Genomic DNA, 57,671 nt, shown 5'->3' on the forward strand with positions numbered 1-57,671 from the left:
CACTATCTTTGCTCGTGTAGAGTTTTCTACAACACATTGTTTTTACATTCATGAATTTAGTGTACTCGTAAATCCTGCTCCAATAGCAAATCAACCTGCAGATTTAACAAGCTGTGATGATGACTATGATGGCTTTTATGAGTTTGACTTAAGTCAGCAAAATGCTGCGGTATTGGGAGGACAAAATTCTATGGATTTCACAGTGAGTTATTATGATGACATGATTCTTGCTGAAGAAGCAGAAAGTGCTTTACCTCTACTCTATGATGCAATTGACGGACAAACAATTTATGTTCGTATTGAAGATAACAACACTGGGTGTTATTCATTAACGCAATTTTCTACCATAGTAAATCCAAAACCTATAGTTGATATTGAAGATCAAGTGATTTGTCTAAATAATTTACCTTTACTTGTTAGTGCTAACACTAATCAAACAGGAGATGTCTATCTTTGGTCTACAAGTGAAACTACTCCAGAAATTGAAATTACTGAAATTGGTACCTACTCTGTAACCGTAACGTCACCTTATGGCTGTCAAACGACCAGTATTTTTAATGTTTCTGAATCTGAAACCGCAACAATCGAAATCACTGAAACTGTAGATTTTTCAGATCCAAATAACATTACGGTAACTGTTAGTGGTATTGGTAATTACTCTTATCAGTTAGATGATGATGAACCTCAGCTTTCAAGTGTTTTCCAAAATGTTAGTATTGGCTACCATACCTTAACAATTATAGATTTAAATGGTTGTGCTGAAGTTACAAAAGAGATTGTAGTTATCGATGCTCCTAAATTTATGACACCAAATAGCGATGGTTATTTTGATACCTGGCATATCACAGGTGTTGAAACCTTACCTGGAACAATCATTTACATTTATGATCGTTATGGTAAACTTTTAACACAACTAACCTCATCATCAGATGGTTGGGATGGCAGATATAATGGAAATTTAATGCCTGCTAACGACTATTGGTTTTTAGCTAAAGTAAGAAAAGGCTCGATTGCTTTTGATGTTAAAGGCCATTTTGCATTGAGATACTAAAAAAACACGTGTTTGAGAAATTGCATTTTAACTGATAAAAGTTCCGTTAAACACTATAAATTCTTAATAAACATTATTTTTTTTACATTCACAAGTTCTAGATTAAACGGCCCATGAAATCTACAAATTTAACTTTATCTATTTATTATAACTATAGGTTATAAATGAAGATATTAAAGTGCTTGTGTGTTGGACTCTTTATATGTTCAATTAATACATTATCAGCACAACAAATTTCAACGGATAGCTCTTCAACCCTAGAGGCTTTAATACAGGCTAACTTAGGGCAAGGCTGCGTGGATATATCTAACGTTTCTTCTTATGTAAATGGTCAATCTGATGGTATTGCCAGTTATGGCTCGTTTGACAAAGCAAATTCAAATTTTCCTTTTCAAAACGGAATAATTTTATCTACTGGAAATATTGATTCTGCTGGTAATAATCCAGACTCAAACACATTGAATGAAGGTTCTAGTAATTGGACTTCAGATCCAAACTTAGAAGATGTTTTAGGGATTTCTGGCACTCTGAATGCCACATCAATCGAGTTTGATTTTTTATCTACAACCAGCCAAATATCTTTCAATTATATTTTGGCATCAGAAGAATACAATACAAACTTTCCGTGTCAGTATTCCGATGGTTTTGCTTTTCTAATTAAACGCGCAGGAACTTCAGATCCTTTTGTTAATATTGCTTTAATTCCTGGAACCTCTATACCAGTAAACACCAACACCATTCATGATGAAATTGTTGGTTTTTGTCCTGCAGAAAACGAAACGTATTTTGAAGGTTATAATGTAGGAGATACTAATTATAATGGAAGAACCACTGTTTTAAACGCTACTGTAGACATTCAACCAAATGTATTACATCGCATAAAACTTATTATTGCTGATCAAACTGATCAAAATTACGATTCTGCAGTTTTTATTCAAAGTACCAGTACGCTTTCATCTGTAGACTTAGGACCAGATACAAATACCTGTGCACAAACTCTAGTTCTCAATGGCGATGTTAATAACGACCTTGCCATTTATAAATGGTATAAAGACGGACAAATTATTCCTGGTGTTACAACACCTACATATCAAATCTCAGAATCTGGAACCTATCGTGTGGAAGTTGACCTTCAAATAAATAATAGCTCATGTGTTATTGAAGATGAAATTGTAGTTAACCTAGGTTCGGAACAGGATATTAACGTGCTTCCAAATTATATCCTCTGTGATGATGCTTCTAATGATGGTAAAGCCGTTTTTGATTTAACAACAAAAAATAATGAAGTTTTAGCATTGGTACCTCCTGGAAATTATGATATCAGTTACCATTTAAGTGATTCAGGAGCTATGACTGAAACTGGAACGATTACAACACCTTGGGAAAACACGACTAATCCACAAACCATATACGTTAGGGTTGAAGAAATAAATACGGGTTGTTTAGGATTTACAAGTTTTGATTTAATTGTTAATGAATCTCCTATATATAATCTGCCTTCAGACTTAAATATTTGTGATGACAATGTTCCTGATGGTATTACACTTATTGATCTTGATGATACTGCTTCTGAAATTTTGTCTGGAAATCCTGACCTTGTGGTCTCTTATTTCACTTCTCAGACAGAAGCTGAAATAGGCTTAAATCCTGTTGGAATTCCATATGTTAACACAAATCCAACTGAAACTTTATTCATAAGAGTACAAAATAATGTTACTGGCTGTTTTGATGTAACTTCAATCAATATTTCTGTTTTAGAAAAACCCGTAATTAATCCGGAAATTCAATGGATTACTGCTTGCGAAACTGATAATGACGGATTTGAAATCTTTGATATCACTTCAGTTGTAGATGAAATCCTTCAAGGCATAACCGGAGTTTCAGTAAGTTTTTATGAAACAACAAGCGATGCCCAAGATGACACCAATCCTATTCCAGATCCTACAGCTTTTCAAAATACAACACCTGACTTTCAAATCGTTTATATAAAAGTTACAAATAACACTACAGGTTGCTCTTCAATTATGCCTATTGAACTTCATACCAACATTGTAGAATCTGGTTTTGATACAAGTGATTTTGGCGTTTGTGATGATGCTTCCAATGATGGTATTGCTAATTTCAATCTGAACCAAGTAGAAACAACCTTATTAAACTCCTATGAAGGTTTCGACATTTCTTTCTATGAAACAGAAAACGATCAACTCAACAATACTAATGCGTTAAACAAAACGGTTCCTTATACAGCTACTTCTATTATTACTACAATTTATATTGCTGCCACACTTGATTCATGTGTTCAATTTAATGCTTTAGAACTTGTTATTCATCCTGCAATTGAAATTCAAAATTTAAACAGTGTTGAATATTGTGATAATGACTTTGATGGTTCAACAGCAATCTTCCTGTCAACTTTTGATGAGTATGTAAGTACTGGAATTGACTTTCCTAATGCTAAATATTATCTCACTGAACAAGACGCTTTAGACAATGAAAACCCTTTACCACAAAACTATACCAATACAGTAAACCCAATAACAATTTATACAAGAGTTACAAATACTCAAACAACTTGTTATGATATTTCGCCTTTAGAAATCTTAGTTATCGATCCTCCTGTTGTCATGCAACCGACTGATATGATTATTTGTGATGATGACCAAGATGGCTTTTCTGTTGTAAATTTAGAAAGTCGAATTCCTGAAATTGTATCAGACATTACAGACTTATCATTTACATTTCATTTAAACTATTCTGATGCAGATAGCGGAACAAATAGCATTCCAACACCAAATAGCTTTAACAGTGAAACGCAAACCATTTATGTAAGAGTAGAAAGTTTAATCACGACCTGTCATAACATTGTTGAATTTGATGTTATCGTAAACACGTTACCTGTATTTACTCCTATATCTACATTTATTACTTGCGAAAGTGATGGAGATGGAATTAATGATTTTTACTTTAATTTAAAAGATGAGGAAATTTTAAATGGGCAAACAGGAAAAGATGTTCTCTATTTTGAAACAGAGCAAGATGCCATCAACAGAGTTAACAGTATCGATAAAAACCTTCCATATCAAAACGTATCTAACCCACAAACCATCTATGTAAGAGTCGAAAACATTACAGATATCAATTGCTTCGGAACGTCTTCTTTAGTTATTGAAGTGGTTCAGTTTGTAACTTTTAACCAACCAACAGATATTGTCATTTGTGATGATAGCTCTAACGACGGATTCGAAACTTTAGATTTAACTCAAAAAACTCAGGAAATCAGCAATAGCATAAATTTAAATCTGGACATTTCTTTTCATTTGAGTTTTGAGGATGCTGATTCTGGTATAAATGAACTCCCTCTTAACTACACTAATGAAATCAACCCTCAGCTACTTTACGCCAGAATTGAGAATGACATTCTCTGTCCTGTTGTTGCTGATTTTATAGTAAATATTGTTCAGGTTCCTGAAATAAATCCTACTCCAGATTTAATTGGTTGTGATGATGATTATGATGGTGTGATTGCATTTGATTTAACACAAGTAGAAACAGAAGTTTTGGATGTTAGAATTGACGACATTAGCATTACTTACCATGACACTTTAGATGATATTGAAAATAACGCAGGATGGATTCAAACTCCAGAGAACTATACAAACACTACCAATCCGCAAACGGTTTATATTAAAGTGACTAACACGCTCTCAAACTGCTATAGTCTTGAAACGATAAATTTATCGGTTAATTTACCGCCTCCAATTAATGAGTTTGAAAACTACAATACATGTATCAATTCCTCAAACAGTTTTGATTTGAATGAAATTAACGCTGTAATTGTCGACGATAATACTGATGTGATTTTGAGCTATTACGAATCACTCACTGATGCTCAAAACAATTCTAATACTTTGAATACAAACTACACCTACTCCAGTCTTAATGATAACCTCTATGCACGTATAGAGTCTGCAACAACTGGTTGTTTTTATGTTTATCCTTTTCAACTTGTTGTTAATCCGTTGCCAATTGCTAATCAGCCTCCAGATTTACAGGCCTGTGATGACAATTCAAACGATGGTATTGGAATTTTTAATCTATTTACTGTAAATAGCGCTGTGCTTGGCACTCAGGATGCTAATGAATTTACTGTAACTTATTTTAACTCTGAAGCTGAAGCCGACTTAGGAATCAATCCTGTAACTTATAACTATCTGGGACAAAATGATGAAACCATTTTTGCACGTATTGAAAATAACATAACTGGATGTTATAGTTTGACTCAGTTTCATTTAATACTCAATGTTCATCCTAATGAACCTTCTGCAATTACCAATTGCGATACAGATTATGATGGCATCACTAATTTTGATTTAACACAAGCTGAAACAGAGCTTTTTGACACTATAAATCCTGATCATGTTATTTCCTATTTTGAATCTGTAGAAGATCTTCAATATGGTGTCAACGAAATTACAAATCCTTCAAACTATACTAATCTGTTCAATTACCAAACAGTATATATTAAAGTTTTTAATGCAATTGCTAACTGTTATACATTTGTTCCTTTAGAATTAGAGGTCAACTTACCTCCTGCCATTAATGCTCAAAATACATTTGAATTATGTGATAATGATAATGGAACAGTTATACTATCAGACATTAATTCGTTCTTATTAGAACAAACAATAAATGTCAGTGTTCAATATTATACTACTGAAACAGATGCTTTCAACCAAACCAATCCATTAAACGACGAGTACGAATACCAATCGACCAGTGATACTCTTTTTGCTCGTGTAGAATTTTCAACAACGCATTGCTATCATATTCATGCATTCAATCTAATTGTCAATCCGCTACCAATGGCGTTCACGCCAGATGACCTTACAATCTGTGATGATAATAATGATGGTTTTTATGAATTTGATTTATCATTGCAGAATTCTATGGTACTAAACGAACAAAATCCTAGTGATTTTACTATTTCCTACTACAATAGTTTAACAGATGCTGAAGATAAAACTAATGCCTTAAATACTATTTATCAGGCCAGCAACGGAGAAACCATCTATGTTCGGCTTGAAAACAATCTGACCAGTTGTTTTGACATCACGTCTTTTGAAATTGTAATACATCCTAAACCTATTGTTGATATTGGCTCTCAGGTGATTTGTTTAGAAAACCTGCCTCTAATTGTAAATGCCAATACCAATCAAGCTGGCGATTCCTATGTATGGTCTACAAATCAAACAACTCCTCAAATTGAAATCACAGATATTGGTACGTATTCGGTTACTGTAACCTCTCCTTTGGGTTGTGAAACTATTGAAGTATTTACGGTTACCGAATCGGAAGCCGCAACCATAACCACAACAGAAAGTATTAATTTTTCAGATCCTAATAATGTGATAGTCACTATTAATGGCATTGGCAATTATCTTTATCAATTAGATGATGATCCTGCTCAGGAATCAAACGTATTTGAAAATGTAAGCTTAGGAAACCATACCATTACGATTATCGATTTGAATGGTTGTGATTCCATTACTAAAGATATTGTAGTAATTGATGCTCCTAAATTTATGACGCCAAATGATGACGGTCGTTTTGATACCTGGCACATCACTGGTGTCGAAGCCCTACCTGGCACCATCATTTATATTTTTGATCGCTATGGAAAACTTCTTAAAACGCTAACGTCTAATTCTTCAGGATGGAATGGCTATTATAACGGAAACTTAATGCCTGTGTCTGACTACTGGTACTTAGCTAAAGTAAAAGATGGTCATAATACTTTTGAAGTAAAAGGCCATTTTGCATTACGTTATTAATTTAGTCATATTAACACTTTTTTGGTAATTTAAATTTGTGCTATGCGTATCTTTGCAATCGAAAAATTGCAAATGAAACGAATACTCTTTCTTACTTGTTTTTTAATGAGTTTGACTGCTCTTGGACAAAATATTCAGGTAGATAGTCAGAGCTTTACAGCACAACAACTTATTGAAGACATTCTTATTGATAGCGATTGTATTGAAGATGTTGTGGTTACAAACGTTGTTGGAGGCAATTTTAATAATTCTGATCAAAGCTATGGTTATTTTGATGCTTCAGGAACCACATTTCCGTTTCAAAGTGGAATAGTATTAAGTACAGGTCGTTTATCTAATGTTCCAGGACCAAACAATTCTTTAAGTGATGATAATGCTGATGGATGGACAGGTGATTCTGATTTAGAAAATGCTTTAAATGAAAATAATACCATAAACGCTACAATACTCGAGTTTGATTTTACATCAATTGCATCACAAGTAAGTTTTAACTATTTGTTTGCTTCTGAAGAATATCAGGAAGGCAACTCAAACACCTGTCTGTACTCAGACTTATTCGGATTTTTAATCCGACCAATTAATGCGCAGCAATACACCAATATTGCGCTAGTTCCTAATACACAAACACCTGTTAAAGTAACGACTGTACATCCTGAAATTCCTGGTGGCTGCGAGGCTGAAAACGAATTTTACTTTGAAAGCTGGAATGGCAATAATACACCTATAAATTTCAACGGACAAACAAAAGTACTTACTGCTACAGCTGATGTCATCCCAAATCAAACATACCATGTGAAACTCGTTATTGCAGATGAACAAAATTACAGATACGATTCGGCAGTGTTTTTAGAAGCTGGAAGTTTTCAGCTCTCTACAGATTTAGGTCCTAACCGACTGTTATCAACGCAAAACGGACTTTGTGAAAACGAGACCTTAGTTCTCGATGCATCTCAAACAAACAGTGATAGCTTTAAATGGTTTAAAGATGATGTAGAACTCACTACCGAAACGAATGCAACCTATACTGTTACTGAAGGAGGCACTTACAATGTTGAAGTCACACTCAACAATAATTGTATATCTTATGGAGAAGTTATAATCGAATATTCTGATAATCCCGTAGTTTTTGATACCGTTTTGATTGAATGTGATCAAAATCAGGACGGTTTAACACAATACAACCTTTTTGATACTGAAGAAACAGTTACAAATAGCGATAATTCAATTTTTATTGAAGACTTTTTCTTAACTGAAACCGAGGCACTTCAAAATGTAAATGCTATTCTTAATGCTGATAGTTTTGAAAACACAACTCCTTTTCAAATTGTTTATGCTCGTGTTGAAAATCAGGAAAGATGTTTTGATATTGCTGAAATAGAACTTCAGATTTCTAATAACATCATAAATATCCCAACCCTTGAGGCTTGTGACAATGATATGATTGATGGTTTTACAACTTTTGATTTAACTGAAATATCAAATTCCATTCAAAATCAAATTCCTGCTGGAGCCAATGTATCTTTCTACGAAACTGAAAGTGATGCTTTTCAGGAAACCAATACTTTGAGTACTAATTATGAAAATATTATTCCATATAATCAAACCATTTTTGTAAAAGTAGAAGCTAATAATCAGTGTTTTTCTATTGCTTCTGCAAATCTGGAGGTATTGTACACTCCTGAACTTATTGATGATGAACAGTTAATTTATTGTTTAAATTCATTTCCTGATACCATCACGCTTTTTGGAGGTGTACTTAACGATTCACCAAGTAATTATTACTATGAATGGCTATTAAATGGTGTAACAACCTCTGTTGATACTTCATTTAACGACATTAACGAACCAGGAGTTTATACAGTTATAGTCACAGATCCAAACGGTTGTTCTTCCAGCCGAACCATAACGGTTAATCCTTCTAACCTTGCAACTATTGAAGACATTTATATTCAAGAAGGCATGAGCCACAACACCATTACTATTGATGTTTCTGGTGAAGGTGTTTATGAATTTGCTTTAGACGTTTTTGGAGTCATCTTTCAGGAAAGTAATGTATTTACTAATGTTCCTCCAGGATTTCATACTGTTTTTGTGAGAGATCTTAATGAGTGTGGATACATTAAACAAGACATTTCAGTTCTGGGATTCCCAAAATTCTTTACGCCTAATGGAGATGATTTTAATGAGCGATGGCATGTGTATGGCGTTAATGCTAATACGAATCAAGGTATTGATGTTAAAATTTTTAATCGCTACGGCAAATTGATAACACAACTTGACCACCTGAGTCCTGGTTGGGATGGTACATTAAACGGGCAACCATTACCTTCATCTGACTATTGGTTTATTGCAACTCTTATTGACGGACGAACCTTTACTGGTCATTTCACTTTAAAACGTTAATTTTCTCAAAAGCTAAGGCTACAAATCCCTTATCATTTTCTATATTTGAGCATTAATATAATGCACAAAAAAATCATAATTTAGGAATGCAGTTTAAACATCCAGAAATTCTCTACGCTTTACTCCTGCTTATCATTCCTATAATTATTCACTTATTCCAGCTAAGGAAGTTTAAAAAGGTCCCATTTACAAATGTTCAGTTTTTAAAAGAACTGACCATTCAGACACGAAAAAGTTCGCAACTAAAAAAATGGCTCACCTTACTCACCAGAATGCTTTTGCTCGCTTGCATCATCATCGCTTTTGCTCAGCCTTATTTTTCAAATTCTGAAAGTTTCAACACAAAAAGTGAAACCGTTATTTATCTTGATAACTCCTTCAGCATGCAAGCACAAGGTAATAATGGCACGCTTCTTAATAGAGCTGTTCAAGATATTATTGAAACCATTGATGAAAATGAACCTATTTCTTTGTTTACCAATGATGCAAACTTTTACAATACAAGCGTAAAAGCTATTAAAAATGATTTGATTCAATTGAAACACTCTCCAAATCAATTGGATTATGATGCAGCTGTATTAAAAGGGAAAAATGTATTTTCTGATGATAATAGCTCGATAAAAAATTTAGTATTGATTTCAGATTTCCAACAAAAGGAAGATCTGCTTACTGTGGTTAAGGATAGTACAACGGTTAAGGATAGTACAACAAATATAAAACTGGTTCAATTAAAACCAGCAAGCACAGCTAATATTGCTATTGATAGTTTATTTATTTCAAAATCTACTGTAGAAAATTTAGAATTAACGGTAAGACTCAAAAATCAAGGAGAAGCTATTGAAACCTTACCAGTATCATTGTTTAATGATGATAAACTTATTGCTAAAAGTGCTGTTGATATTGAAACTGAGGCAAGTACTGTTTTTACAATTCCGGCAAATACAGTTTTTAATGGAAAAATAACTATTGAAGACACCAACCTTCAATATGATAACGAATTGTATTTTAACATTGACCAGCGTGAACCAATTAAAGTTTTATCTATCAACGAAGTTGATGATACTTTCCTTAAAAAAATCTATACCAGTGACGAGTTTGATTATACTTCAACACCATTTAATGTGCTCAACTATAACCTAATTGAGGATCAGAATTTAATTGTTTTAAACGAATTGAAAGAGATTCCTACTTCATTAATTACTGCTTTGAAAGCATTTACAAACAATGGCGGAGTTGCATTAATTATTCCTTCAAATGATATATTATTAAAATCTTATAATCAATTATTTAACAATTACAATGTATCAGAATTAGACTCCTTAAACCTACAAGAAAAAAAAGTTACAACGATACATTTTTCTCATCCATTACTTACCAATGTTTTTAACAAACAAATTAAAAATTTTCAGTATCCCAAAGTAAATTCATTTTACAATACGAGATCAAATTCAGGAGCTGCTGTTTTGAGTTTTGAAGATGGCTCTCCTTTTTTATCTCAATCTGAAAACATTTATCATTTTACAGCAGCATTACGTACAGATAATTCTAATTTTAAAAACTCACCTCTCATCGTTCCTGTACTGTACAACATTGGTAAACAAAGTTTGAAAGTGCCTAAACTTTATTATACCTTAGGTAAAGAAAACAACATCGACATTCCAACTAAACTTCAGCAGGATGATATTTTAACGTTGGTCAATGGCGAGAATTCAGTGATTCCACTCCAACAAACATATACCAATAAAGTCGCCTTAAAAACCAATGATTATCCTAATTCATCTGGCATTATTGCAGTTCAAAACAAAGATACTTTCTTAAAAAACTTGAGCTTTAATTTTAATCGGAATGAAAGCAATCTCGCCTATTATGATTTAGCTAACATAGAAAATGCTACAGTAAACGAATCGATTTCAACCACCATAAATGATATAAAAAGTGCTACAAATGTTAATGAGCTATGGAAATGGTTTGTTATTTTTGCATTAGCTTTTTTAATTATTGAAATGCTCATCTTAAAATTCCTGAAATGAATGCACTTGTAAAATCTGCCACAATAGTTGACCCTAAAAGCGATTTTCACAATAAAACGGTCGACATCTTAATTGAAAAAGGTGTCATTTCTAATATATCAAAACGCATTTCAAATCCTAAAAACTACAAAGAAATCAAACTCGATGACCTTCATGTTTCGCAAGGTTGGTTTGATAGCAGTGTGAGTTTTGGTGAACCAGGTTACGAAGAGCGTGAGACCATTGAAAACGGACTTAAAACTGCAGCATGTTCTGGATTTACTTCAGTTGCTGTAAATGCAAATACAAACCCAGTTATAGACTCTAATGCTGATATTTCTTTTTTAAAATCGAAAGCAGAAAAACGCGCTACCAACCTCTATCCTATTGGAGCACTAACTCGAAATAGCGAAGGAAAAGATCTCGCAGAACTATTTGACATGAAAAACGCTGGAGCTGTCGCCTTTTATGACTACCAACATCCTATAAATAATCCAAATATGATGAAACTAGCCTTGCAATATGCTAGTAATTTTGACGGACTTGTGTGCTCTTTTCCACAAGAATCCAAAATTAGTGGATTAGGTGTCATGAATGAGAATGTCACAAGCACATCTATTGGGTTAAAAGGAAATCCTGCCTTGGCAGAAGAACTACAGGTCGCCAGAGATTTATTTATTTTAGAGTATACAGAAGGTAAACTTCATATTCCAACGATATCTACTGCAAAATCCGTTGAACTAATCAGAGCAGCAAAACAAAAGAAATTAGATGTAACCTGCAGTGTAGCTATACATAATTTAATTTTTACCGACGAGCAACTCACAACCTTCAATACGAATTTTAAAGTATTACCACCTTTAAGAACGCAAAACGATATTGATGCATTAATTAACGGTCTAAAAGATGGCACCATTGATATGGTAACAAGCGACCATAATCCAATTGATATTGAAAATAAAAAAATCGAGTTTGATTTTGCAAAATATGGAACTATCGGACTAGAAAGTGCATTTAGAGCATTGAACTCTGTTTTTACTTTAAAGAAAACTATAGATTTACTAACTAAAGGCAAACAACGTTTTGGGATAGAATCACATACTATCACTGTTGGAAATAAAGCCGATTTATCATTATTTAACCCAAATGGCAGTTCTGTTTTTACAAAAAATCAGATGCTTTCAAGGTCAAAGAATTCGATTTTTGAAAACAAAATATTAAACGGAACCGTTTATGGTATCATTGCAAAGAATCAAATGATACTCTCTAATTAACTACATGTAATCATGCAAAACACATCAAATAACGATAGCTTAGCAATTGTAGCTTATATCACTTTAATTGGCACTTTAATAGCATTCTTCATGAATCGCGAAGAACGAAATCCATTGGTATCATTTCACATTCGACAAGCGTTAGGCTTATGGCTGTTACAAATGGTTTTAGGCTACTTTATTGGCGCCTTTGATAGTTGGATGATTTCTACATCATTTTGGGTGTTTTTTATAGTTCTTTTCCTCTACGGTATTTTTGGTGCTGTAGGTAAAAAAATGAATGAAGTCCCTGTTCTGGGTCCTTTTTTTCAAAAGCTATTCGCTACAATCGGACAATAAATTATGAATTTAAGTTTACACCACATCACAAGACCTTCTACATTAAAAGAAAATGCGCCATTATTAATCATGTTCCATGGCTATGGCAGTGATGAGAATGATTTGTTTTCATTTGCTCAAGAATTACCAGAAGAGTTATTTATCATTTCCGTTAGAGCTCCATATCCAATGCAACCTTACGGAAACGCTTGGTATGCTATTAATTTTGATGCCAATCAAAACAAATGGAATGATGTAGAACAAGCCATTGATTCACGAGATAAAATAGCAGACTTTATTGATCAAGCTTGCGCAGAATATCCTGTAAATCAAAATAATGTAACCCTTCTAGGTTTTAGTCAAGGAACCATTTTAAGTTATGCTGTAGCGCTCACTTATCCAGCAAAAGTGAAAAATATTATTGCTTTAAGCGGCTATGTTAGCCAAGACATGCTAGAAGAAAATTTTGAAAACAAAGACTTTACTCATTTAGATTTTTATTGTTCACATGGAAGCGTTGACCAGGTAATCCCTGTAGATTGGGCAAGAAAAGCACCACAGTTCCTTAGCAATTTAAAAATTAAAAACACCTATTCTGAATTTCCGGTAGGTCATGGTGTAGCGCCTCAAAACTTTTATGAGTTTAGAAGCTGGCTTGAAAAGAGAGTTTAAATTTCTTTTAGGCTTAACCCTGTAATTAATAACGAATGAACACTCTTGCTATAATTGGCATTGGTCCACGTGGCTTATTTGCTTTAGAAAAGCTACTTCAAAACCTGAGTGTTTTTAATAAAAAATTAAACATAATTGGTTTTGAACCTATAGACAACATAGGAGCAGGTGACGTTTGGATGACAAATCAAGACGCATCAAACTGGGCAAATATTTCAGAAAGAGCATTACAGGATTTAAAAGGCAGACCAGAAATAATCTATAATAAAGATGTCATTCAACCATTTCCAGCTTATAGTGATTGGGCTAATACCTATCAACCTGATTCTAATCCAGATATATTTCCTCTTAGGTCTAAAATTGGAAAGTACTTAAATGAGAGATATAATTCTCTAGAAATTCAAAATCTTTATTCTATTACATTTAAGTTGATACAAGAAAAAGTTTTAGCAGTTAAACCTGTTAAAAATAAACTGCAAGTATTTACTGACAATGAAAATTATTATGACGTTGATGATGTTTTGATTACCATAGGACATCAACCTACTAAACTCTCAACTCAAATGAAATCATGGAAAAAACACGCTTCCATGCATGAAAATTTACAAGTTTATGAGAATAGTTATCCACTATCACAATTTGAACATTTAGATAATGAAACGGATATCGTAATTGGAATTCGCGGATTTGGTCTTTCAATGGTGGATGTGATGAGAGGGTTAACAACAAGCACATTTGGAAGATTTAAAATAACGAATTCGGAAACCTTTAAAACGGTATTCATAGATAATCCTGACAAAAAAATTCTTTTAGTTCCATTTTCATTAGATGGCAAACCACTTGCACCAAAACCACTTAACAACATAATTGATCAATTATTTAAACCCACTGCTAAAGACCTTATCTCTCTTAAAACTCAAATTGAATCTGTAGCGCGAACTAATTCAGAAGCTTCCAACATTAACTTCTTAATTGAACCAGTAGCTAACATCTCCACTAAAATCTTTAGTAATTCTAACCTCAATACGAAATCACATGCTTTACACAAAAATCAATTACAAGAACTTATATTGAAATGGTTTGAAAATGAAGATATAGACCATAAATTGATTGCCAATAAAAAGACATACTCAACGTATGCATTGATAAAAAAATATATTGACATGGCTTTGTATAAGGACAAAATCAGCCTTGATTATTGTTTGGGTCAAGTATGGAGACACTGTCAACCAACATTGTATCAATCTTTATCGCATTCTAAACTAAAGAAGGACCTCCTCAAAAAAATAATAGATCTTGATGAAAGGATCAAACGCTACTCGTATGGACCTCCAATTGAAAGTATGCAACAAATGGTCGCGCTTATAGAGTCTAAAGTATTAAACTTAGATTATATTAACGACCCTAAAATAGAGCTAAGTGACAAAGGTTGGAATCTAATAAATTCTAAAAACAATAGTATTAAAACCACACTAATGATTGATAGCGTTTTAGATGCTCCAAAATTATTAAAAGTAGATTCAGCGTTAATTAAACAGCTTCTGAATGATGATTTAATTCAACCTATTCATTCAGAATTAGGCATTGAAACCGATTCAAATGGAATTGTACAAAGTGCCTGTGTAACATATAATTCTAAAATTTCTTTATTGGGTCGATTATCTAAAGGTAGCATTATCGGAGCTGATTCAATTTTAGAATGCTTTGGAAAACAAGTTGAAGATTGGGCAAAAAATTATATTAAAAATTTAACTTAAAAAATTTAATTTGGTTGATATAATATAGCTTTTATGACTTCAAACTTAAGCTGTTTTTGATTTTTAATAGCCTCAATATCATAAGACAATAGCATTTCACCCCAATATTCACCATCGGTAAAACTAGCTATAATCCATTTATGATTCAGCATTCTAATTTGATCAATCAACATTTTTTCACCTGTCATTGATGCATAAGGAACCAAAGGATGGTCTTCAGTTTCATAAATATTGAGATTCATCAACTCATCTTTTATAAATGGAACAAATTCTGAAATTTTAAAACCTTGATTTTCCCAATAAATCATAGCATCTTCATTGGTATCAAATTTAAACGTATATAAATCTGAAACAACATTATCTTCCATCAGCCTAATGGAATCCTTAAGTTTTTTATTAGCTTCCATGTAATTGGTAAGCTTCTGGTCGTAGCCTTCAATAATACTTTTAGAATTAACAAATTGAAAAATCACTAATAATAAAGTGAAAATAAATAAATACATGAAAAGTCTTTGTTTCATAATCGATGTTTAAAGTTCTAATTGTAAGTTGTCATATGCCAAAAAAACGTTTTTAGGAAGCTTTTGTTGTACGTCTTCATGAAAACCTAAGTAATGGCTAATATGTGTTAAATAAGCTGTTTCTGGCTTCACCTTTTCAATAAATGCCAAGGCTTCAGCTATGTTAAAATGTGATATATGTTCTTTTTCTCTTAAGGCATTTACAACAAGGATCTTTACTCCGTATAATTTCTGAGTTTCTTCATCTGAAACTGTTTTCATATCTGTTAAATAAGCAAAATCACCAAAACGGAAACCAAAAACCTGAAGTTTGTGATGATATCCATTAATTGGAATCACACTCAAATTCCCAAGTCGAAACGGTTCATTTTTAATTTCATACTGAACCACACTCGGCACACCTGGATATTTATCTTTAGTTGTAAATATATAATCAAAACGTTTTTGTAATTCTCCCAACACACGCTTATGCGCATAAAACGGAATATCACCTTGTCTAAAGTAAAAGGGTCTGATGTCATCTAATCCTGCTGTATGATCAGCATGCTCATGTGTAAAAATAATGCCATCAATTCTATTGCAATTGATTCGGAGCATTTGTTGTCTGAAATCTGGTCCGCAATCAACCACGTAAGCATAATCGTCCCATTCAACTAAAATTGAGACTCTCAGCCGTTTATCTTTAGGATTTGTACTTAAACAAACAGGATGATCACTTCCAATGACTGGAATACCTTGTGATGTACCTGTACCTAAAAATGTAATTTTCAATGTCTGTTAATTTAAAACAAAAATAAAACTAATTTTTTTACTTATACCTCCTATTTTAATACCTTTGTAATGTTGACAAAACCCAGACTAAAACATGGAGATAACCTTAAAAGGAGATAGAGAGTTTGATCAGATTCCTTCGTTGCGAACAAAATGTTTACGAATTAATCTAAATGAAAATATCTACGGAACATTTGCAGAAATTGGAGCTGGCCAAGAAACTGTTCGTCAGTTTTTTAGAGCTGGTGGAGCTTCAGGCACTATTGCAAAAGCAATGTCGGCCTACGACAAAGCTTTCAGTGATGCCATTTATGGCATTGAGGATGATAAACGTTATGTCACTGAAGCACGTTTACGTAAAATGTTAGATCATGAAATTGATTTAGTTGAAGAACGCCTTTCTAGAGAAGAACATCCTAATAAAATGTTCTTTACGTATGCAAATACTGTAGCAACAATTGACTTTGCTAAAAAATACAAAGGACACGGTTGGGTTGGTATTAAATATCAAGTTGATGCAAATCAAGCCTACAATGAAATTGTACTCCACCTACGTTTTAAGGAAACAGATGCTAGATTACAACAAGAAACACTTGGTGTTTTAGGTACCAATCTAATTTATGGTGCTTTTTATAAATATAATGAACCAAAAAAGCTATTACGCTATCTATACGATCATTTAGACAAAGATCAAGTTGAAATTGATACCATCAATTTTGCTGGTCCAGTATTTGAAGATGTTGATAACCGTTTAATGAGTTTACAACTTGTTAAAAATGGAATGACTGACGCTGTCATGTTTGCTCCTGATGGAAATAATGTACTGCCTGCAAAAGTTCTTTACAAGAAAAACATCTTGACCTTACGTGGTAGTTTCAGACCTGTAACGAAAGTAAACATGGACATGTATAAGAAATCTTATGACATGTTTATTAAAGAAAATAAAGTTGATGCAGACAAAACGCAAGTCATTTTTGAAATCACCTTGTCTAATCTTAGAGCTGAAGGAGAAATTGACGAGCAGGACTTTATGGATAGAGCCAAATTATTATGTTCTCTTGGTCAAACCGTTTTGATTTCTAATTTTCAGGAATATTATAAACTTGTTGAATACTTCTCTCAATATACCAAAGCGAGAATGGGATTAGCAATGGGAGTTAATAATCTTGTAGATATATTTGATGAGAAATATTATCGTCATTTGAGTGGTGGCATCCTTGAAGCCTTCGGAAAATTATTTTTTAAAGATTTGAGAGTGTATCTATATCCAATGCAAAATGATGATGGAACCATTACAACAAGTGAAAACCTGAAAGTACACCCACGCATGAAAGAACTTTATAAGTTCTTTAAATATAACGGAAAAGTAGTTGATATTACAGATTACGATGATACCATTTTAGCCATTTTCTCAAGAACAGTTCTTAAAATGATAGCTGATGGTAATGATGACTGGGAAAAAATGTTACCAGAAGGGGTTGCTAAATTAATTAAAGAAAAGAGTTTGTTTGGTTGTGAAACAGAACAAGCTTATTTAGGAGACTAAACTATAAATAGCACATATAAAAAAACCTCTTGATAAATTTCATGAGGTTTTTTTATTTAATTTATAAGACATTCACCCTGAATTTATTTCAGAATCTTAAACACGTCATACATAATGAGCTGTCGAAAACCATCGACATGTAGAAACATACTAATCAGCCAATATCTGAGCAGTATGGTCTTTAGTTTTTACTTTGGTAATCACATCTTCAATAACACCATTTTCATCAATTACAAATGTTGTTCTATGAATACCATCATACTCTTTACCCATAAACTTTTTCGGACCCCAAACACCAAAAGCTTCAATGACTGCTTTATCTTCATCTGCTATTAAAGGGTATTGAAAGCCATACTTATTTTTAAAATTAGATTGCCTTTTAGCACTATCTGCACTTACGCCTAAAATTTCGTAGCCTTTCGACTGAAAACGTTCGTAATTTTCATTTAAATTACAAGCTTCAGCTGTGCATCCTGGTGTGCTCGCTTTTGGATAAAAGAAAACAACTAATTTCTTTCCTTTAAAATCTGCTAAAGAAATCGTGTTTCCTTCTTCATCTTGAGCTGAAAAATTTGGAGCCTTGTCTCCTGCTTTTAATTGTGTCATAATTGTTAACTTTACTTTTTGTAAAAATACGACTTATGACCAAACAAGAAAAGGTAGATTTTGTTATTAATACGTTAAAAGAATTATACCCAACGATACCTATTCCTCTGGAACACAAAGATCCATACACCCTATTAATTGCAGTTTTAATGTCTGCCCAAAGCACAGATGTTCGTGTCAATCAAATTACACCTCTTTTATTTGCTGAAGCCGATAATCCGTATGATATGATTAAACTTTCTGTTGAAGACATCAGAGAGATTATAAAGCCTGTTGGCTTATCACCAATGAAGAGCAAAGGCATTCATGGGTTGTCTCATATTCTTATAGAAAAACATGATGGAAAAGTTCCGCAAACTTATGAAGCATTAGAAGCTTTGCCTGCTGTTGGACATAAAACTGCAGCAGTTGTCCTATCTCAAGCATTTGGCATTCCTGCTTTTCCAGTAGACACACACATTCACAGATTAATGTACAGATGGAATTTGACCAATGGAAAGAATGTAGTACAAACTGAAAAAGATGCCAAACGGTTGTTTCCTAAAGAGCTATGGAATGATTTACACCTTCAGATTATTTGGTATGGACGCGAATATTCACCAGCAAGAGGCTGGGATTTAGAAAAAGATGTGATAACTAAAACTATTGGTAGAGCTTCCGTATTGAAAGAATACTATAAAAATAAAAAGTCCTGACGACTAACGAATCAGGACTTTTCAAATTTAATTTTGGAGCGCTTCAAACTCCAATTCATTATAATGTATAACACTTAAAGCCTTAGAATAATTTAAAAGAAAATCTATGGTTTCTTTTTTTGGGTTAAGGTTGTCTTTTTTTTGGGGACATTCTGAGTAAAGTTTTGCCATTTTACGTTATTTTGTTAAAAAGTTTTGCCATTTTACGTTATTTTGTTAAGTTATATTTCAATAAACGTATGAAAACTTTACTTATTGTATCAATTTGTTAAAATGATATTATTTTTATCAATAACCTTTCTTAAATTAATGAGTGCATAACGCATTCTACCTAATGCAGTATTGATACTTACACCAGTACGCTCAGAAATTTCCTTGAAGCTCATATCCTTGTACATACGCATTACTAATACCTCTTTTTGATCTTCCGGAAGCTCTTCAATAATTCTTCGTAAATCACACTCAACCTGATCTTTAATGAGTTGTTTTTCAGCGTTTAAAGCATTATCACCTAAAACAGAAAAAATACTAAATTCACCCGAATTGTCAAATTTTGGCATTCTGTTATTCTTTCTAAAATGATCAATAACTAGATTGTGAGAAATACGCATTACCCAAGGTAAAAACTTTCCTTCTTCATTGTATTTACCCAGTTTAAGATTTTTAATGACCTTAATAAAAGCATCCTGAAAAATATCTTCAGTTATATCTCTATCAAATACTTTTGAATAAATAAAACTGTAAATGCGTTGTTTGTGTCTGTGAATGAGGACTGACAGAGCGCTTTCGTCTCCATCCATGTAGTTTCTTACTAAAACAGCGTCCGTGATAAGTTCGTGTCTCATAATTATTACTTTATTGCAAAGAATAAATCTTAGCTTGGGGTTAAACTTTATAAAGTAATATTATGAAATAGGCTTCTCTGTTTTAATGCGTTATGATTTCAAATATAACAACAATCATTCCGAAATTCCAAAAAAAAGTAACAAACTTTAACATTTTAATCCGTTACAATCCATTTTATTTCACCAAATACTTATAGTATCTTTGCACATCTTAATTTGCTCAAACTCCTATGTATACTAACATTTCAGACATAAATCCGAAGGAAAATATCATTATTAAAGGTGCAAAATTGCATAATTTAAAAAATATTGATGTTGTAATTCCAAGACAAAAACTTGTTGTGATAACGGGTTTGTCTGGTTCTGGAAAGTCTAGTTTAGCATTCGATACCTTATATGCTGAAGGCCAAAGACGCTATGTTGAAAGTCTTTCAAGCTACGCAAGACAGTTTTTAGGCCGACTCAATAAGCCAAAGGTAGATTTTATAAAAGGCATAGCTCCTGCTATTGCCATTGAACAAAAAGTGAATTCTACAAATCCAAGATCGACCGTTGGGACATCTACCGAAATTTACGACTACTTAAAGTTATTATTCGCCAGAATTGGAAAAACCTATTCACCAATATCTGGAAATTTAGTAAAGAAACATCGTACAAAAGATGTGTTAGATTTAGTCAAGTCTTTTAATGAACGAGAAAAACTCCTCCTCCTCGCGCCTATTGTTTTAGAAGAAGGCCGAACAATGGAAGACAAACTCAATGTTTTAAAACAACAAGGCTATGCAAGAGTTCAACACAAAGAAGAAGTCTTAAGAATTGACGAAGCTGTTGAGCAAAAACTAAAAAAAGATATTTTTCTTGTTGTTGACCGTATCGTGGTGAAGCATGAAGATGATTTTTATAACCGATTAGCTGATGCAATTGAAACAGCTTTCTTTGAAGGTAAAGGCACCTGCATTATTGAATCTCTTTCAGATCAAAAGCGTGTGGATTTCAATAACAAGTTTGAATTAGACGGCATGACTTTTCTAGAACCTAATGTACATTTGTTTAGCTTTAACAATCCTTATGGAGCTTGTCCAAAGTGTGAAGGATATGGAGATATCATTGGCATTGACGAAGATTTGGTAATTCCTAATACAGGCTTATCTATATATGATAATGCCATTTTTCCTTGGAGAGGAGAAAGCATGAGCTGGTATAGAGATGTCCTGGTAAACAATTCTCATAAATTTGATTTTCCGATACACAAACCTTTTTTCAAACTAACACCAGAACAAAAACAACTGGTTTGGGATGGAAATCAGCATTTTGAAGGTCTAAATTCTTTCTTTTCTGAATTAGAATCCAAAGCCTACAAGATACAAAATCGTGTGATGTTATCACGTTACAGAGGAAAAACAAAATGTAGCTTATGCCAAGGAAAACGACTTCGTGCTGAAGCCAATTATGTCAAGATAAATAATACAACAATTACTGATTTAGTTGAAATGCCTCTTGATAAATTGGTAAATTTCTTTGAAAAATTAGAACTCAACACCTATGACACTAAAATTGCTGAACGGCTATTAAAGGAAATAACAAACCGATTGTCATTCCTTTCTAACGTAGGCTTAGATTATCTAACGCTAAACAGGAAATCAAATACATTATCAGGTGGAGAAAGTCAACGTATTAACTTAGCTACTTCATTAGGAAGCAGTTTGGTTGGCTCTATGTATATTTTAGATGAACCTAGTATCGGATTGCATCCAAAAGACACTCAAAAACTTATTAAAGTTCTAAAGGCTTTACGCGACCTAGGCAATACTGTTATTGTTGTTGAACATGATGAAGATATCATGCAAGCGGCTGATGAAATTATTGATATTGGTCCTGAAGCTGGTACGTTTGGAGGTGAAGTTGTAGCCACCGGAACCTTTAAAGACATACTAGTTTCAGAGTCTCTTACAGCAAAATACCTAAACGGTCAACTGGAAATTGAAATTCCAAAACAACGAAGAAACTCAAAGTATCATGTTGATATTATTGGAGCTCGTGAAAACAATCTTCAAAATATCGATGTCACATTTCCTCTTGAAATGTTAACTGTTATTACTGGTGTTTCTGGAAGCGGAAAAAGCACATTAATTAAAAAAATATTATTTCCAGCATTACAAAAGAAATTAACCGATTTTGGAGATAAACCAGGTCAGTTTACAGAATTAAAAGGCAATTTTAGCAATATCAAGCATATTGAGTTTGTAGATCAAAATCCTATCGGACGTTCATCGCGTTCTAATCCTGTGACGTATATAAAAGCTTACGACGACATACGCGCGTTGTATGCAAAACAGAAGCTGAGTAACATTAGAAATTATCAAGCTAAGCACTTTAGCTTTAATGTTGATGGTGGACGATGTGAAACTTGTAAAGGTGAAGGTGAAGTTACTATTGAAATGCAATTCATGGCAGATGTACATCTTACCTGTGAGACCTGCAATGGCAAACGGTTTAAAAAAGAGGTTTTAGAAGTTTCTTTCAATGGTAAATCGATTGATGATATTTTGAATCTTACTATTGATGATGCCATTTCCTTTTTTACTGAACATGACCAAAGTAAAATTCAAGCTAAGTTACAGCCTTTACAGGATGTTGGTTTGGGATATATAACGTTAGGCCAAAGTTCTTCTACACTTTCTGGTGGTGAAGCCCAACGTATTAAACTGGCTTCGTTTCTTGGAAAAGGCTCAAAAAGTGATAATGCCTTATTTATTTTTGATGAACCTACCACTGGTTTACATTTTCATGATATTAAAAAATTACTCAAGTCTTTTCAGGCACTTATTGAAAAAGGACACTCTATTATTGTTGTTGAACACAATATAGATCTTATTAAATGTGCAGATTATATCATCGATTTAGGACCAGAAGGCGGAGAACGTGGCGGAAAACTTATAGCTCAAGGAACACCTGAAGAAATCGCCAATAACAAGAATTCAATTACAGGAAGTTTTTTAAAGGAAAAACTTTAGATCTTGTGTATCAATAAAACATAAAAGAAAAGAATAAAACAAAACCTGAAACTATAAGCAGTACAGGAAAGAATAGCATAGTCGTTAAACTTCCTTTTAAAAAGCTCTTAAACCAACCTTGTTGGTAGAAACGTTTAAGAGCTATTATCAAATAGAAAAACACAGATAAAACAATTAAAAAATCTATTGAATCTGATATATCAGTAATATAATTGATACATAAAACAATACTAAACACGGTAAATAAAAACGCAAAATAGTAAAAACTAAACACCAAATGGTGTGCATAACGACCTCGTTTTCTATAAAATAACTTCAAAAGCAATGCAAAAATTGGAAGTATAAAAAACATGGCAATTGGAGCTGTATCATAAAAAGCCAGCAATACACTTCCGCCTTGTTTAGATTTCAGAAACTTTAAGCTTTGTTTGTATAACCGTCTTTTAAAGGCTCCATCACTTTCTTTCAATCCCATTGCCTTAAGGATTTCTGTCTCTGGTGCATTAACGTCAATTAAGGAGTCAATGTCATGACCAGCTAAACTAATATTGTTTTTTTTAAGATTAAACTCTTTGTCATTTACCATAGAATCAATCTCTTTGTCTGTCATTCCTGTTAAAAATGCATTTTTTTTGAGTGCTAATCTAGCTTCTTCTCTCGAAATTGAATCTGATATTTGTTTTGCTTCTATCTCTTGAGTAGTCAGAGAGTCTTTAACTGTGTTTTCTTTAAAAGCTTCAGACAGCCCTTTATCCATAACTTCTGCTTGCTCATTAGCTTTGTATGAAAATAAAAAGAAGAAAACCACAGCTATAAATAAGTACATCTGAGCAGGATGTAAATACAACAAACGCTTCCCTTCTATAAATTTTGCAGCTAAATAACCTGGCTTGATAAGTAAAGGCACAAAGCTTTTGAAAAAACGCGCATCGAAGGAGAAATAATTGCTAATCGTATTATAAAACAAGACTCCTAATGTGAGTTCGTCTTTTGCTTTTTGACCACAATAAGGACAAAACGAATAACCTTCATTAAACTCCTGTTCACAATTTGAACACTTAACGGTATCTTTTTTCATTAATAAGGATTGGCTTGTATAAAAATAAGAAAAATTGAGCAATACTAATCAGCACAATACATATTAGCATTCAGCACATTATGTTTTTGGCATACAAATTGGTTTAATTAAATCAAATCATACAGACCGAAAAGTTTTCAAACGAGTTGAAAACGAAGGTAAAATCTAAAAACCTATAATTATGAAAACGCAATTACTTTTTATGGCATCGATGTTAATAGGATTGACATCAGCAACAGCTAGAACAGCAGGACATGCTGTTTCGAATGGGGAAGATTTTAAAACGGCTCGTTATCGTTTTGCCGAACCTATCATGTTTATTGAACGTGGTGTAGAATTTCTAATTTTTCCAGATGGAAGTTTTGATTTCAATACTGAGATTAAAAACAATACATCAAATGTGTATTACAGAATTAATACAAAAAGAAATTCTGTTAACAGAACCTATGGAGCTCCTGGAACTGTAAATAGAGCCCACTATACTTATTCTGGTTCAAGAGGTGTAATGGTATCACATGATACCAACGGACAAGTCCGAAGAATTGGAAATGTCTTTATAAACTACGACAGAGAAGGACGAATCAAACGTGCTGGTTCAGTTTATATGAGTTACCAAAGAGGCAATGGATTGCTAAGACAAGTTGGTGGATTAAACGTAACCTATAACCGTAGAGGAGAAATTGTTCATATGTCTGGTATTGTGAATCCGTTCAACACAAACTTTAACTATGGTGTCGCTTTTGGACATGTAGGAAACAGTTTTATTTACCTCAATGATATAGATCATTATGATGATGATTACTATTATTATAGAAAGAATGGAACCGTCAAAAAAACGAGAAAGCATATAAAGTTTAAACAATCATAGCTTATCGCTACTTTAGTAGCATGTAGCTTTAAAATCCCAAAGTGTTTCCCCAAAACTTTGGGATTTTTATATGTTAGCTTTGAGGCTTTGAAGATTTTTCTCTTTCCTAAATGACTTATACCGTTTGCAATACTTGGTATGGTAATTATGTTTTGATAAAAATTCAATTTGCATTTGATTCCATTGGTCTCTGGTTAAATCACTATTGAAATATTTCAATTCCTGATATAACAATTCACTAACAGGTTTAAACCTTTTTGTAGCTAAATATTCTAAATCTGCATCAGCAAGAATTTGACCTAAATGATTTGTAGGATTTTGTGGTACTTTGGTTGCCATAATAGCTTCGCAAATTATATCAATATCTTCTTTTGAATAGCCGTAAGCTGATAATTGTCGTTTCGCTATTTTACAACTTTCTTTTTCATGTCCTTCCCGAATTTTAACAAACCCTAAATCATGATATAAAGCTGCAATTTTAACCAGAAGTATTTCTTTTTGAGATACATTTTCCTTTGAAGCAATATGCTCGGCTTTTTCAATAACATACAGGGTGTGATTGAGATTATGATATGTAAGATAATCAGGTAACTCATTCATCAATAAAGTCGTTACATCTTTAAATATAATATCAAATTTTTCTGCCATTGGTATCGTATCATTCGAAATATAAGTCTTTTTTTTTGTCCGACCAACCATAAGGTTTTATTAACTCTTATGGTTAAATAAATAAGAATAGCGTTTTGTACACTTAAAAAAAATAATTTATTCATTACGTAATTAAATTTACAATTAATTGATTAACAATACATTAATGATGTGTTTATTTTTTTGGCACGTTAATTGTTTACATTAATATGTAACATTTAAAACCTTTACAATTATGAAAAAATTAGTTTTATTTATGACTGTTTTATTCCTTGGAGGAACTTCAGTTTTCGCAACCAACAACATATCAAACAACTTTGATAGAGGTTATAGTAATTCTTTCATTTTTGTTGAAAATGGTATTGAATTTTCAATCTTTCCTGATGGTCAGTTCGATTTTTACATGCAAAATTACGGTCCTAACGTTAGCGTAGGCGTAAGTGCACCTGGAGTATCTATAAGTTTTAACTCTGGTTACGATTACAACCCTTATGTACAGTACGATGATTTCGGAGCTATAATACAAATTGAAAACACCCCTGTTTTTTATGATTATTATGGACGTGTTACTCAAGTTGGTAACGTAAATATTCATTATAACAACTTTGGTCGAGTTGCCAGAGTTGGAGGACTTTATGTTCACTATAACAGACACAGAGTGTTTACACATTACACTGGCTTTATCAATATTTATAATAGAGCTTATGTATATAGACCTTGGCATAACTATTATGTTATTCCTCCTGTAAATTACTGTGTGGTATATACAAGACCATACAGACAATATTACACTCCTGTAAGACATACATATTACAGACCTTACAGAGATAATTACAGACAACCTGTAAGAGTCAACAGCCGACGTAATACTGTTGCTACGACTCGCAGAAGAGGAAACAGCATCAATACAAGGTATCGTCAAGAAGCAACTGTAAGAGGTAATGACAGAACTTTATCTGGTAACATTAGAAGTAATAACAGCCGTTCACTTTCAAATAGTAATAGTATAAGACCTACTAATAGCAGAAGTTTATCTACTACTAGACGCAATAATAGCAATAGAGTTTTATCTGATAATAACAACTCAAGGAGTTCAAGCACCAGAAGTTTATCTAATACTACCAGAAGCACTAATAACAACAGCTTATCTACATCTACCAGAAAAAATAATATAAAAAGTGTTACGAGTACAAGACCAAATGTGACGAGAAGCAACACTTCTGTGTCTAATAATCAAACAAACACAAGAACTATTAAAAAAAATACGTCAATTAGAAAACCAAACACTTCTAATACTCGTATATCTAGTAACAAACGAAGCAATAACACATCAAGAGCTGTAAAACAAATAAGCAACAGAAGCTCTAAAGCTAATAAGCCTAGCACAAGAACAACACAAAACCGTTCAGGTTCAACAAATAGAAAAAGAAGATAAGTTAATAAGATTTTAAATTTTTGGTTGGTTAGTGGAATGTCCCATAAGAGTATGCCTCAAAGCACCTTGTGGGATTTTCCCATTTATTGATACTCCCAAAATACTTATTTTTTCAATCTGAAGTAATTATTGAACATGTTCGAAATATCTTCTGAAACATCAAGTTTGTAAATCAGTAATGCATATACTATACCTATTAAGGCAGATTTTAAAACAATATTGAGGTAAGCATTAAACGGAAACTCCCAAAAATAAAACGCCAGAACGCAAATTATTATCAAAATTGAAATTTTCAAAGTCTGAGCAGTAAATGGCAACATATTAAACTTTATTTTAACAAAAATAACTTTTATTGAGTTGTAGAATAAAACTGCCATTAATGTCGCTAAAGCCGATCCATCAATACCATACAAAGGAATCAAAATAATATTAAGCAAAACAGCACTTATAGCAAGTATAACTCCAAAAACAAGAACCATTCTATAATAATCACTATTAAATAATATGGCATTGTTATTTCCTAAGAGGTTATCGTATAATTTGGCAATACTTATTAAAAAAACAACTGTAATCCCACCAGAAAACTCTTTTGGAATAATGTTGTAAAGTTCATTAATATTTAGAACAATTAATAAAAAAATAAAGCCACCAATAATATATAGAGTGAGTGAACTTCGTTCGTATAAATCACTAAGTTCGCCTTTATTCTTATCGTTAATAAGTTTAGCAGTTAAAGGCATCAAAATTTGATGCATTGCTCGTTGAGGGACTGCAATGACTGTTGCAATAAACGTAGCAACACTATAATAAGCAACTTTTTCAATTTCAATATAATTATTCAACATAAATTTATCAATATCTAAAATCATAGTTGCTATAGAACCTGCAATAATTATTAAACTTGAATATTTTAATATAGCGCTTAATTTGTCAATTTTATAGAATCGAAATACAGGAAGTCTGATATAAAAGGCATTGATTAGCATGAGTAACATTCTTAAAACGTAAACACCCACTAAACCAATTAGGAACTGTTCTACATTAATCCAATTAAAATATAAAGCAAACAATAGCGTCATCACACCTACTCTATGAAATACCTCTTTCATAAAATTTCCAAATACCGTTTTCATTTGCACTTTTACCCAAGCAAAAAAGACTTCAAAATATGCCATTGCCAATGCTGTTATGAATATATACCAGAGGTAATCTTCAACAATCTCATTTTTTTGTGTTAACCAATTAGCAATTGTATCATAACTCAAATAACCTATGATACCAATTGGAATACTTATCACTAAAGGCATAAATAACATTAAAGTCATAAAACTATTTAAAGAATTCTTAGACCTGAATGTTGAATAAAATTTAATCAATGTGTTATGCACACCAAAAGCCATTAAAGGCATCATGATATTTGCTGTAGATAAGATATAAGCCACCAAACCATAATAGGTATCGCTCATAAATTCGGTGTAGAGAAATAGTGTGTTAATTGCACCAAGTCCAAAACCAAGATATGTGGTTATTGTGTTTTTAAACGACTGGTTAATGACTATTCCCATAAATTTAAAATTCTGAAAACTTAAACTTAATTCTTAAGCAAATCAGCAAGTGATTTGGTTAATACTTTTCTACTATATTGTTGCAATCCAACAGCATGTACAGATAATGAATTATTTTTATAAGCCTCAAAGTACGACAAAATCTGAGATTTCATAGCTTGCTTTTCATCGTAGTAAAAATACCGACCTGTATTGGTTGACTTCAATATGGTTTCAACATCAGAATCATTGGGCCCAACAGCTAATATTGGTGTATCTGAAACCATATATTCAAATAATTTTCCAGGAATAATCACTTTAGTATCTTCAGAATCGATTTCAATCAATAATAGCAATCGAGAACTCATTTGAGCTTTTATTGCGCTCTCATGTGATACATAACCTAAGAATTGCACATGATTAGTTAATCCATATTGCTGAAGCGTTTGCAAAATAGCATCGCTTACAACACCTATAAGTTGTAATTGAAATGCTTCTGAAAACGACGTGTTTTCCTCTACTAATTCACCTAATGCTTCCCACAATTGTTCCGGATTACGTTCTGATAATAACGAACCAATATGCGCTATAGTAAATTTTGAATCCTTCTCTGGTCGCTGTATATGATGTGAATCATAACCATTAGTTATGACAGCAATCGGTTGTTTCGTTTTTAAGGCAAATTCTTTTTTAGTATTAGAACTGGTAACGATGATTTGATCTGCAGTTTGAAGGACTTTTGATTCTAACTTTTTATGTTTTTCTGCGGAAGACTTTGTCAATTTCAACTGTTTATGGTAACCAATTGTAGTCCAGGGATCTCTAAAATCTGCAAACCACTTCATATCATGTTTCAATTTTAATTGAAGTCCGATAAGGTGCAAACTATGTGGTGGACCAGTAGTGATTATGGTCTCAATTTCATGCTTTGTGATGTATTCAGAAAGAAAAGATACAGAAGGTTTAATCCAGTTTTTTCTGGCGTCAGGAATAAAAAAATTACCTCGAACATAAAGCAGTAGTTTTTGGATTAATGTTTGTTTTTTATCCTTAGGAATAACACCCGAACTAATCTGCTTTGAGCTCTTTTTAGATAACAGATTTGCTAAGCGATAAGGTTCTTTTATGGGTTGTTTTAAGATTGTGGTATCTTCAGAAATCTCACCTTTCAAACTCTCATCTGTAATTGGATAACTTGGGTTTTCTGGACAATATACAATAGGCTCAATACCATACTCTGGAAGGTATTTTACAAATTTTAACCAACGCTGAACACCTGGACCTCCTGCAGGTGGCCAATAGTATGTGATGATGAGTGCTTTTTTATGCACTTTCATTGGTTTTGCTTTTAAACTCAAAAAACAATCCTCCAAGCAATAATAATGCAAACATTATAGAACTTGCCAAAGCAATACTACTTCCAGTGTTTACCACTTGAGGCTCAAACTTAAATTCAATTGTATGCGCTCCAGAAGGAATTTCCATGCCTCTTAAAACATAATTCACACGTTGATGAGGCACTTCTTGTCCGTCTAAAAAGGAATGCCAACCTTGACCATAATACATTTCAGAGAATACAGCAAAGCCTTCTTCTTGATTGGAAGATTTATATTTTAAATAATTTGGTTTGTGTTCTGTAAGCGTGATGCTAGCTGTAGAGTCTACCTTATATTGTTTTGTGTTTAAAACTTCAGACGTTGTAATGGCTTTAACATTTGTATTTAAACTATCTAATTTTTGTATTTCTTCATTAGCTGAATTTACTTTCTCTAAATCACTAATAAACCAAGCATTACCATTGGCATCTTCATTAGTATAAGGGAATACCTGACCTTCTTCTTCAGCAATAATATATTTGGTATTGAGCATGTTCAAGACATTCATATTATTTCTGGCAATATGAAAATCATATAATTCGTCAAAACGTTTCATTTTAGCTGCATGATATCCACTTAATGAATTATGAAAATATGCAGCTCTTGCTGGAGCTCTGCTGCCTTCTGTAGATAAATCTAGAACACGAAAATGCGCTTTATCTTTTATTATTTCTTTATCTGCAGCATTAGGTTGATAAGGCTTCGTGACTTCAATACCTGAAACAAAATTATCGTTATTGACATAACGTCGGTCAACACCAACCAAATCGAATAGTATTAATCCAGCAAACACAACAACCACTAAAGTTTCAGAAAGTTTCTTTCTTAAAAACATAAAAATTGTTCCGGCAGATAGTAACACTAAAATAAGTGTACGTAGCGTATCTTGAGTAAAAAAAGATTTTCGGTCTTCTCGTAAAGCCTCAACAAACGCTTCACCATATTGCCCGTAAACTTGTCTGTAGTAGCCATCGTTTGCTCCTACAAAATCGAAAGCACCTTTAAATACTAAGAATACTAAAGCTAATCCTCCTGCTATTAAGGCAGAAAACTTTAAAGCTTTTAACTTGTTTTCGTCTTTTTCGTATTGATTAAACAAGCGTGACAATCCGAAAATAGCCAGAACAGGAATACAAAGTTCCAATACGACCTGAATAGAACTTACTGCTCTAAATTTATTGTACAGTGGCACATAGTCGATAAAAAAGTTGGTTATAAAAGCAAAAGGCTCGCTATCTCCATACGATAAAATTAAGGATAATAAGCTTCCTCCAACTAACCACCATTTCAATCTGCCTTTTACTAAAAATAAAGCAAACACAAAAAGAAACAAAACTACTGCTCCAACATAAGCTGGTGCTTCAACAATGGTTTGATTTCCCCAATATGTTGGTGTGTGTTTAACTTCGTTTAAGGCTTCAATCGGACTTGCACCAATGTTGGTGTAAAATTTATAAGATGCAGAATCTTTACCGACATCTTCACCACTTCCACCTCCTAAAAATCTGGGAATGTATAAATTAAACGTTTCTAGAAGTCCGTAACTATATTCCGTTATATAATCTCTACTCAAGCCAGAAGTCACTTCTCTTGGAGAACCATCCGGATTAATTGTTAATTCACTTTTACCACGTGTGCTTTCTTTTACATATTCTTGAGTTGCTAAAACGTTAGTGGCATTCAAAGCCACAGAAAGTATGGCTGCAACGACCAATATACCAACCGATTTAAAAAAATGAGGTAATCGCTTTTTTCTGTAGGCATCGATAAGGTATGCGATTCCTAAAACGATAACCAGCAACATTAAATAGTAAGTCATCTGAAAATGGTTGGCACATATTTCAAGTCCTAGTGCAACCGTTGTTAATAAGAATCCTAAAATGTATTTTTTACGGAATGTGAGCACAATTCCACTAAGCACCAAAGGCATGTAAGCTATGGCATGAGCTTTACTATTATGACCTACACCAAGTATGATAATGAGATAAGTTGAAAAGCCAAAAGCCAAGGCTCCTAATGCAGCCAGTTTATATTCAACCTTTAATATAACAAGAAGCACATAAAATCCTAAAAAATAAAGAAATAGATAGTCTGCAGGTCTTGGCAAAAACCGAAGTGACAAATCCAGTTTTTTAATATAATTATGTGGATATTTTGCACCTAATTGATAGGTTGGCATGCCTCCAAATGCACTGTTGGTCCAATAGGTTTCTTCTCCCGTTTGAGCTCTAAAATCTTTCTGTTGCTGAGCCATCCCAATATAGTGCTTAATATCACTTTGAAAGATTTGCTTTCCTTTCAATACAGGACTAAAATAAGCTAAAGAAATAACCACAAAACCAATAAGTACTAATAGGTGTGGAAGAATTTTTTTGAAAGATAAAGGCATGGATTCAAATTATCAATGAGGTCGAAATTTACTCAATTTCTTCGTAATCTACATACTCACCTACACTTTTATCTGAACTTTTATGTTGCTTTGGTACTTTATCTATAACTGTTTCACCTTCCTTTTGTTTAGGATTTTGATGTTGTTGCTCTTGTTGAAACTGCTCACCAAATTTTTGCTGCATCTTTTTAGACATATATCGCACAAGATATGGTGCAAAAAGACGTGATAAAATCTTTATACCGTAATATACCAGGAGTATAATTAAAATTGTTCTTAAAAAACCCACGAATGATGCTGTTTGTAACATAAATAGATATTTAAACAAAAATACAATTATAAGCATTTAAAAACAGTTATTAATACTTAAAAAAAATATAAAATCTCTATATTTGACTTAAATCAGAAGCCTATGAATTTAATCAAAGTATCACTTACAATACTACTCGTTTTTGTATCTCAATTCGGTTTTGCTCAATACACCGAAGTTATTAATTCTAACAGACCTGGAGTGTCTAGAAGCGCATTTTCTGTAGGTACAAATGTTGCCCAATTAGAAGTCGGGCCTTACATCATTAAAGAAGAACACACACCATTGAAATATGAAGTATCAGGTTTTGGAGTTGATTTTGCAGCTCGTTATGGATTGCTTTTTGAAGAATTAGAACTCAACATAGAAGGTATTTATCAAAATGACACCTGGACAGACAATAGAGGTCTTGTAGCTTTTGAAGAAAAGCGTTCTAATTTTAAAAACTTCGCTATTGGCGCAAAGTATCTCGTATATGATCCTTATAAAAATGCTGAAGAAGAAAAACCAAACTTATATAGTTATCATGCTAACAGATCTTTTAAATGGAAATCATTGATTCCTGCAGTAGCGGTATATGCAGGTGCAAATTTTGACACTAAAAACAACCCATATTTACCTCTCGACGTAGAAGGTTTCAGCCCTAAAGTTATGATTGCTACTCAGAATAATTTTTCTGGTGGTTGGGTCTTTATTATGAATTTAATAAAAGATAGAATTGGAACGGATTTTTCTGAATTTCAATATATATTAACACTTACACATTCTTTTAATCCACAATGGGTTATTTTTGCTGAAACTCAAGGTATTAAAAGTGATTTTTATGCTGACAATTTATTTCGTTTTGGTGGTGCTTATTTATGGAGCAAAGACTTTCAGTTAGATACAGCATTAACCTTAAACACAAAAGATACGCCTTCTGTATTTAGTGTGAATTTTGGATTGTCGTATCGTTTGGATTTCCATAAAGACAAAGAAACCGACAATGGAAACTCTAAAAAAGATGCTGACAAAAGAAAACCCAAAAACAAAAAAAGTAAAAAGAAGAAAAAAAATGATGTTGATTTTGATGACGATGGAAGTCTTTAATTTAATGTATTTATGATTACTGTTAAAGAAATTCTTTCTAAAAAAGACTTAAAACAATTTGTTAAGTTTCCTTTTAAACTTTACAAAGATTCAAAATATTGGGTACCTCCAATTATTAATCAAGAATTACAAACATTTAATAAAAAAAAGAATCCTATTTTTCAAGACGCTGAGGCTCGTTTTTTTCTTGCTTATAAGGATAACGCTATTGTAGGTCGTGTTGCTGCCATTATTAATTGGTTGGAAGTAGACGGACAAAACCAAAAGAAAATGCGTTTTGGCTGGTTCGATTTTATTGATGATTTAGAGGTTTCAAAAGCATTACTCAAAGAAGTTGAAAGCATTGGCAAATCAAATAATTTAGACTACATTGAAGGTCCTGTCGGATTTTCAAACTTAGATAAAGTTGGTGTTGTAACTGAAGGATTTGATGCTATTGCGCCTATGGTTACCTGGTACAACCATCCATATTACGTTAAGCACTATGAAGCTTTAGGCTATCAAGTTGAAAAAGTATATATCGAAAGTAGATTTCCTTTTGAAAATGTAAAACCTGAATTTTTTGTAAAAGCCCAAGAATTAATTAAACGTCGTTACAGTTTAAAAGCCTTGAAATTTACAAAAACGGAAGACGTCATGCCTTATGCAGACAAAATGTTTGATTTATTTAATGAAAGTTATGCTTCGCTATCTTCTTTTGTAAAGATTACTGACATTCAGAAAGCGTATTTTAAAAAGAAATTCATAAGCTTTATAAATCCTGAATATATCAAATTTGTTGTCGATAAAAATGACAAACTTATAGGTTTTGCGATCGTCATGCCAGCGTTTTCCAAAGCATTACAAAAAGCTAATGGTAAATTATTTCCTTTTGGATTTAGACATATTTTGAATGCGAAAAAAAACAGTAAAGATGCTATTTTCTATCTTATAGGAATTCACCCAGAATATCAAAACAAGGGTGTTCACGCAGTAATTTTTAATGAATATTATGAAATATTTAAAGAAAAAGGTATTGAAACCTGCTACCGCACTCCAGAACTAGAAGACAATGAGGCCATAAAAAAAATATGGAAACATTTTGACCCTGTTGTTTTCAGACGTAGAAAAACATTTAGAAAAAACCTTAATTAAAGTTAAAAGCGCGTATTAATAGTAGTTATTTTTTATTTTTGAAATATGTCAAAGCTTCATAAAACTTTATACCTGTCTATAGTTGTGTTAGGCATGATTAATTTTAATTCTAATGCCCAAGATTTAGCTATTGTTAAATATAAAGGTGGAGGTGATTGGTACAGTAACCCAACAGCTTTACCAAATTTAATTAATTATTGCAATACCAATATTAATACCAAAATCAACCCTAAACCAGAAACTGTTGACGTTGGTAGTATAGACATTTTTCAGTTTCCATTGCTTCACATGACAGGTCATGGCAATGTTTTTTTTAGCGATGAAGATGCTGAAAACTTAAGAAACTACTTAATTTCTGGTGGTTTCCTTCATATTGATGATAATTATGGCATGGAACCTTATATCACAAAGGAATTAAAAAAAGTCTTTCCAAATCAAGACTTGATAGAATTACCTGTAACTCACGAAATTTTCAATATTGCATATCCTTTTTCTGAGGGTTTGCCAAAAATTCATGAACACGATGGTAAACGACCTCAGGCTTTTGGTTTGTTTCACGAAAGTAGATTGGTATTGCTGTTTACTTTTGAAAGTGATTTAGGTGATGGATGGGAAGATCCAGAGGTTCATAATGATCCACCAGGTGTTAGAGAAAAAGCTCTTAAAATGGGAGCGAATATTGTTAAATATGCGTTTGAGAATTAGTTGTAATCATGAAACAACTTGACCACTACTCTAATTCGTTTAAAAAAAGAAGATTTCCTATTACTTTAATTGGTGAGAATGTAACAAACGCACCTAATGTTGGTAGTTTATTTAGAACTGCTGATGCCTTTGGAGTTGAAAAATTAATCCTCTGTGGAAATCATATCCCTTTAGGTCGTAAAATGACCAAAACATCCCGATCTACCGAAAAGGTTGTTGATTACGAAATTTCCACTAATAGTCATGAAACGATAAGCTCTTATAAGAACCAAGGTTATCAAATTATCGCATTAGAAATAACCGAAACAAGTAAACCCCTAAATACTTATCAGTTTTCTAACAAACACCCAATTGCACTTATTATAGGTGATGAGAATTTTGGTGTTTCTGAAGGTGTTTTGAATTTGTGTAACGACATTGTTCATGTAGAAATGTATGGTCAAAATAGTAGTATGAATGTAGTTCATGCAACATCTGTGACTTTATATGAAATTACCAAGCAATTCTTGTAACAGTTTTTATATCTTTAAATCATGAATTCAAAAATCATTGCAAACGGCATATTAAGAGCATGCGCTGTCCTTTTAGGCATTTGTTTGGTCCTCTATTTTTTATACGAAGTTCAATCTGTAATTGTATACATTGCTATAGCTGCTGTGATTTCTCTTGTTGGAAGACCACTTGTATTGTTTTTAAGACGTAGACTCAAGTTCAATAATACTGTGGCAGTAATCATTACTATGATTATATTTATTGGTTTACTGCTCGGACTTATAAGAATGTTTATTCCCTTAGTTGTTGAGCAAGGTCAAAATTTATCGCTCTTAGACATCGATGAGTTACAACAAAGCGCTGAAAACCTTTACTCTGAAATTACTGCTCATTTTGGTTTGAGCAAAGTTGATGTTGAGCAATCTATAAAAGACTCTGGAATGCTCTCAAAATTAGATTATTCTATTCTTCCCAATTTTTTAAACTCGTTCATTGGCGGTTTGGGAGAATCTATCATTGGTCTGTTTTCAGTATTATTTATCTCGTTTTTTTTCCTAAAAGATAGTCGCCTTTTTGAAAATGGAATATTAACGTTTGTACCTGAATCTAAAGAATCTCGATGGAAAAAATCCTCAGGATCAATTAAAGACTTACTATCGAGGTATTTTGTCGGTCTCATTTTTCAAATTCTTATTCTATTTGTCATTTATACAATTGTGCTACTTGCATTTGGAATTGATAATGCCGTAGTTATTGCATTTTTATGTGCCTTACTTAATTTAATACCTTATGTAGGACCATTAATAAGCGGTTTATTGATGCTGGTATTAACCATGTCCAGTAATTTAGGAGAACATTTTAATGATGTGATTTTACCAAAAACCATATATGTGATGATTGGGTTTATAGTTGCTCAATTGGTAGACAATTTTTTCAGTCAACCATTTATTTTCTCTAAAAGTGTAAAGTCACATCCACTCGAGATTTTTTTAGTTATTATTATTGCCGGATTGCTATTCGGAATTGTAGGAATGATAGTGGCTGTACCAGCTTATACTTCTATAAAAGTTATACTAAAAGAATTTCTTTCAGAAAATAAAGTAGTTAAAAAACTAACCAAAGACCTCTAATAAAATTGAATCACAACATTTTTCATACTGAGGTTCAAACGTATATTAATTCACATCTTAGTGAAGACATCACCAAACTACTTTTAAAAGGAAATGATGTACGAGGTGTAGACATCAAAGCAATTGTTGAACACATTGAAGCCAAACGAAAAAGCAAATCTAAATTACCAACATGGTTTCAAACTGAAGGCATCTATTTTCCGAATAAACTTAACATTGAACAAACCTCTTCTGAACTCACTGCGAGATATAAATCTGAATTAATTTCAGGAAACCAAATTATTGATATTACTGGTGGATTTGGAGTTGACGCTTACTACTTTTCAAAACAATTTTCTAAAGTAATTCACTGTGAAATAAATCAAGAACTTTCTCACATTGTAGCTCATAATGCTGAAGTTCTACAAACTCACACCATCGATTTTGTTTCAGCAGACGGAATAGAATGGTTAAAACATAGTGATAAAACTTTTGATTGGATATATATCGATCCATCAAGAAGGCATGATGAGAAAGGAAAAGTTTTCTTTCTTGAAGACTGTTTACCAAACATTCCTCAGAATCTAGATTTTCTGTTTTCAAAAACCAAACAAATTATGATTAAAACCTCTCCTTTATTAGATTTAACTATTGGGTTAGAGGAATTAAAACATGTGGAATCCATACACATTGTTTCAGTAAAAAATGAAGTCAAAGAGTTATTATGGATTCTAAACAAAGAGCATTCAGGTAATGTCAAAGTATGCACAGTTAACCTTGTAAACGATAAACAAGAAAAATTCAGTTTTGATTTAAGCGAAGAAGAACACTCAAATCCAACTTACCGTAAACCACTTTCGTTTTTATATGAACCAAATGTCGCTATATATAAATCTGGAGCCTTCAAACTTGTGTCATCAAAACTAAAAGTTCACAAACTACATAGCAATAGCCATCTTTATACATCTGAAGAACTTATACCATTTCCTGGAAGACGGTTTATAATAGATAAAATCATTCCCTATAACAAACAACTCATAAAAAAAGAGAAGTTTGTCAAAGCAAATATTACAACCAGAAACTTTCCTGAAACAGTTCTGAATATTCGAAAAAAACTTAAAATAAAAGAAGGAGGTAATGTCTACCTTTTCTTTACTACAAACGTTTTAAACGAAAAAATAGTTCTAAAATGCTCTAAAGTTGATTAGGCACATCGGTATCAAGCTGATTGTTTTCGTCAATTTCAACTTCATAAATCATACAGTTTCCCATATCAATCCTTATCTCTTTAATAGAAGTCGAAGTGCTCACGATAAATGTAGTAACTCCATCAGGAAATGACAAAACTGTTGATGTGTCACCTACTGGTACTCCATATGCATGAGTCATTAAAAGTCCGAATTGATCAAACACTTCAAAATCTGCTGCCAACAAACTATTATTAGTTAATACTGCTTGTGGATCTTGACCACTACAAACCTCATCAGGCTCATCTAATGCAGCGATTTGCTCTTGAAGGACTAAAGATTCTTCTTGTGAATTTTCTGTTGATTCAACAGAACAATTATAACATGTTGAAACTACAATTGCGTAAGCAATTGCTTTAAGTAGGTTTTTCATTGGTTTGGGGTTTAATGAAAATTATAAAGCAAATGTAGGTTAAATAATTTTAAAAACGCGTAAAAACATCGTTTAAATGTTTTGTTTATTCGATGAAATACACAGTTCAAAACAAAATATCGACGAAAAACACTAATTGATCGATTAAAAACAAAAAAGACCTAGCGTTTCTGCTAAGTCTTTTTGTGAGCCCGATAGGATTCGAACCTATGACCGCCTCCTTAGAAGGGAGGTGCTCTATCCAGCTGAGCTACGAGCCCGTAACTCAATATTCAAAATTAAATTATTTTGAATATTTTACATTAATTAGTCGGAGTGGCAGGACGACTGACCGTTCTGCGTTTCCCTTTATTTATAAGGACTTTAAAAGTTGAGATTTTTAGCACTCACCGAATCACTCAACTATTAATAAGAACTTTTTGCTTGTGATTGCTTTTCTAAAGCGGTTGCAAATATAAAACGCTTTATGTTACAATACAACCTAAATTTAAACAAATTTTATGAGGATTGAAAGTAATTTGTAACTATTTGATATACTGAATGACCTCTTCCATTTCTATACCAGAATACTCTGAAAACTCCTTGACGGTAACAAATTGATGAGGTTCTTTATCAAAGTAATTTCTAATGTCTTGAAGCAGTTTACGCCCATATCGCTCACTTCTGCCTGTAATAAGCTGAATGTCCTTTGGGTATATGCAAACTCGTTTATTCGGGGCCATAATACTCTATCTATACTTAATCCATACTTAAAATATACTTCATTCTTATATGATGGTGATGGTGATGCGTTGTTAAAATGTTGACAACCCGATAGGGTTATCAATATTTTAATGACGTTTTTGTACTTATCGGAATGGATGTACAAAAACGGAATTTCATTTTTTACAACCTGCCATAAAGTTAGTTGATTTGACCTATTAATCAAAAAAACGAATTATTATGGCAAGACAAACCGGAATTATTAAACTGAAAGGAACTATCGGTGGTATTTCCTTTTACAAAACGACTGATGGCCATTTAGCGCGCGAAAAAGGCGGTGTTGATGGCAATCGTATTGCAAACGATCCTGCGTTTCAAAGAACGCGTGAAAATGGGTCTGAATTTGGACGCGCTGGTAAAGGTGGTAAACTTCTTCGAAATGCTATTCGTATTCTCTTGCAAAATGCTAAAGATAAACGTGTAACAAGTCGATTAACAAAGGATCTCTTGGCTATCATTAAAACTGATGCCGTTAATGAGAGAGGGTTGAGAACTTTAACTGATGGTGATTTTAACTTATTATCAGGTTTTGAGTTCAACCTCAACGGAAAGTTAGGAACAACTTTATTTGCTCCATTTGTGAATGCATTTGACCGTGTTACAGGTGAAGCTACTTTAGACCTTGCTCCATTTTCTCCAACTTTGAGAATTGCAGCTCCAACGGGAACTACACATTTTAAAATGGTTATGGGTGCTTCTGAATTAGATTTTGAAAATGAAACTTCAACATTTGAAAATGATGAAACTGCAATTTTACCTTATTCTGCTGCTGACACAGCTGCAATTGCTTTATCAGCAACAGTAACAGCAAACTCTACAGTTGATGTTGTTCAAGTGTTGGGTATTGAGTTTTATCAAGAGGTAAACGGACAAATGTATGCACTTAAGAACGGTGCTTACAATGCTTTAGCTGTTGTTATTGTAGATACTCCATAATTATGGAATTAGTGCTGCATAGAGCTTATTTTAAAGAGGGTACCAATGGTACTCTCTTTAATTCTGATAGATTCCTTTGTCATACTATCGAATTGCCCTGGAACAATAATAGACGAAACATTTCCTGTATTCCTGAAGATACTTATGAAGTTGAACCACGATTTTCCAAAAGGTTTAAGCATCATTTGATTTTGAAGGATGTAAAAGGTAGAAGTTTCATTTTGTTTCATCCTGCCAATGATGCCTTAAAAGAGCTGCAAGGGTGTATTGCTCCAGTAACGTATTTGAGTGGCATAGGAAAGGGCATTTACTCTAAAAATGCTATGCAAAAACTGTTGTCTTTGGTGTATCAAGCTAAAGACCGAAAAGAACAAATTTTATTAACCATTAAATCACAGAATTATGAACATTGTAGAACGCTATAAAAAACCAACTCCAAAATTCTTTAAAACTTTACGCAATATCGGTATCGCCTTGGCTACTGCAGGTGGTGCCATCATAGCTGCACCTATTTCGATGCCTGCCATTGTGGTAACTATTGCTACTTATATGACTGTTGCCGGAACTGTGGCCACCGCAGTAAGTCAAGCTGTAGTTACTGATGATGAAAACACAGAAACTGATGCGGTTGACGATGGACTATAACACCAAATCTGCCATTGTTGGTGGTACTTTCTTTTCTTCAATAGCTAATATTGGTGTTGAAGATTTGATTACTACCGTTGTTTTGGCTGTTGTTGGTGCTATTGTTAGTTTCTTTGTTTCCCTACTGCTTAAAAAGTTGATTACTTTTCTCGGGGCAAAGTGCCGTAGGTGGAAGTGATTATTGATGTTTAGCGGCTGGAAAGATAAATAAAGGGCATTTTCTAAAAATGCTCTTTTTTTATGCGCGGTGTTGAGGTGGGTAAATGAAAAGAGCGATTCCCTGATAAGGGATTGAGCGAATGAAATGCATCCTACCGCAGACACTTGGCAAACATTAATAATTGCTGTAACCTACACAGCTGAAATGGGTGGTGGGGAAAAGTGGCAAAGTTGTGTGTTCTACACTTCAATTCAAGTTCGGATGTGAGCGTGGGGATAGCGGATATTTAGTTCGCATCATTTCTATTGTTTTAGAGGTGCTCATGAATATCGACTGTTAAATTATAGTTCCTATTTGAGGGCATAGGCTAGCCGATATTTTACATAATGGCGTTATAACTACAGCTTTGGTGATGTGGTGGGTGTAGCGGCTGCTATTATAACAGACCGTTATGTAAACATAGCTTTGGGTAGTTTTTGGTGTGAGCGTTGGGAACAGCTCTTTGCTTTTTTGCTTATCCGATGATTATAAATAACACTTTAAGCAAAACAAGCAATGTGCTGTGTGAGCGTTGGAAGCCAAAAACTACAAGCGCGTTGGCAAGCGGAACAAACCAAAAGACAGAGGATTTTGAGGAACGAGAAAACTGGGTTTTGGTTTGTGGGGGAAAAATCAGATGTGGTTTGCTGTGTTTTCCAATTTTAAATCTTCATTTATTTTATGTATTGCCAATATTAATAGCTTCAATAAAATATAGTAATCTCTTTCGTGTTCATCAACTGATTTAGAATTACTCCCGTGAAGATACTTGTTTCTCAAATCTAAACCATTTGTAAACTCCTTTTTGTTTAAGTAATAATTAAAATACCGTCTTTCTTCTTCAGTAAATAAGCTATTATCAAAAACTATCAAATTATTTGCCTTCATCAATAGTACTTCACTTCTAATATTTTCAGGATAATACCAATAATTTAATACGCCTTGATAATGTAAAACACTTATTATATGAACTAAATTCTTATTATAAATTTTAACATAACCATCGCTATTTACAGATAGCATTTTCTTTGAAATTAAATAATCAATTTCTGGGGTTTGATAGCCCTTAAAATCAGAATATAAAACATTTTCTTTAGTCAATAACTCGTATAAATTTTTGTGTTTACTCTTGAATTTTTCTGTATAAAACAGTGAAGATTGATCAGAAAAGAAATCATATTTTAGCCTTAAAAAGTCATCACCTTTTCCATATACATATTTTTGTTCAATCTTGCTTTTTAATTTACTATAATATAGAGGTTCAGAACTAAATTCAAGTAGTTCAAAATCAATACTATTGTTCTCTACATAAGACTGGTACTGCTTTATCAAAAACTCTAACTCTGGTGCTAAACTTCTAATCTTTTCTTCATAAGAGGTCTCTTTTGTTGGAAACTTTATTCTTAAACCATTGACAGGAAAAATTTGATTTAAATACTCGTTAACAACATAGTTTAAGGAATCCTCTATATAAATATTATGACTTTCTAGATACTTGGCGTATGATATTATTTGCAGATGAGAAGTCAAACTTTGTCTATGAAAGCTAAAACTAATATGATACTCGTTTTTTGAACGCATTAATATTTTCTCAAATGTATCTACTTCACTTTCTTTATAGACCAAATCAATACAACCTTGAAAGTTTATGAAATTGAATAAGTGATTGAAATTTTTATAAATACCAATAAAGCTTTTAGTGGTATTTAGATAATCCTCACTGTAAGTATAAATCAATCTCCTATTATCCTTATCAAAAAAAATGTTGCTTGGTTCTTTTTGGTCTTTTGAAATTGAAACACCAACCCCTTGACTCAAAACATTACTATTCTTAAACGCTTCATCATTTAGCTGTTTTGCTTTTTTCTTTGCTAACAGTTTTGTTTTATTGGATAGCTTAACAGTTTTTGAATTTTCTATTAGTTTGATGTAATTTATATTTGCTTCGGGATAATTAATGTAAGCTATAATTAAATTTTCTTTATCTAAATCATTTAAAGAATTGGGAAAGTATAATATTTCTTTTTCTCGCTCTTTGGCTTCTTCATAATAAGACAACAATATTTCTGCTGATATGGTATTGTTAATGAGAAAGTTTCTGACTTTTTGAGAAAAGAAATTTACTATCTTTTGTTGTTTTAAAAGTGGTCTGATACTAAAACGATTACTTTTAGTAATTTCTTCAAACACTTGTTTGTCTATTTTTTTATAAACATTGAGCTTATTGGTTATAGCCCAAAATGAATCATAAAATCCATAATCAACTTCTTCAAATAAACTTAATATGTTTTTATTTTCGATGCTATTTATCCAAAATTGTTTTGTAGCTTCTAAAAGTATTAATGCTTTTAATGTATAGTTTTCTTTCTCATTTGCTGACCAGCTTAATAAGAATAAATCATTCTCAAAGTATACATTAATTTCGTAAAACTCTATAAAATCATTGATTGAGTAATTACTTCCTTCTTTATAAGCATTTAAAACCTTTTCGGCTTCTTTTAACTGATGTCCACTAGCCATATCGCTTTTAGAATAAAACTTTACTCGATTGCGGTCTTTTCCCATCTTAATCCTTTTATCTCAATAATTTAATTAGGAATATGTAGGTTTACATTTTCTACCCACCTTTCTACCCACTTTAAGGAAGTATGTAATTAATTTTCCAATGGCCTCCTTTTGCACTACCAACTCTTTCTAGAAGGCTTAAATCTTTAAGAGCATCAAGATTATTATCAATAGCAGTAGCACTTAAGCCAATTTTTCCTTCAAGTTCTCTTTTAGAAACTTTACTGTTTTCGTGAATAGCTTTAATAATATTAACTCTATTATCAGTGAGATTATCTACCCACTTATCTACCCACTTATTAAAATCAAAAGATCTTCTAACGGTTACAGTAAATATGCCTTCAGTATTAAATTCAGGTTCGGTTAAATCAGCTTCAAGCATTAGGTTTCTCATTCTGCTAATACCAGAACCTATTTGTTCAACCATTCTAATTCTTTCAAATAAACCAAATACTAAAGGGTTTCTACTTAAACTCCTTTTACCAAATTCATTTTTAGGAATACCACTAATTAAACCTCCAGGATTAGATATTTCAACTCTATCATTAAATATCTCAATAGTAATACGAGCTCCTTTATCGTAATAATCCCTATGAGCTAAAGCATTAATTATAGCTTCTTTGAAAACTGTCTCTGGAATTTCCCAAATTTCTTTTCTAGGTTTGGAACCAGATCCTTCAATATCATAACGTACATCTAACTTTTTCTTTAACCAAGACATTGATTGCAAATATTGATTGTATAATGAGCCTGTCATTACTTTATCATCTTCAATAAAACGCTTGTCAACTCCATCAAAGGCTATACAACGTATTACGGCTTTTTCGAAAAACTGTTCAGGGTTTTCAGCAAAGAATAAAGCAGCACCATTTTTTAAGAACCCTTCTTTTGTAATTAGTTTAAGATTATTAAAAACTTGTTCATTTGAAACTGTAGTACCCAGTCCTGCTAATACTCTAAATTGGTTAATATTATCATCAAGAATATCTTGACTTATATCAATTGACTTACAAGGCGCTTCATCAAAATAAATTTTATCTGCTTGCTGAAAAAAATCTCTCATTTCTTCAACGGTAGTCAATTTTTGTGAATTTGGACCTTGACGGACATAAATTGCTCCTGATAATACATAGGGCTTGTTGTCACCGGAAGGAATTTCAATAACTACAATATCTTTCGCATCAACATTTACAGTATAAACTTCACAATGTAACACAGGTGATATTTCATTTATTGAGTTTTGAAGTGCAGAACGTTTCGTATTATTAAAAACAACACCTTGAACAACATTGCTATCGTCCACACCTAAAAGAAGTGTACCTCCTGATGCATTGGCAAAAGCACAAATTTCTTCGGTAACCTCTTTTACTTTGCTTGGAATACTTTTTTTAAATTCTAAATTATACCCTTCGCCAGAAGCAATAAGTGATTTGATATTTTCTTTGTTTAACATAACAACAAATCTATAAAAATCATTCTTAAGTATTTTCAAATTCTCTTATCCTTACTTTCTTTATCAAAAGCAATCAAATTGAAGAGTTGCCGCATTCTTGAACGTACTCTATTACCATACCTTTCTTCTAATTCTTGTGCGTTTAGATTTGTGGTTGCGTGGGTTCTAATTTTTCGCTGAAGAAATAAATCGTAACGCGATAAAAGTATTTCTCCCATTACATTACAATCCTTTCCAAAATGCCTTCCGGTTGTTTCTACTCCTAAATCATCAAAACAATAAAAACTACTGTTGCCATATTCTTGGATAGTTTTGTACCCAATGTTATTGAAAGCAAACGTTATGTTTCTTGCTGGAATAACTTCATACGGTTTATGATGTGGAACGATATGCCTTAACAATTTCATTAAACTGGTTTTGCCACAGCCTACTGGACCAGATAACAGGATGCCTTTATTTGGATCTATATTTTGTTTTTCGCAAGCTTCAAAATCACGAATGAAATAAATGCAAAGTTTGTACAACACAACCTCATCTTCTTCATATATTTTGAAGTTTTTGCCAAATAGCAACTCTCCTTTAGCATCGAGGTAAATGAGTATGCTTTTGAAATCGTATTGAATACAATTGTCTTTTAACTCGCCAAGTTTGTATTGCACTCCTTTTTCTACAATGATATGTGGTTGCTCATTTTTCATAAAGGTTCGTTGTAGTTTTTATTTTTAGTTGTCTTAAGGTTGTCCGAATTTGGGACACTGCTATTTTGTTTTAAATCATCTTCAGAATCGTTAAAATCTGAATTTTTTAAATTTTTCTGTTTATTACTGTTTATGTTTTCTATAGTTTGTATATGTTTATATATAGGTACCAGTGCTTGTCCACTGCTTGTCTCGATTTGAGTAGAGTTGTGTCCCACTACTTGTCCAGTACTTGTCCCAAATTTGAACATCTTAATTTTACTGCCTCTATACGGATTGTGAGATGGAAAATACACAATATATTTCCAATGGTTTAATTCCTTGATGCATCTGTGATAAGTAGATTTTGAACCTATTTTAGACAGTTGCATAACCTCATCACGGTTTATAAAAAACTCTTCTAAAAATCGGTTTAAATTCCACAACTGAAATAAGGCTATGTATAAGCTTATGTGAGTTGGATTTAAACGGTTGTCTTTTGAGAATTGGTTGAAAACTGCGTTAAGGTGTTTGATATAATTTATTTCTTGCATAAGTTGACTTCTCGATACAATTTTGTGATACAAAATCACTCGAAGTGACGTTACTTTTCATTTTTATGAGATACTGAAACAACCTTTTCGACTGCGCTCAAGGTGACAGTTTAAGTTAGCATTAATGAGATTCCCGCCTTCTCGGGAATTAAAACTTATTATGGATACGGTTTTCTTCCATTACTTTTAGGATTTCTTCGTAGTCGTAATAGATAACACCACCAACTTTAGTGTAGGGTAGTGTGCCATTGATACGCAAATTTTGTAATGTTCCTGGTGAGATGCTTAAAAGGTCTCTTACTTCTGGTGATTTCAACCATTTTTTAGGTGCTAAACCTGATTGATGGTTAATGATTGCTTTGATGTCTTCCAGTAATTCTTCTTTAAATTCTCGTAGGTCTTCGGTAGTAATAATTGTTGCTGCCATAGTAAAGTTTTAAGTTAAATAGCTACCGCCTCGAACTCTCATTCTCGGCAGCAGCTATTAATGTGATTTGACTTTCGTTTGGCAAATATGAAGTGAATTGGTAAGCTTTATTCACAACGGGGATTGTGTTGTGAACGATTTTACCTAAATCCCTTCATCGGTATCTTCCATTCGTTTTAGTAATCCTTTATTTAATGTGGTAAGGAATTTTGCTCTATCGGCTTTCCGAGTCCTAATTTCAAGGAATGTACGACGGTATTGCCCTAAATCTATTTCAAAAATATGTTCAAAATATTCTGCAATATCTTTTAAATCAGCAGCACCATTATTAAAGACACCTTCTGTGTGTAATGCATAAACCAGCTCAATTAAGGCTACTTTTGGGCTTGTCCAAATCATTTTCAAGTTCGGTTTGCGTTGTGATTTTTCGCCATTGTCTTTACTACCAATTAATACTAAATTATTTTCTAAATACAATTGAATTAAATCGTTTGCCAATATTTTGGCCACTTTATAATCGTGCGATGTTGAGAAACTTGTATCTGCTTCGAAATAGTAACTATCTAAAGACATCTTAATATCAAACCTACTACGCAGGAAATATTTATGGTCTAAATAGGTGCTTCTTGAACGGTAATATCTATAAAACTCTAGCTCATTATCAAAAAATGCTTTTAGCTTAACTAATTCATTATTGTAATATTTTTTTACTATTCTATTACCTCCATTTGGTTTCTTCATTTCGATTTTAAAAATCGTGTTATAGTAAATGAGTTTAGAGGTAAATTGTGGCTTTATTTCTTTAAAGAACTTAATTTCTTCAGCATCTGTCTTGAACTTTGTTTTTTGTACTACAATCTTTAATGCTTTGATGGTTTTTAAAATGACTTCAATTGCACGTTCACAACGTGTGGATTCATTGTCTATTTCTAAATTTATAAAGCTTAATTGATCGTTAAGATTAGTTAGTAGGCTGTTTATTTTTGAACTCAAATAGTTTTATTTTCATTAAACTTATTTAATGTTTCTACCCTCTTTTACTGCTACCAACTCATGTGAAACAATAAATTCAAGGGTATTTTTAAATTATTTATCAAAGATTGCAGAAATGTTATTCAACTATCAATTTCTCTATTGCATTTTCATTAGAAGTAAAATCTTTTCCTGAAAACAGAACATATTTTGCTTTTGTTTTTATGGAAGTAGAACTATCTTCAAGTTCAACAAAAATGTTTTCCAAGTATAATTTACGATTATTTATGGTTACATAAACTTTAGATTTTTGGTTAGGATAATGAATTAGATAAAATTTTAATTTTGATGATGCTGCCAAATGCATTTCTATAAGGTTCGGTGCAATTATTTTTGTGTTCATTCCGTATGCAAAATCTTTTTGCACTTTACTTAATGGTTTTTTAACACCTCCTTCTGTATAGACAATGCGATACTCAACTATTGGGTTCTTTGTATTAATAGATTCTCCTTCCATATTTGCATCATACACATAAGTATTATGATTATTGCTGTGTTGTATATAAAAAAGTCGTGTCGCTGTTTTTTCAGGTTTTGGGTAGTTTTCCTGTGAAAAGACAATTGTGTTGCTAAAGAAACAAAAGAAAAAAGGTAATAAAGTCTTCATGCAAAATCTTATATGTTTAATTTTTAAAAAATTAAATTAATTAAGTATACGTAACAGTTCATCATTTTTTTCTCTAGCATATTCATAACCAGCTTTGTAAATTTCATCAATTTTTGAAAAATCAAATGTACCATAGGTTTCCATTTTTGGCGGTTCCATATAAATATCACAAAGTTGTTTCTTATCCTCCACATTATAATTAATAGAAACTTTAACTATACGTTCTATGATGGCTTTATAACTCCATTTTACAATGGGCGATTTAGGAGTATTAGATACATTAACACCTATTATTTTATCGCATTTACCTTTAATCAAATTTGTAGGGAAATTGTTTAAAATACCGCCATCACATAAATAAGCATCATTAATATGCACAGGCTCAAATACCAAAGGTACAGCACAAGATGCCTTTACAGCTGTTGAAATGGATCCTTTATTAAATACTACTAATTCTGCATTTATCAAATTAGTTGCTGTTACAAAGATTGGTATTAGTAACTGATCAAAATCGTCGTGAGGAATGTATTTGTTTAAAATACGTTTAAAAATATTGGGGGTAAACAGTCCTGCGGACTTTAATTCCAGACTAGAGCGACTAAAAAACTTTTCTGCTTTACCAATTTCTAATATTTCTTTAGGTTCATAACCTGCAGCTAAAAAAACACCAGCCAATGAACCGGCACTTGTTCCTGAAATAACGGAAGGTTGTATTCCAATTTCGTATAAGTATTGAAGCACACCTAAATGTGCCATTCCTCGAATACCTCCTCCAGATAATGCAATGCCAATGGTTGGGTTCATATTTTGTTGTAATTTATCTGTTTATACTCTTAATGTATTGTCATACCACCATCTACAATATGTTCTTGTCCTGTAATGAAAGACGCTTCATCCGAAGCTAAAAACACAACAATTCCTGTTAATTCACTCGTTTCTGAAATTCTTCCTAACGGAATTTCATCTAAGGCGCTTCTACCTTCTTTAGAGGCATCTTCATCGGTAGCTTCAATCATCATTGGCGTTAATACAAAACCTGGATGCATAGAGTTTACTCGTATATTTTTTGGTCCGTATTCAAACGCAGCGCCTTTGGTCATTCCTCTAATAGCAAATTTACTTGCCATATAGGCAACGTTTGGAAAGCCAAAACAAGCTACAATACCTGCAATGGAAGATACATTGATAATAGACCCTACACCTGCTTTTAACATCGATGGTATTACGGCTTGCATTCCTAGCAAAATACTATGCTGATTAATCTCGATGACCTTGAGATAGTCTTCGTATTTTAAGTCCATTACTCCTGCAACAGGCCCTAAAATACCTGCATTATTTACAAGCACATTAATGTTTCCGAATGTTTTTTCTCCAATCTCTACAGCATTTTTCCAATCTTCAGGTTTTGTGATATCTAGTTTTATAAATAGTGCATTATCACCTAATTCATCTGCTAAAGCTTGTCCTAAATCCACTTTAATATCAGCTAGTATGACTTTAGCTCCTTGATTTACAAATTCTCTTGCGTGGGCTTCGCCCATTCCTCTTGATGCGCCTGTAATAATGGCAACTTTGTTTTCTAATCTGTTCATATTAAATATATTTATTGTTAACTGTTTTTTAAACCGCGACAGCACCTGCTCCAGCGGCTATAGTTTCTGTGGTATTTTTTCTTACTCTAAAATTATATCCTTTAATCGATTCGCCTTTAAGCAGTTTTCGTACTAATATTAATCTTCGGTAATAGGTGTTTTCAAAACGTATTGCCAAGGTGAATAGCATTATAATTATTCCTGCAATAATGGAATAACCATACAATGCTTTTGAAGCAGTAAGTACAGCTTGTATTCGCGAACGTCCATATACTGCCAGTCCACCACCTCTAAATTGTGATAAGTTTACTGCATCTAAATGATGTGCTATGTTTTCCAACCCTTGCAACTGTAATTTGTAAAACAACCAAGAGTAAATGGCTCCAGCAAATGCTACACTTATCAATGAACGGACTACAATTGACAAGGATGCCACTGCTAAGGTTTCAGCCATATCAAAACCATCTAAGGTATAAAACCAAATACTTATAAAAAGAATGACCATTCCCATTCCTCTTAATATAGAAGGAACAATTAAATAGTTGATGTCAACTTCTGGACTGATTAAAAAATACATCATTACAAAGTGTAAGGTGTAAAAAATCATTCCTGAAATAATTAAAAATTTGGTAGGCCATTTTTTTGCATACCACTTTCTAGCATAAATAGCCCCTATAATAATTCCTGGTACCATTGCGTAATTCAATAGGTTGTTGGTGAGCGAATCATAGCCAAGAATACCAACCGTAAAGGTGTTTTGAATAACACCCGAAGCTAAAAACATACCTAAACACATCAATAAAATAAAGCCTTGAATAAAGTTTTTCTTTTTAAAAACACTTAACGGAACATAAGGTCGTTTTAATCCTTTTTGTCGCCATAGAAAAAGAATCATAGTGATGATAAAGCCAATGGTTGAAGCTTGTATATAGCTTGAAGCAAACCAATCTTGTTGTTTGGCAAATACTAAGGTATAGGTTAATAGGAAAAAGGACACTACAAAAAGTAACATACTCAATAAATCAATTTGATATAAAGGTAGTTTTCTTGAAAATCGTAAGTCGTGCATAAAAATAACCGAGATAAGCACCAAAACAAGCATTATAATTGCCATTACCAAATAGACCGATTCCCATTGTAGGTTATAGGCAATTTTTGCAAAGAAATAACCTCCTATTTGAGCGGTTGAAATACTTAAAGGATAAAATACTGTATAAAATTTGGTTCGGTCGCCATCTGGACTTAGAATAAATAATAGCGGAAGTACAAACTCAATAATTGCAATGATTTTAAAAAAACCAATGACAAAGTTTGCTGCAATAATAACATACGGGCTATCTGTGGTTATAATGGCTATTGAACACAATGCGATCATCGACAAACTGGTAATCATCAACTCTTTGCTTCTAAAGCGCATTTTAAACCGTAACAAATACGGTAAGGCTGTACCCATTCCAATAAAGGATGCATAGTTAGCGAATGAGAGATACTCTGAATACATACCCAAATCGCTCATCATATTGCTAAAATTGGCTGTATAAATTCCACCTACAACCAATAACGGAAATAGGTATAGAATAATGAGCAATAGCATTGCGGGTTTGGGTACCCAATCTTTAAAAAGGCCTTGGTTATACATTGGTTATTCTACGATAATATTTACATTCATTCCTACACGTAAACTGTTTAAATCTTCTTCTGAATTATCTTCGGTAAAATCAATACGAACCGGAATACGTTGCTGTACTTTCACAAAATTTCCGGTAGAATTATCTACAGGAATGGTCGATAATTTAGAGCCTGTAGCTGCCGAAATAGAACTTACTTTGCCTTTAAAGGCTTTTCCTCCCAAAGCATCTACTTCGATAGTCAATTCTTTTCCAACTGTAATGTCTTCCATTTGGGTTTCTCTAAAGTTAGCAATGACCCATTTTTTATCATTGGTTACAATACTGGCTACTTGCTGACTAGGGTTTAACAATTGACCTTCGTTTACTTTACGTCTTCCCATAAAACCATCGTAAGGTGCAGTAATTACAGTATAAGATAAATTGAGTTTTGCCAAGTCTAAAGCCGCTTCTGCTTGTTTGATTCCTGCTTGGCTCATTTCAATTCTACCATCCATTTCACGAAGCGAATAATCTACCGATTTACGTTGTCCTAATAAGGCGTTGTATTGTGCTTTGGCAGCATCGTACTTGGTTTTTATACCATCGTATTGTTGTTGGGTTACCGCTTCATCTTTTAACAAAGCAGCAAACCGATTTAAGTCTCTTTCAGAATTTTCTAAATTGGATTTAGCACCAGCAATATTGGCTTCAATAATAGACGTGTTGTTAGCAACTGTATTAATTGTTGATTTTGCTGTTTTTTCACCAGCCAAGGCATTTAAATAAGCAGCTTCAGCTTGTAAAACTTTGGCTTTAATTTCGCTATCATCTAAAATTACCAACGTATCGCCTTTTTTTACTCTCTGGTTTTCTTCAAAACGAATTTCTTTAATATAAGCGGAAACTCTGGTGTTTATGGGATTGATATAAGCTTCTACTTGTGCATCGTTTGTAAAGTTTTTATCGCCAATATGGAAATAGTGTTTTAATACAAAAATCAAGGCAACTAATGCTACTAAAAATATAAGTAGATTGACAAAAAACACTGTTTTTTTGTTTTTACCTGCTTTCTTTTCGGTTTTTGAATTGTTATCTGACATTTTTATTCTTTTTGTAATGGTTATAGTGTTCCTACAGTTTTTAATACATTATAGTATGCCTGAAGGATATTAATTTCTGAATTTACATATTGTAATTCGGCTTCTAATTTAGAGTTGCTAGCATCCAACATTTCAGTAATAAGTGCTAACTGATTTAAATATTTCTTTTCAATAATCTTGTAGTTTTCTTCGGCCAAACGTTTGCTTTCCAAATAGGTTGTTTTTTGCGAAACCGCTTCGTTGTATTTTAAATAAGCTGCTTGTGTAGCCACTTGTAAATTTTGTTGTGTAAGCGTTTTGGCTTCGGTTACTTGCTCTACTTTTAGCTTGTTTAATGACTCTTTTGCTTTGTTTTTGTAAAGCGATTCAATATTATAGGTTAACGATACACCAACTTGCCAACTATTAAAATACACATCGTTTATTGGAAAGGAATTGGTTAATGGCCGTTGCATATTGTAGCCGGCAAAACCTGCCAAAATAGGTAGTTTATCTGCTTTGGTAATATTTAAGCTTGTTTCGGCTAGCTCCTTTTGTGTATCCATAGTTCTTATGAGTGGATGATTGGTTGCTACTTCATCTTGATATGTTTCTATATTTTGTAACGCAGGATTAAGTTTTAGCGTTTCTTCATCAGGAATAATTTTAGTATTTGCTGGTAATCCTAATGCAATAACCAATTGGTTGTTTAAAATTAATATATTATTATCTATCGTTACTATGGCTTGGTTTAAGGATGCTAATAATAAATCACCACGGATTACTTCGTTACGTGTTACCATTCCTTGATTGTAGAAACTAGTTACGTTATCAATTCGTCTTTGGGCAAGTTTAATGTTTTCTTGAAATACTTGCTTTTGGTTGTATAATTTGTAAAGGTTTAAATAATTGGATATCACCAAAGATTTAATACCAATTTCATCGTTTTCTAAACTTAAATTTGCCAATTCTTCTTGAAGATTTCCAACCTTAATGGTATTATTAATAGCGTTTCCTTTGTAAAGCAATTGTTGCGCCTGTATGGAAAAGTTATTACCAAAATGTGGCATGTCTACGGTTTGTAATTTTGAAAAATCGGTGTCCAAAATTTCAATATCACCCAAATACATTGCTGTTGCACCAACAGATAGGTTTGGCAATTGTAGTTGCTTATAGACTTCGGTTTGCTGTTTGGCAATATCAACCGATTTTTTAGAGACTTTTAGTTTTTGATTGTTTTCTAGCGCAAGCTGAACAATCTCATCAATGGTATAGGTTTTAGAATTTTCTTCTTGTGAAAAGCCAAAGCCATAAACGAATACTAGTATTATACTAATTGTATGTCTTATATAATTCATTAATTTATAGTTATTTTAGTTCTTAACAAAAAGAACTTATTGTGTAAATTTTTTATTTTTCTTTCCACTTTATAATTGCATCATCAATTTTTTGATTTAAAAAGTTCTGAAAATCAATGACATCTTTCAGCTTGTTGTTAAATTCTATGTCGTTATTGCTTCGGTGTTTTAAAACATCTTCCATTACATTGTTAAAATCATATAGTTTTTTAGCATATTCCTCAACTCTCATTTTCCAATTTTCTAAATCTAGATAAAAGTATCTTTTTCTATCACCACTAAATGTTTTGTAATTAATTGTACCATCTTGTAAATGACCATTTATTGCATTGCTTACTGCACTTTTACTTGCGTTTAAAAACTCTCTAATTTCATCAAATGTTTTATAAGAAGGTTCGGCTAATAACAAGAAACTAAATACTCTGCTTGCAATGGGTGTTTTTCCAAATTGCTCATATACAACTCCAATATCTTCTACACGTTGTTTTAAATTATCCATATTAAAATATGTATTGTTTCTGTGCAAATATAATAAGTTTTTTTAGTTCTATGAACAGAGAACTAAAAAAATTTTCAAATATCATTAAAAGATTGACATATCTGGTCATATTAAAAAAAAGTAAAAGCACTACTACTTTTACCCCTATATAACATTAAAGCATACTAAGGTGAAAATCTTCATTTTAATTACAAGTGATTATTTGAATTTACCCAAAATAAGGCATTTGGTATTGCTTCAATAAATAACTGTAAAATTCAAGAAGTATGTATCAAAAAATAATCCTTAACTTTTAAAACTCTATTTGCATAATATCAATACTATCTTCATCACTAGCTACCGGATTATGGTAAAGGGTATAAAGGACGTTCCAAAAATTGCCATCTACAGCTGGACCATAACCAAACCCTTCAAAATGAGGTCCCAAACCTAATGCATGCCCAACCTCATGTATCACTAAATTGAGCGTGATTTCATTTTGGCATTCTGCAGAGCCAATGTGCACGTAAAGAACGGTATTAATGCGGCCTGTAGTGTCATAGAAAGGATCTTCTACTACACGAAATTTAATTACATAAGCACCACCATCCATATCTTCTTGATCTCCTGAAATCCAAGCATTAGCACCAATAACTATTCCATTAGCATCATACAAACTCCTATTATAAAGTGTGGTACAAATGGCATTTCCATCAATATCATAGATTAATTCCTCTTCTTGGGCTACAAGACCAATTACCAGGTTATCGTCATAGAATATATAAGGTGTATCTTCTAATACTTTACCTACTATATTGCCTTGCTCATCGTAAGCAGATTCTATAAACGGATAATCATAACCAATAATGTTTCCATCATTGTCATATTCTAAATAAACATTTTCGGAAGAGTATTCTGTGTTTTCTCCGTAATAAGGATAACTGAATGTACCAACGCCTTCTGATACATGGCCACAATCTGTTGCTGGATTTGGTCCTGAAGCTGTACCTTCGCTAAAAATTATTCCTCTGGAAACTTGGTCGTTAGGTGTTGAGGCTATGCTTGTTCTGTCAAATAAGGTAAACCCCAATTTATCTTCAATAGCATCTAAAGCTTCAACCTCAAAAGGAACATTATCAAATTTTACAGGTATTAATCCATCATGATCTTTATCCCATCTTTTTAGTAAACCATCGGTTAATTCGGCATATCCACATCCTGTATTGTTAACATCATCTTGAAAATGCAAACCAAAGTTGTAGCTTTTTTGTTTTCATAGGTTTGTGTGTTTAGTTAACTTATATAAAGTTAATTAATGATTTTTAATATAAAATTATAGTTAAGTTTTCATGTAATTATTTTATGGTTTTCTATTAAAGATTGGTATGTTTTTACGATAATGATTAATCTCTATTTTTAATATTGTTTTTAATGTTAATCATTTCTGGTTTTATGTTTTTATATGAGCTAAGAGTAAAAATTCTATTCAACTATATTGAATTACGAAATCTAATTTACTTTGCATAAGTTTCACCACAATAATATTATTCTAATAATTCTTTATATGCTTTTTTAAAGGGTTTTTATTAAACATATTTAACGTTTCTAATCCTTTTACCGACACCAGCCTATGTAAAAATAATGAGTTTAAAAACTTAAGTGTATTTTGGTTTGTTCCTGGATTGTAGAAAAAACCATCCAAAAAAATAATTTTAGAAATATCATTAAAAGATTCACAAATTTCTTCAGCATTTATATCTTTTTTATAAACTCCTTCTAGTTTACCTATTTTGATATTTTCAATAAGAAAAGGTATTACTATAGTATTTTTGTGTTTAACAACATCTAAAAAAATTGTTGGATAGTATTTTTTTAATTCCCTACCAAAGGAAGCAGATACGTTAAAGGAAAGCTTATTTATATAGTCAAAAAAAAGTATTAATTCTTGTAATGCATTTTCGCTTATTTGTTTGTTTTCAAAAATTTCTTTTTTTAGTTCTTTTATTTGTAATTCTATAACTTGACGCAACAAATCATCCTTAGTTTCAAAATATTTATAAATTGTTTTTTTAGAAACACCGCATTTTTTTGCAATATCATCCATTGTGATATGCTGGATCCCATAATTAAAAAACATATTGACTGCTTGTTCTAAAATCATTTTTTTTCTATTAAAAGCCATACTCTATTTTTTTGTTATGATAAATTTCCAATCCATCTCCTTTTATATTCATCTTTATATTTTCGTTTCCAACGTCTATGACTCCAGAGGTAGTTTTCAGGGTTTTTATATATTGACTCTTCTAATTTTTTGGCATAAAATTGTGTGATTAATCCAACTTGATATTGTTCTGAAAAATCAAAAAGAGGTGTTATAACAAATTTGTAATAACCTCTATCTAAACGAATAATGTTTGCAAAAAAGGAAGTGGTTTTATTTGATGCCGTATAAAGTTCGGCTCCACTTAAAAAGGCTGTTTTTTGGTTTAAAAAATTTGTCCAAAAACTTTTTATTGAAATTTTTGGGGTTTGGTCTGCAACTAAAACTAATACATGTGGATTGTCCTTGAATTTTTCAATCTCTCGT

The 57,671-nt window shown here is 32.4% G+C and carries 51 protein-coding genes and 1 tRNA gene (2 of these 52 cut by a window edge); 22 read left to right on the forward strand and 30 right to left on the reverse strand.

The window, feature by feature from the left end; genetic code table 11:
• The 8 genes from ACRHNM_RS06385 to ACRHNM_RS06420 all read left to right on the forward strand — a co-directional run.
• A protein-coding gene (locus tag ACRHNM_RS06385; RefSeq protein ID WP_431134827.1) for a choice-of-anchor L domain-containing protein crosses the window boundary here: on the forward strand, window positions 1-1,051 show its 3' end. The gene continues 3,797 nt to the left of window position 1, outside the view; the window shows 1,051 of its 4,848 coding nt (coding positions 3,798-4,848); the start codon falls outside the window, past its left edge; the stop codon is at window positions 1,049-1,051.
• 164 nt (window positions 1,052-1,215) lie between these two features.
• On the forward strand, window positions 1,216-6,882 hold the full coding sequence (locus tag ACRHNM_RS06390) for a choice-of-anchor L domain-containing protein (RefSeq protein ID WP_431134829.1): 5,667 nt from the start codon (window positions 1,216-1,218) through the stop codon (window positions 6,880-6,882).
• Window positions 6,883-6,954: 72 nt separating this feature from the next.
• A complete protein-coding gene (locus ACRHNM_RS06395; RefSeq protein ID WP_431134831.1) occupies window positions 6,955-9,285 on the forward strand; it encodes a choice-of-anchor L domain-containing protein in 2,331 nt (776 codons plus the stop codon).
• A gap of 86 nt (window positions 9,286-9,371) precedes the next feature.
• On the forward strand, window positions 9,372-11,315 hold the full coding sequence (locus tag ACRHNM_RS06400; protein WP_431134833.1) for a BatA domain-containing protein: 1,944 nt from the start codon (window positions 9,372-9,374) through the stop codon (window positions 11,313-11,315).
• Entirely contained in the window at window positions 11,312-12,568 is a 1,257-nt protein-coding gene (locus ACRHNM_RS06405; RefSeq protein ID WP_431134835.1) for a dihydroorotase, read from the forward strand. Before ACRHNM_RS06400 ends, ACRHNM_RS06405 begins: the two co-directional genes overlap by 4 nt.
• A gap of 12 nt (window positions 12,569-12,580) precedes the next feature.
• Window positions 12,581-12,907, forward strand: a complete 327-nt coding sequence (locus ACRHNM_RS06410; protein ID WP_431134837.1) for a hypothetical protein — start codon at window positions 12,581-12,583, stop codon at window positions 12,905-12,907.
• A gap of 3 nt (window positions 12,908-12,910) precedes the next feature.
• A complete protein-coding gene (locus ACRHNM_RS06415) occupies window positions 12,911-13,558 on the forward strand; it encodes an alpha/beta hydrolase (RefSeq protein WP_431134839.1) in 648 nt (215 codons plus the stop codon).
• A gap of 35 nt (window positions 13,559-13,593) precedes the next feature.
• The gene (locus tag ACRHNM_RS06420; RefSeq protein WP_431134841.1) at window positions 13,594-15,315 is read left to right on the forward strand and encodes an FAD/NAD(P)-binding protein; all 1,722 of its coding nucleotides are present in this window, start codon (window positions 13,594-13,596) and stop codon (window positions 15,313-15,315) included.
• A 5-nt stretch (window positions 15,316-15,320) separates the two neighbouring features.
• Here the strand turns inward: ACRHNM_RS06420 and ACRHNM_RS06425 are convergent, their stop codons facing one another.
• Window positions 15,321-15,836, reverse strand: coding sequence for a hydrolase (locus ACRHNM_RS06425; protein WP_431134842.1), 516 nt, complete (start codon window positions 15,834-15,836; stop codon window positions 15,321-15,323).
• Between the two features lie 9 nt (window positions 15,837-15,845).
• Complete coding sequence (locus ACRHNM_RS06430) at window positions 15,846-16,607, reverse strand: MBL fold metallo-hydrolase (RefSeq protein WP_431134844.1); 762 nt, start codon at window positions 16,605-16,607, stop codon at window positions 15,846-15,848.
• 94 nt (window positions 16,608-16,701) lie between these two features.
• On the opposite strand from ACRHNM_RS06430, the gene ACRHNM_RS06435 reads away from it, so the two are divergent.
• The gene (locus tag ACRHNM_RS06435) at window positions 16,702-18,153 is read left to right on the forward strand and encodes a TonB-dependent receptor (protein WP_431134846.1); all 1,452 of its coding nucleotides are present in this window, start codon (window positions 16,702-16,704) and stop codon (window positions 18,151-18,153) included.
• A gap of 150 nt (window positions 18,154-18,303) precedes the next feature.
• On the opposite strand, the gene bcp is transcribed toward ACRHNM_RS06435, so the two are convergent.
• The gene (gene bcp, locus ACRHNM_RS06440; RefSeq protein WP_431134848.1) at window positions 18,304-18,759 is read right to left on the reverse strand and encodes a thioredoxin-dependent thiol peroxidase; all 456 of its coding nucleotides are present in this window, start codon (window positions 18,757-18,759) and stop codon (window positions 18,304-18,306) included.
• Window positions 18,760-18,794: 35 nt separating this feature from the next.
• Here bcp and ACRHNM_RS06445 point away from each other — a divergent pair, with 35 nt between their 5' ends.
• Complete coding sequence (locus ACRHNM_RS06445; RefSeq protein ID WP_431134850.1) at window positions 18,795-19,454, forward strand: endonuclease III domain-containing protein; 660 nt, start codon at window positions 18,795-18,797, stop codon at window positions 19,452-19,454.
• A gap of 27 nt (window positions 19,455-19,481) precedes the next feature.
• Here ACRHNM_RS06445 and ACRHNM_RS06450 read toward each other — a convergent pair whose 3' ends face one another.
• Together ACRHNM_RS06450 and ACRHNM_RS06455 are read right to left on the reverse strand one after the other, a co-directional pair.
• On the reverse strand, window positions 19,482-19,625 hold the full coding sequence (locus tag ACRHNM_RS06450; RefSeq protein WP_431134852.1) for a hypothetical protein: 144 nt from the start codon (window positions 19,623-19,625) through the stop codon (window positions 19,482-19,484).
• An 89-nt stretch (window positions 19,626-19,714) separates the two neighbouring features.
• Window positions 19,715-20,299, reverse strand: coding sequence for an RNA polymerase sigma factor (locus tag ACRHNM_RS06455; RefSeq protein WP_323789840.1), 585 nt, complete (start codon window positions 20,297-20,299; stop codon window positions 19,715-19,717).
• A gap of 230 nt (window positions 20,300-20,529) precedes the next feature.
• Here ACRHNM_RS06455 and uvrA point away from each other — a divergent pair, with 230 nt between their 5' ends.
• A complete protein-coding gene (gene uvrA / locus ACRHNM_RS06460) occupies window positions 20,530-23,313 on the forward strand; it encodes an excinuclease ABC subunit UvrA (RefSeq protein WP_431134854.1) in 2,784 nt (927 codons plus the stop codon).
• Window positions 23,314-23,323: 10 nt separating this feature from the next.
• On the opposite strand, the gene ACRHNM_RS06465 is transcribed toward uvrA, so the two are convergent.
• Window positions 23,324-24,391 (reverse strand): DUF3667 domain-containing protein, encoded by a 1,068-nt coding sequence (locus ACRHNM_RS06465; protein WP_431134855.1) that lies wholly within the window; start codon window positions 24,389-24,391, stop codon window positions 23,324-23,326.
• A gap of 181 nt (window positions 24,392-24,572) precedes the next feature.
• On the opposite strand from ACRHNM_RS06465, the gene ACRHNM_RS06470 reads away from it, so the two are divergent.
• On the forward strand, window positions 24,573-25,259 hold the full coding sequence (locus ACRHNM_RS06470) for a hypothetical protein (protein ID WP_431134857.1): 687 nt from the start codon (window positions 24,573-24,575) through the stop codon (window positions 25,257-25,259).
• A gap of 66 nt (window positions 25,260-25,325) precedes the next feature.
• On the opposite strand, the gene ACRHNM_RS06475 is transcribed toward ACRHNM_RS06470, so the two are convergent.
• The gene (locus ACRHNM_RS06475) at window positions 25,326-25,907 is read right to left on the reverse strand and encodes an HD domain-containing protein (RefSeq protein WP_431134859.1); all 582 of its coding nucleotides are present in this window, start codon (window positions 25,905-25,907) and stop codon (window positions 25,326-25,328) included.
• Between the two features lie 235 nt (window positions 25,908-26,142).
• Between ACRHNM_RS06475 and ACRHNM_RS06480 the strand changes: the two genes are divergently transcribed.
• Window positions 26,143-27,342 carry a hypothetical protein gene (locus tag ACRHNM_RS06480; protein ID WP_431134861.1) on the forward strand — a complete coding sequence of 400 codons (1,200 nt, stop codon included), beginning with the start codon at window positions 26,143-26,145 and terminating at the stop codon, window positions 27,340-27,342.
• Between the two features lie 104 nt (window positions 27,343-27,446).
• Here the strand turns inward: ACRHNM_RS06480 and ACRHNM_RS06485 are convergent, their stop codons facing one another.
• From ACRHNM_RS06485 to ACRHNM_RS06500, 4 genes are read right to left on the reverse strand one after another with little or no spacing between them, the layout of a single operon-like run.
• Window positions 27,447-28,907 (reverse strand): polysaccharide biosynthesis C-terminal domain-containing protein, encoded by a 1,461-nt coding sequence (locus tag ACRHNM_RS06485; RefSeq protein WP_431134863.1) that lies wholly within the window; start codon window positions 28,905-28,907, stop codon window positions 27,447-27,449.
• A gap of 26 nt (window positions 28,908-28,933) precedes the next feature.
• Complete coding sequence (locus ACRHNM_RS06490) at window positions 28,934-30,223, reverse strand: glycosyltransferase family 4 protein (protein WP_431134865.1); 1,290 nt, start codon at window positions 30,221-30,223, stop codon at window positions 28,934-28,936.
• Window positions 30,210-32,651, reverse strand: a complete 2,442-nt coding sequence (locus tag ACRHNM_RS06495) for a YfhO family protein (protein WP_431134866.1) — start codon at window positions 32,649-32,651, stop codon at window positions 30,210-30,212. Before ACRHNM_RS06495 ends, ACRHNM_RS06490 begins: the two co-directional genes overlap by 14 nt.
• A 28-nt stretch (window positions 32,652-32,679) precedes the next feature.
• Window positions 32,680-32,961 carry a DUF4834 family protein gene (locus tag ACRHNM_RS06500; RefSeq protein WP_431134868.1) on the reverse strand — a complete coding sequence of 94 codons (282 nt, stop codon included), beginning with the start codon at window positions 32,959-32,961 and terminating at the stop codon, window positions 32,680-32,682.
• Window positions 32,962-33,063: 102 nt separating this feature from the next.
• Here ACRHNM_RS06500 and ACRHNM_RS06505 point away from each other — a divergent pair, with 102 nt between their 5' ends.
• From ACRHNM_RS06505 to ACRHNM_RS06530, 6 genes are all read left to right on the forward strand, one after another.
• On the forward strand, window positions 33,064-34,050 hold the full coding sequence (locus ACRHNM_RS06505; RefSeq protein ID WP_431134870.1) for a transporter: 987 nt from the start codon (window positions 33,064-33,066) through the stop codon (window positions 34,048-34,050).
• A gap of 12 nt (window positions 34,051-34,062) precedes the next feature.
• Window positions 34,063-35,184 carry a GTP cyclohydrolase gene (locus tag ACRHNM_RS06510; protein WP_431134872.1) on the forward strand — a complete coding sequence of 374 codons (1,122 nt, stop codon included), beginning with the start codon at window positions 34,063-34,065 and terminating at the stop codon, window positions 35,182-35,184.
• 93 nt (window positions 35,185-35,277) lie between these two features.
• Window positions 35,278-35,889, forward strand: a complete 612-nt coding sequence (locus tag ACRHNM_RS06515) for a DUF4159 domain-containing protein (protein ID WP_431134953.1) — start codon at window positions 35,278-35,280, stop codon at window positions 35,887-35,889.
• Window positions 35,890-35,897: 8 nt separating this feature from the next.
• Entirely contained in the window at window positions 35,898-36,401 is a 504-nt protein-coding gene (locus ACRHNM_RS06520) for a TrmH family RNA methyltransferase (RefSeq protein WP_431134873.1), read from the forward strand.
• Window positions 36,402-36,422: 21 nt separating this feature from the next.
• The gene (locus ACRHNM_RS06525; RefSeq protein ID WP_431134874.1) at window positions 36,423-37,511 is read left to right on the forward strand and encodes an AI-2E family transporter; all 1,089 of its coding nucleotides are present in this window, start codon (window positions 36,423-36,425) and stop codon (window positions 37,509-37,511) included.
• 5 nt (window positions 37,512-37,516) lie between these two features.
• Window positions 37,517-38,698 carry a THUMP-like domain-containing protein gene (locus ACRHNM_RS06530; RefSeq protein ID WP_431134876.1) on the forward strand — a complete coding sequence of 394 codons (1,182 nt, stop codon included), beginning with the start codon at window positions 37,517-37,519 and terminating at the stop codon, window positions 38,696-38,698.
• Here ACRHNM_RS06530 and ACRHNM_RS06535 read toward each other — a convergent pair.
• The 3 genes from ACRHNM_RS06535 to ACRHNM_RS06545 form a co-directional block, all read right to left on the reverse strand.
• On the reverse strand, window positions 38,685-39,110 hold the full coding sequence (locus ACRHNM_RS06535) for a hypothetical protein (protein ID WP_431134878.1): 426 nt from the start codon (window positions 39,108-39,110) through the stop codon (window positions 38,685-38,687). The genes ACRHNM_RS06530 and ACRHNM_RS06535 overlap by 14 nt on opposite strands.
• Before the next feature lie 186 nt (window positions 39,111-39,296).
• Window positions 39,297-39,370 (reverse strand) — tRNA-Arg (locus ACRHNM_RS06540).
• A 264-nt stretch (window positions 39,371-39,634) separates the two neighbouring features.
• Complete coding sequence (locus ACRHNM_RS06545; RefSeq protein ID WP_337901322.1) at window positions 39,635-39,832, reverse strand: hypothetical protein; 198 nt, start codon at window positions 39,830-39,832, stop codon at window positions 39,635-39,637.
• Window positions 39,833-40,052: 220 nt separating this feature from the next.
• Between ACRHNM_RS06545 and ACRHNM_RS06550 the strand changes: the two genes are divergently transcribed.
• Genes ACRHNM_RS06550 through ACRHNM_RS06560 form a run of 3 tightly spaced genes read left to right on the forward strand, consistent with a single transcriptional unit; the run spans window position 40,053 to window position 41,453 of the window.
• Window positions 40,053-40,808, forward strand: a complete 756-nt coding sequence (locus ACRHNM_RS06550) for a hypothetical protein (protein WP_431134880.1) — start codon at window positions 40,053-40,055, stop codon at window positions 40,806-40,808.
• Between the two features lie 2 nt (window positions 40,809-40,810).
• The gene (locus ACRHNM_RS06555; protein ID WP_431134882.1) at window positions 40,811-41,233 is read left to right on the forward strand and encodes a DUF5675 family protein; all 423 of its coding nucleotides are present in this window, start codon (window positions 40,811-40,813) and stop codon (window positions 41,231-41,233) included.
• On the forward strand, window positions 41,211-41,453 hold the full coding sequence (locus tag ACRHNM_RS06560; protein WP_431134884.1) for a hypothetical protein: 243 nt from the start codon (window positions 41,211-41,213) through the stop codon (window positions 41,451-41,453). Before ACRHNM_RS06555 ends, ACRHNM_RS06560 begins: the two co-directional genes overlap by 23 nt.
• 832 nt (window positions 41,454-42,285) lie before the next feature.
• Here ACRHNM_RS06560 and ACRHNM_RS06565 read toward each other — a convergent pair.
• From ACRHNM_RS06565 to ACRHNM_RS06640, 16 genes are all read right to left on the reverse strand, one after another.
• Window positions 42,286-44,217, reverse strand: coding sequence for a hypothetical protein (locus tag ACRHNM_RS06565; protein WP_431134886.1), 1,932 nt, complete (start codon window positions 44,215-44,217; stop codon window positions 42,286-42,288).
• 73 nt (window positions 44,218-44,290) lie between these two features.
• Window positions 44,291-45,670, reverse strand: coding sequence for an RNA-binding domain-containing protein (locus tag ACRHNM_RS06570; RefSeq protein ID WP_431134887.1), 1,380 nt, complete (start codon window positions 45,668-45,670; stop codon window positions 44,291-44,293).
• Between the two features lie 35 nt (window positions 45,671-45,705).
• Window positions 45,706-46,368, reverse strand: a complete 663-nt coding sequence (locus ACRHNM_RS06575) for an ATPase (RefSeq protein ID WP_431134889.1) — start codon at window positions 46,366-46,368, stop codon at window positions 45,706-45,708.
• On the reverse strand, window positions 46,365-46,901 hold the full coding sequence (locus ACRHNM_RS06580) for a hypothetical protein (protein ID WP_431134891.1): 537 nt from the start codon (window positions 46,899-46,901) through the stop codon (window positions 46,365-46,367). Before ACRHNM_RS06580 ends, ACRHNM_RS06575 begins: the two co-directional genes overlap by 4 nt.
• A gap of 148 nt (window positions 46,902-47,049) precedes the next feature.
• Window positions 47,050-47,328: a helix-turn-helix domain-containing protein gene (locus ACRHNM_RS06585; RefSeq protein WP_431134893.1), complete on the reverse strand. Its 279-nt coding sequence runs from the start codon at window positions 47,326-47,328 to the stop codon at window positions 47,050-47,052.
• A 144-nt stretch (window positions 47,329-47,472) separates the two neighbouring features.
• Window positions 47,473-48,321 carry an RteC domain-containing protein gene (locus tag ACRHNM_RS06590; protein WP_431134895.1) on the reverse strand — a complete coding sequence of 283 codons (849 nt, stop codon included), beginning with the start codon at window positions 48,319-48,321 and terminating at the stop codon, window positions 47,473-47,475.
• 118 nt (window positions 48,322-48,439) lie between these two features.
• Window positions 48,440-48,967, reverse strand: coding sequence for a DUF4833 domain-containing protein (locus tag ACRHNM_RS06595; protein ID WP_431134897.1), 528 nt, complete (start codon window positions 48,965-48,967; stop codon window positions 48,440-48,442).
• A gap of 36 nt (window positions 48,968-49,003) precedes the next feature.
• The gene (locus ACRHNM_RS06600) at window positions 49,004-49,771 is read right to left on the reverse strand and encodes a patatin-like phospholipase family protein (protein WP_431134899.1); all 768 of its coding nucleotides are present in this window, start codon (window positions 49,769-49,771) and stop codon (window positions 49,004-49,006) included.
• Between the two features lie 29 nt (window positions 49,772-49,800).
• Window positions 49,801-50,559, reverse strand: a complete 759-nt coding sequence (locus ACRHNM_RS06605) for an SDR family NAD(P)-dependent oxidoreductase (protein WP_431134900.1) — start codon at window positions 50,557-50,559, stop codon at window positions 49,801-49,803.
• Between the two features lie 28 nt (window positions 50,560-50,587).
• On the reverse strand, window positions 50,588-52,153 hold the full coding sequence (locus ACRHNM_RS06610) for an MFS transporter (protein ID WP_431134902.1): 1,566 nt from the start codon (window positions 52,151-52,153) through the stop codon (window positions 50,588-50,590).
• 48 nt (window positions 52,154-52,201) lie between these two features.
• Window positions 52,202-53,269 (reverse strand): HlyD family secretion protein, encoded by a 1,068-nt coding sequence (locus tag ACRHNM_RS06615; protein WP_431134904.1) that lies wholly within the window; start codon window positions 53,267-53,269, stop codon window positions 52,202-52,204.
• A 20-nt stretch (window positions 53,270-53,289) separates the two neighbouring features.
• Window positions 53,290-54,606, reverse strand: coding sequence for a TolC family protein (locus ACRHNM_RS06620; RefSeq protein ID WP_431134906.1), 1,317 nt, complete (start codon window positions 54,604-54,606; stop codon window positions 53,290-53,292).
• 52 nt (window positions 54,607-54,658) lie between these two features.
• On the reverse strand, window positions 54,659-55,105 hold the full coding sequence (locus tag ACRHNM_RS06625) for a GbsR/MarR family transcriptional regulator (RefSeq protein WP_431134908.1): 447 nt from the start codon (window positions 55,103-55,105) through the stop codon (window positions 54,659-54,661).
• 292 nt (window positions 55,106-55,397) lie between these two features.
• Window positions 55,398-56,333, reverse strand: coding sequence for a hypothetical protein (locus ACRHNM_RS06630; protein WP_431134910.1), 936 nt, complete (start codon window positions 56,331-56,333; stop codon window positions 55,398-55,400).
• 300 nt (window positions 56,334-56,633) lie between these two features.
• Window positions 56,634-57,266 (reverse strand): TetR/AcrR family transcriptional regulator, encoded by a 633-nt coding sequence (locus tag ACRHNM_RS06635; RefSeq protein ID WP_431134912.1) that lies wholly within the window; start codon window positions 57,264-57,266, stop codon window positions 56,634-56,636.
• A gap of 14 nt (window positions 57,267-57,280) precedes the next feature.
• On the reverse strand, window positions 57,281-57,671 hold the end of the coding sequence (locus ACRHNM_RS06640) for a lysophospholipid acyltransferase family protein (protein WP_431134914.1). The gene runs 491 nt beyond the window's last position; 391 of the gene's 882 nt are visible here — the last part of the coding sequence; its start codon lies off the right edge, out of view; it ends in the stop codon at window positions 57,281-57,283.

Source organism: Psychroserpens mesophilus (assembly GCF_050617655.1).
GTDB lineage: Bacteria > Bacteroidota > Bacteroidia > Flavobacteriales > Flavobacteriaceae > Psychroserpens > Psychroserpens mesophilus_A.

Coding starts and splice junctions, on each gene's coding strand:
- ACRHNM_RS06450 (WP_431134852.1), bottom strand. CDS start 19,625: ATGGCAAAACTTTACTCAGAATGTCCCCAAAAAAAAGACAACCTTAAC.
- ACRHNM_RS06565 (WP_431134886.1), bottom strand. CDS start 44,217: ATGGGAAAAGACCGCAATCGAGTAAAGTTTTATTCTAAAAGCGATATG.
- ACRHNM_RS06525 (WP_431134874.1), top strand. CDS start 36,423: ATGAATTCAAAAATCATTGCAAACGGCATATTAAGAGCATGCGCTGTC.
- ACRHNM_RS06510 (WP_431134872.1), top strand. CDS start 34,063: ATGATTACTGTTAAAGAAATTCTTTCTAAAAAAGACTTAAAACAATTT.
- ACRHNM_RS06495 (WP_431134866.1), bottom strand. CDS start 32,651: ATGCCTTTATCTTTCAAAAAAATTCTTCCACACCTATTAGTACTTATT.
- ACRHNM_RS06595 (WP_431134897.1), bottom strand. CDS start 48,967: ATGAAGACTTTATTACCTTTTTTCTTTTGTTTCTTTAGCAACACAATT.
- ACRHNM_RS06635 (WP_431134912.1), bottom strand. CDS start 57,266: ATGGCTTTTAATAGAAAAAAAATGATTTTAGAACAAGCAGTCAATATG.
- ACRHNM_RS06465 (WP_431134855.1), bottom strand. CDS start 24,391: ATGAAAAAAGATACCGTTAAGTGTTCAAATTGTGAACAGGAGTTTAAT.
- ACRHNM_RS06620 (WP_431134906.1), bottom strand. CDS start 54,606: ATGAATTATATAAGACATACAATTAGTATAATACTAGTATTCGTTTAT.
- ACRHNM_RS06445 (WP_431134850.1), top strand. CDS start 18,795: ATGACCAAACAAGAAAAGGTAGATTTTGTTATTAATACGTTAAAAGAA.
- ACRHNM_RS06395 (WP_431134831.1), top strand. CDS start 6,955: ATGAAACGAATACTCTTTCTTACTTGTTTTTTAATGAGTTTGACTGCT.
- ACRHNM_RS06410 (WP_431134837.1), top strand. CDS start 12,581: ATGCAAAACACATCAAATAACGATAGCTTAGCAATTGTAGCTTATATC.
- ACRHNM_RS06405 (WP_431134835.1), top strand. CDS start 11,312: ATGAATGCACTTGTAAAATCTGCCACAATAGTTGACCCTAAAAGCGAT.
- ACRHNM_RS06390 (WP_431134829.1), top strand. CDS start 1,216: ATGAAGATATTAAAGTGCTTGTGTGTTGGACTCTTTATATGTTCAATT.
- ACRHNM_RS06545 (WP_337901322.1), bottom strand. CDS start 39,832: ATGGCCCCGAATAAACGAGTTTGCATATACCCAAAGGACATTCAGCTT.
- ACRHNM_RS06600 (WP_431134899.1), bottom strand. CDS start 49,771: ATGAACCCAACCATTGGCATTGCATTATCTGGAGGAGGTATTCGAGGA.
- ACRHNM_RS06475 (WP_431134859.1), bottom strand. CDS start 25,907: ATGGCAGAAAAATTTGATATTATATTTAAAGATGTAACGACTTTATTG.
- ACRHNM_RS06480 (WP_431134861.1), top strand. CDS start 26,143: ATGAAAAAATTAGTTTTATTTATGACTGTTTTATTCCTTGGAGGAACT.
- ACRHNM_RS06610 (WP_431134902.1), bottom strand. CDS start 52,153: ATGCTATTGCTCATTATTCTATACCTATTTCCGTTATTGGTTGTAGGT.
- ACRHNM_RS06400 (WP_431134833.1), top strand. CDS start 9,372: ATGCAGTTTAAACATCCAGAAATTCTCTACGCTTTACTCCTGCTTATC.
- ACRHNM_RS06560 (WP_431134884.1), top strand. CDS start 41,211: ATGAACATTGTAGAACGCTATAAAAAACCAACTCCAAAATTCTTTAAA.
- ACRHNM_RS06420 (WP_431134841.1), top strand. CDS start 13,594: ATGAACACTCTTGCTATAATTGGCATTGGTCCACGTGGCTTATTTGCT.
- ACRHNM_RS06580 (WP_431134891.1), bottom strand. CDS start 46,901: ATGCAAGAAATAAATTATATCAAACACCTTAACGCAGTTTTCAACCAA.
- ACRHNM_RS06415 (WP_431134839.1), top strand. CDS start 12,911: ATGAATTTAAGTTTACACCACATCACAAGACCTTCTACATTAAAAGAA.
- uvrA (WP_431134854.1), top strand. CDS start 20,530: ATGTATACTAACATTTCAGACATAAATCCGAAGGAAAATATCATTATT.
- ACRHNM_RS06570 (WP_431134887.1), bottom strand. CDS start 45,670: ATGTTAAACAAAGAAAATATCAAATCACTTATTGCTTCTGGCGAAGGG.
- ACRHNM_RS06425 (WP_431134842.1), bottom strand. CDS start 15,836: ATGAAACAAAGACTTTTCATGTATTTATTTATTTTCACTTTATTATTA.
- ACRHNM_RS06575 (WP_431134889.1), bottom strand. CDS start 46,368: ATGAAAAATGAGCAACCACATATCATTGTAGAAAAAGGAGTGCAATAC.
- ACRHNM_RS06435 (WP_431134846.1), top strand. CDS start 16,702: ATGGAGATAACCTTAAAAGGAGATAGAGAGTTTGATCAGATTCCTTCG.
- ACRHNM_RS06490 (WP_431134865.1), bottom strand. CDS start 30,223: ATGAAAGTGCATAAAAAAGCACTCATCATCACATACTATTGGCCACCT.
- ACRHNM_RS06615 (WP_431134904.1), bottom strand. CDS start 53,269: ATGTCAGATAACAATTCAAAAACCGAAAAGAAAGCAGGTAAAAACAAA.
- ACRHNM_RS06555 (WP_431134882.1), top strand. CDS start 40,811: ATGGAATTAGTGCTGCATAGAGCTTATTTTAAAGAGGGTACCAATGGT.
- ACRHNM_RS06455 (WP_323789840.1), bottom strand. CDS start 20,299: ATGAGACACGAACTTATCACGGACGCTGTTTTAGTAAGAAACTACATG.
- ACRHNM_RS06500 (WP_431134868.1), bottom strand. CDS start 32,961: ATGTTACAAACAGCATCATTCGTGGGTTTTTTAAGAACAATTTTAATT.
- ACRHNM_RS06535 (WP_431134878.1), bottom strand. CDS start 39,110: ATGAAAAACCTACTTAAAGCAATTGCTTACGCAATTGTAGTTTCAACA.
- ACRHNM_RS06515 (WP_431134953.1), top strand. CDS start 35,278: ATGATTAATTTTAATTCTAATGCCCAAGATTTAGCTATTGTTAAATAT.
- ACRHNM_RS06470 (WP_431134857.1), top strand. CDS start 24,573: ATGAAAACGCAATTACTTTTTATGGCATCGATGTTAATAGGATTGACA.
- ACRHNM_RS06520 (WP_431134873.1), top strand. CDS start 35,898: ATGAAACAACTTGACCACTACTCTAATTCGTTTAAAAAAAGAAGATTT.
- bcp (WP_431134848.1), bottom strand. CDS start 18,759: ATGACACAATTAAAAGCAGGAGACAAGGCTCCAAATTTTTCAGCTCAA.
- ACRHNM_RS06625 (WP_431134908.1), bottom strand. CDS start 55,105: ATGGATAATTTAAAACAACGTGTAGAAGATATTGGAGTTGTATATGAG.
- ACRHNM_RS06605 (WP_431134900.1), bottom strand. CDS start 50,559: ATGAACAGATTAGAAAACAAAGTTGCCATTATTACAGGCGCATCAAGA.
- ACRHNM_RS06585 (WP_431134893.1), bottom strand. CDS start 47,328: ATGGCAGCAACAATTATTACTACCGAAGACCTACGAGAATTTAAAGAA.
- ACRHNM_RS06550 (WP_431134880.1), top strand. CDS start 40,053: ATGGCAAGACAAACCGGAATTATTAAACTGAAAGGAACTATCGGTGGT.
- ACRHNM_RS06485 (WP_431134863.1), bottom strand. CDS start 28,907: ATGGGAATAGTCATTAACCAGTCGTTTAAAAACACAATAACCACATAT.
- ACRHNM_RS06505 (WP_431134870.1), top strand. CDS start 33,064: ATGAATTTAATCAAAGTATCACTTACAATACTACTCGTTTTTGTATCT.